Source organism: Streptomyces sp. NPDC032822, from assembly GCF_055578825.1.
Map to the genome: position 1 here is coordinate 1 of NZ_JBVIOL010000033.1, position 56243 is coordinate 56243.

Consider the following 56243-nt stretch of genomic DNA (forward strand, 5'->3'; position numbering starts at 1 on the left):
CGGCGGCTGCTCACCCCTTCTCATACACAGGCCAACAACCCATCAGACACCAACATTCCAAGGGCAGTTGCAGCATTCTGTTAGGCGTTCTAAGGGCCCGTCGCTGACCGGCTTCGCCTTCGCTCTCGCGGCCCTGCTGCCGCTGGGCCTGCTGGCCGCCTCCCATCGCAAGGCGGAATCAGCGCAGAGCTGACACCGGTCGGGGCGGCCGGGCCCTCCCCATCCGGTGACCATCCCGCGGTCGTCTCGGTCCTCATCGGACGGCGCACGCTCCGGCGTCCGCAGACGCAGCGGCCCGCGGCGACGTGGTCCTGGACTGTATCGCCGCCCCCGCCGCCCGGCACGGTCATCGACCCGGCCGACAGCCTCGCCGACCCCGCCCTGGACCCGGCGGCCCACCGACGCTGACCAGGGGACTTTCACCGAACACCGAACCAGCAAGGAGCATCGATGAGGTACCGCACACTCGGCAGCTCGGACCTTCAGGTCCCGGAGATCTCCCTCGGCTCGTGGCTGACCTACGCCGGCGGCATCGAGGCCCACGCGACCCATGCCTGCACCGAAGCGGCCTTCGACGCCGGAATCAACTTCTTCGACACCGCCAACGTCTACGGACAGGGAGCCGCAGAGACGGCCTGGGGCGAGATCCTCTCGGCCCACCCCCGCGACTCCTACATCCTGGCCACCAAGGTCTGGGGCCCGATGTCCGACGACCCGGCCGACAAAGGCCTGTCCCCCGCCCAGATCGCCCGGCAGATCGACGCCTCCCTCACGCGCCTGAAGACCGACTACGTCGACCTGTACCAGGCGCACCGCTTCGACCCGTCCGTGCCGATCGAGGACACCCTTGAGGCGTTCCAGAAGGTCGTCGAGCAGGGCAAGGCCCGCTACCTCGGCTTCAGCGAATGGACCCCCGAACAGATCCAGGCCGCGATCGACATCGCCGGCCCCGACCTGTTCGTCTCCTCCCAGCCGCAGTACTCCATGCTCTGGCAGGCACCCCAGGCCGAGGTGTTCGGCCTGTGCGCCGCGAACGGTATCTCCCAGATCGTCTGGTCGCCCCTCGCCCAGGGCGTCCTGACCGGCAAGTACAAGCCCGGCCGGCCCGTCCCTGAAGGGAGCCGGTTCGCCAGCGAGACGATGACGGTCTCCCAAGGCCTCGTCTACAGCGACGCCATCCTGGAAGCGGTCCAGCGCCTCGCGCCCATCGCCGAGCAGGCCGGGATGAGCATGCCCACCCTGGCGCTGGCCTGGGTCCTGCGCCGTGGTGAAGTCGCCTCCGCCATCACCGGCGCTTCCCGCCCCGAACAGGTCCACGCGAACGCCGCCGCCTCCGGCGTGAAGCTGTCGGACGACCTGCTGGCGGCCGTCGACCAGGCCCTCGGCGACGTCCCCGTCACCGAACCCACCCTCGCCCCTTCCGCCCAGGCCGGCGTCAAGCACCGCTGAGCAGACGGCTACTGCCCGGCCGACGCCCCCCCACAGCCAGAAAGCGAAGGTCTCAGCCATGACCAGCAAGATCCCCCAGGTTTCCCTCAACAACGGCGTGCAGATGCCGATTCTCGGCTTCGGCGTCTTCCAGATCCCCCAAGACCAGACCCAGCAGGCAGTGGAGGCCGCGCTCGAAGCCGGCTACCGCCTGCTCGACACCGCCGCGGCATACGAGAACGAGCGAGCCGTGGGCCGGGCCATCGCCGCCAGCGACATCCCCCGCGAAGACCTGTTCATCACCACGAAACTGTGGATCCAGGACTACGGCCAGGACAGCACCAAGCGCGCCTTCGACCGCTCGCTCGACCGCCTCGGTCTCGACCACCTCGACCTCTACCTGATCCACCAGCCCTTCGGCGACTACTACGGATCGTGGCGGGCCATGGAGGAACTCAACCGGGCCGGCCGCACCCGGGCGATCGGGGTCAGCAACTTCTACCCCGACCGGCTCGCCGACCTCATCACCCACCACGAGATCGTCCCCGCGGTCAACCAGATCGAGACGCACGTGTTCTTCCAGCGCGCGGGCGACCAGAGCCTGATGCGTGAGCACGGCGTCCAGCACGAGTCCTGGGGACCGCTCGCCGAAGGCGGCCAGGGCTTCTTCGACAACCCCGTGCTCGCCGACATCGCCCGCGCTCACGACAAGTCCGTCGCCCAGATCGCCCTTCGCTGGCTCGTCCAGCGCGAGATCGTCGTGATCCCGAAGTCGGTGCGGCCCGAACGTATGGCAGCAAACCTCGACGTCTTCGACTTCCAGCTCACCGCCGACGAGATGGCGCGCATCGCCGGCCTGGACACGGGCCGCAGCCACATCTTCGACCACCACGACCCCGAAAAGGTCACCTGGCTCGGCGGGGTGCGGTTCGACACCTGATGCCGCGCCGCCACTCGCTCTCGCAGTCCCCCACCCTCAGTCCCTTCCCCGGCCACCAGACGGTCGGCCGGGACACCGCTCGGTCCGAAGGACGTACGGCACCACTGCGTCGTTCTCCAGCCGCTTTCACAGAAAGCAGCCCCATGCGCATGCGATTCGCTCACGCCGCAGCAGTCCCCGCTCTCGCGGCCGTTCTCGTCTCGACCTCCTCGGCGTCCGCCGCCACCGCGGGAGGCCGGACGCAGCCGGTCATCACCCAGGTGAAGACTGCGGCCGCGCTCGACTTCGCCTCCGGCGACTCACCCGAGAACATCACCGTCAACCCGGACGGCTCCCTGACCGTGTCCCTGCTGGGCGTCCCCGCGAACAAGCCGCCCAAACTCGTGCGCATCACCGCATCCGGACAGCGGACCACCCTCGCCGGCGGGCACCTGGGCGATCAGATCACCGGCAACGCCCGCGGCGACGACGGCACCGTCTACTACAACGTGGACTCCGACGACGCCTCCAGGAACGGGACCTGGAAACTGCCCCCGAACGGCCACCCCCAGCGCCTGGCCGCCCTGCCCGACGACAGCCTGCCCAACGGCCTGGCCATCGATCGGGCGGGCCGTACCCTCTACGCCGCCGACAGCAACAACGGCACGATATGGGCCGTGCCCGTCTCCGGCGGACCGGCGAAAACCTGGCTGAAGGGCCCGGCGCTCGCAGCCGACCCCGACGGCTCTCTGCCGCTGGGCGTGAACGGCGTCCGCTTCCACAAGGGCGCCATCTGGGCGAGCAACTTCAGCCAGGGCACGCTGCTGAGGATCCCGGTCACCGCCCACGGGACCCCCGGCCGCATCCACACCGTCGCCGACAACCTGCCCGACTTCGACGACTTCTCCTTCCTCAACAACCACTCCGACACGGTCTTCGCCGCGCAGAACGACCCGACCGACCGGGTCAGCATCGTGCACCCGAACGGGACCCACGAGAGCGCCCTGACCGTCGCCGACGGCCTCGCCTCACCCACCACCACCGCCGTGCGCGGCAACCAGCTGTACATCGCCAATGCCGGATTCAACGCACCCCACGACGCGAAACTGCAGCGCGGAACCATCAACCTCGACGCCCTCACCCCGCGCCCCCGGCACCACTGAGGCGGCCCGGAACCCCACGGTCCGCCAGGCGGGCTGGGGTCGGCACCGCGGCAATGACGTCCCGTTTGTTCGCAGGGGCGGTGACACCGCCCCTGCGAACCGGCAGAAGCCAAACGCCATCTCCGGCCGACGCCACGAACCGTCCAGGTCGCCCCCAGCCCGCCGCAGCTCTCCCCCACCGCGGCACAAGCCGCACAACGACAAGGAAGCACCATGGAGTACCGCAAGCTCGGCACCACCGGAACCGCCATCTCCCGCATCGCGTTCGGCGCCATGTACTTCGGCGTCCAGACCCCGCAGGAGGAGGCGTTCGCGCTCCTGGACGCGTTCGTGGACGCCGGCGGCAACCTGGTCGACACCTCCAACGTCTACGGCGGCGGAAACAGCGAAGAGATCATCGGCCGCTGGTTCGCCGGCCGCCCCAGCAACGTCACCGACCGCGTCGTCCTGGCGACCAAGGGCCGCTTCGGCACCGGCACCGACGTCAACAGCCTCGGCTCCACCCGCCGACAACTGCGCCGCTCACTGGACGCCTCCCTGCACCGCCTCGGACGCGACCACGTCGACCTGTACCAGATCCACGCCTGGGACCCCCTGACGCCCATCGAGGAGACGCTGTCCTTCCTCGACGACGCCGTCCACGCAGGAAAGATCAACTACGTGGGTCTGTCCAACTTCACCGGCTGGCAGCTCCAGCTCGCCCTCTCCACCGCGCAGCAGATACGCACCCAGGTGCCCGTGACACTCCAGCAGCAGTACAGCCTGCTCTCCCGGGAGAGTGAATACGAAGTCATCCCCGCCGCACTGCACAACCACGTCTCCCTGCTGCCCTGGTCCCCGCTCGCCGGCGGCTTCCTCACCGGCAAGTACCAGCGCGGCAGCACCCCCGCCCCCGACACCCGCGCCGGCTCCGAAGACAAGCTCTACCAGTGGGTCTCCGCCGAGTACGCCGCCTCCGACCGCAACTGGCACACCATCGACGCGGTCGACCGCATCGCCCGCGAGATCGGCGCGACGCCCAGCCAGGTCGCCCTGGCCTGGGCAGCCGACCAGCCCTCCGTCGCCGCTCCCATCGTCGGCGCCCGCACCCTCACCCACCTCACCGAGAACCTCGGTGCGGCCGAACTGCACCTCGACGCCGACACCACCGCCGCCCTCAACACCGTCAGCGCACCGCAGCACGGCGGTTACCCCTACGGCGGCTTCGGCACCGCGCAGCGCTCCCGCGACTTCCACGGCAGCAAAGCCCAGGCGCACCTCATCGACGGCGGAAGCGAAACACCTCTCGGTCACGCCTGACCGCGCCGAGCGAGTCCGCGTCCGTACGGCCCGGTGTACGCCCCTGCCTGCGAGCACTGCCCAGGGAAGTCACTGACTCACCGGATTCGAGCGCTGCAACGGCGTCCTCCAGCAGCTGATCGGCGTCCACAGCCAACTGCCACGCGGCGTGCTCCTCAGCGCTCGCACCGGCCAGTTGCTCAGGCAGCAGGGCTTTGGCCAGCCCGTCCGACTGGGCCTTGGAACAGATCAGTCGCTGCATGGCTGACTCAAGCCGTTCGGATGGCGTGCCCTCACCCCGACATCCGCTCCCCAGGGGCACCTGACCACGGAAATGTGAAACAGGCAGCCACCTGGGGACAGTCATGTTGCGGGTCAGACGGAGTCGACCACGAGTGCGCTGGCGGTCGCGAAGGTATGGCGGAAGTCCTTGAGGGGCTGGTAGTCCTCCGAGTGGTAGAAGTCCAGGACGGCCTGCTTGTCCGGGAACTCCAGGATCACTCCGATGCCCGGCCGCTGGTCAGCCTCCAGGACGAAGCACTCGGTGTCACGCGCTATGGGCTTGCCTCCGTAGCGCGAGACCACTTCGAGTGTCCTGGACTCGTAGTCCCGCATCTTCTCGTCGTCCTGCGGGGTGACGCTGATGACCATGTAGGCGCTCACTGATGCCCCTTCTACAGTTCATTAGTTCGTTAGTTTGTATATACGTGAACTATTGAACGGCGGCGCCCGGGTGAGCACCAACCCTTGAGGGTGTGAGGTGCAGCACAACTGTTGGACGGTTCGCAAACTTGCGTACTATCGGCGTGTGAAAGCGTTGACCCACCCCAGTCGAGCGGACCTGCGCATCGAGTCCGTCCTGGACGCGATGGCCAATCCCACCCGGCTGAGGATCATCGACCGTCTCGCTCACGGGGAGGAGCTGACGTGCTCGACCACGCTGCCCGACGTGTCCCCGTCGACCGCCAGCCGACACTGGAACGTGCTGCGGGAGGCCGGTGTCCTGCGCGCCCGGCGAGAAGGCCGCATCATCCTGCACAGTCTGCGCCGTGAGGACCTGGACGCGCGCTTCCCCGGCCTCCTGGACAGCATCCTGGCAGCGGTCAGAGATTCGCCGACCACGCACGCGGCCGACGGTAGCAACCTCTGACCCGTTCCTATCCCTGCACACCGGCCAGAGCGACCACGCGCCGGCGAAACTCGGGCTCCAGCAAAACCCTGGGTGAATCCAGCAGGTTGGCCAACCTCAGGAACGAGCGTGCGATGTCGCCGCCCCTTGCCACGGCCGCGTAGACCAGGCCCATGTACTGATCACGCTGACGGACCGTGCCCGCCAGCGCTCGCCATCCCCCCTCGGGTGCATAAGCGGAAACGCCCGCTTCCCACCGACGGCCCGTCAGCTTCCCGGCCGCCTGCGCATACGCTGACGACACGTTCTCCGTCTCCTTCAGCGCACGGTCCCGCAGAAGCAGCGCCTGGAGCGGTGGTGCTGGCGCAGGAACGGAACGGGTTGGTGGGCACTCTTCAGGTCAGGGGCGGTGATGCCCCTCCCGCTCGGCCCGAGAAGCATCCCCGTCGCGAGATCGTCGACCGACGCCCCCAAGGTCACCTGACCACGGGCATGTGAAACAGGCACTTCCGGGACAGCCCTTGGGCGGCGGAGCCGAAGCGGGAAGGGTTTCGGGCTCTCGTCCGCGTCGGCGCGGGCCGGGTGGTGCTGCACTCAAGGCACGGCACCCATACGGGGCCGTCGTCTGCGGAGGTCGTGGCCGGAGCCGTGCAGCTGCCGGACGCGACCGCGCCGGACGCTCGTATGTGACCTGTGGGGGTGTCTCAACCCCAAGGTGTCTCAGGTGGCGCAGCTCGCATGGACGAGACGTGACGGGCGTCCCTGACCACGTGCCCCGGCGGCCGCTCAGAGGTGGCCGTCCAGGAGCTTTCGTACCTCGGCGGTGGTCGTCGGCCCCGTGGCGTGCGCCACCACCTCTCCCTGCTTCAGCAGGACGTAGGACGGGGCTGCGGTGATCCCGTATCGCTCGGTTGCGGCCGGACAACGCGTGATGTCGGTGCGGACGGCCGTCAGGCGGCCCGTGTAGTGGTCGGCGATGCCTCCCATAACGAGGTCCATCACCCGGCAGGGCTCGATGGCCTTGGGCCATGTCCCGGTGAAGTATGCGAGGACCGGAACGTTGCTCAACTTGAGGATGAAATTGAACTCCGCGTCCTCACGGGGCCGGTGGACCTTCGTCGCCATCAAAGCTCCTGACCTCACGCTCCGTCGTTTCATTCCCATCATCCCCCGCGCGGTGTGCCGGGTCGGCCCGGTCGGTCGTCCGGCCGACCTGCCGGAAGGGATGCGGGGGCCCGTGGTCCTCGCAGAACCACGGTGGTCCCCGGCGCGAGCGGCCCGCCCCCCTCTCCCTGGTGAGCCGGCCTGGACGCCCCGCCGGTCACCCGGCTGCAGCCCGCCGCGGGTCAGCTCGTGCCGGGACAGCGCCCTCCACGACGAAATGAAAGCCGTTCTCCAGGGCACAGCGGCCCAGATCACCGATCAGATGCTCGATGAGCGCGTCGACGAGCGGGGCGGTGCGTATCGTCCACCGGATCCAGTCGAGGCGTATCCGCCACCGAGCTCCTCAGAGACAGCACCCCGACGGGCTTTTTGAGGCCTTGTCCGGTCTCCGCATCACCCCCCGGTCTCCAGGCAGCTGATACGGCCCTCCCCCGGGCCGCACGAGCCGGCTGACAGCACCGGGCACGAGGCACGATTCCCGGGCCGCTCGCGGACGCGGTCGTGGACGGTCGACGTAGGCGTCAGCTGGCCCGGAGACCGACCGCCAGCGTCAGTTCAAGGACCCGGTGCGGGGATGGGAGATCCGGAAACAGCTGCCGCAGTTGCGACATCCGGTACCGGACCGTCTGGGGATGGACGAACAGCGCCGCCGCCACCTCCTCCCGCCTGCCCTGGTGCAGCAGCCATGCCCGCAACGTCTCCTCCAGCCGCTGTGCGGTCGCGACAGGCAAGGTCTGCAGCGGTGCGAGGGCTCGGGCACGCAGGTCTGCGAACGCGTCCGCGTCGGCGCTCAGCACCAGCTCGGGCAGGTGTTCCTCGGTGTCGCGGATATCGGAGGAGAGGGAGCGCGCGCGTGCGGCTCGTGCATACGAGGCGGACGCACGAGTCCATGGCCGGGCCGGGCCGGCCACGGCGGTGCGGTCGGTCAGCTGCCGCAGGAGATGTGAGCGGTCGGCATCGGGGACGAGCAGCACACCGGTTGAATCCGGCAGATCGTCCAGGACGAGGGTGCTCGGGTCGAGCGCGCGGTAGGCGGGCCGGGCCTGGGCGGCGGGCAGCAGGACCGCGGTCAGGGAAACCGGAGGCTGCCACCCGGCCCGTTGCACTGAGGCCAGCAGCACGTCCGGGCTCGCGCCGGCGAGGAGGTCGCGGGCGAGGTGTTCCAGGTGGCGCTCCTGGTCCCTGCCCCGGGCGGCCAGTTCGTCGGCGTGGCCCGCGGCGCTCGCGGCGGAGAGCTCGTCGATGTAGGCGAAGGTCAGCTCGGCGAACTTGGCGACCTCGGCGGCGGGCAGACCTGCGGGTACGGCGCCCGCTGCCAGGCACCGCCAGGCCACGCGGGCGCCGACGCGGTAGGCGCTGAGCAGGGCGTCCATCGAACGGCCGTCGCGCACCTCGCCGCGGCCCAGCTCGTAGGCCGCGTCCCCGGCGTCGCCGCCGGTGGCGTTCCCGCTCGCGAGGTCCAGGTAGTGTCCCAGGGCGGTGCGGACGGCTCGGCGGATGGTGGCGCCCATGTGGCCCGAAAGGGCGTTGGCGTAGGGAGGGACCTCGTCGATGATCGCTTGGACGACCTCGTCGGCGGTGCTCTTCAGCGCGGCCCGCAGTGCGGTGACCGTCGTCTCGTCCAGGGCCAGTTCGCTGGCCCTCCGGATTGCATGGCTCATGTATTTGTTCCCTGCGAACAATTCAGTCGGCCAGATTTACGTCCTGCGGTCAGGACTTTACGCCTTGAGGCGCAGCAAGCTGGAGTCATGACGAGTACAGCCCTCCGCAGCAGGGCGTGGAAACTGCTGGAGATGGTCACGACGCCGCTGCTGCCGTCGGACTATCTCGACCTGGTCAGTCCGCTGCGTGCGGGCGCTGACCTGCGTGGGCGCATCGAGGCCGTGCACCCCGAGACGGGTGACGCCGCGACGATCGTGATCAGGCCGGGCCGGGGCTGGCGCGGCCACACGGCCGGTCAGTACGTGCGGATCGGAATCGACGTCGACGGGGTGCGCCTGTGGCGTGCCTACTCCCTCACCTCGCCGACCAACCGCCAGGACGGCCGCATCACGATCACCGTGAAGGCGATCCCGGACGGCAAGGTCAGCAACCACCTGGTCCGCAGGGCCACACCGGGCACGCTGATCCAGCTCGACCACCCGACCGGTGACTTCGTGCTGCCACAGGCCAAGCCCGCCAAGGTGCTCTACCTGACGGCCGGCAGCGGCATCACGCCCGTGATGGGCATGCTGCGCGACACCGAGTTCGACGACGTCGTCATGGTTCACAGCGCGCCACAGCCGCAGGACGTGATCTTCCGCAACGAACTGCACGACCTGGCCGCGGACAAGAAACTGCGGCTCACCGAGGTGCACACCGACACGGACGGCATGCTCGACATCGCCCGTCTCGACGCCCTCGTGCCCGACTGGGCCGAGCGCGAGACCTGGGCCTGCGGGCCCGCGGGCCTGCTCGACGCCGCCGAAAAGCACTGGAGCGAGCACGGCGTCCACGAGCGCCTGCACACCGAGCGCTTCCGCCCCAGCATCGTCGTCGCCGGCGACGGCGGCGAGGTCACGTTCAGCACCACCGGCAAGACCGTCGACGCGGACGGCGCCACGCCGCTGCTGGACATCGGCGAGGAAGCCGGCGTGCTCATGCCCTCCGGGTGCCGCATGGGCATCTGCTTCGGCTGCGTCACGCCGCTCAAGGCGGGCGCCGTCCGCGACCTGCGCACCGGCGACATCACCGAGGCCGAGCCGGGCGTCCTCATCCAGACCTGTGTGTCCGCCGCCGCGGGCCCCTGCGACATCGAACGGTAGGAGCACCTTGACCGCCACCGACCCCACCGCCCACCTGACCACGGAGCAGATCGAGGAGCTGGGCCGCGAGCTGGACGCGATCCGCGACGAGGTGATCGCCGACCGCGGCGAGACAGACGCCGCCTACATCCGCAAGGTCATCTCGGCGCAGCGCAAGCTCGAACTGGTCAGCAGGGGTGTGCTGCTGTTCTCGATCTTCCCGCCCGCCTGGCTGATCGGCACCGCCGGCCTGTCCGTGGCGAAGATCATGGACAACATGGAGATCGGTCACAACATCCTGCACGGCCAGTGGGACTGGATGCGGGATCCGAAGATCCACTCCACCACCTGGGAGTGGGACCACGTCTCGCCCTCCGAGCAGTGGAAGCACTCGCACAACGAGCTCCACCACACGTACACCAACGTGATCGGCAAGGACAACGACCTCGGCTACGGCATCATGCGCGTCGACGAGGACCAGAGGTGGCACCCCTTCCACCTCGGCCAGCCGCTGTGGAACTTCCTCAACGCCTGTTTCTTCGAGTACGGCATCGCAGCGTACGACCTGGAGCTCGGCAAGAACCTGAACAAGCGCCGCCGCAAGAACCCGGAGTTCCGCGCGCGGGCCAAGGCCGTGGGCCGCAAGATCCGCAAGCAGGTTCTCAAGGACTACGTGATCCACCCGCTGCTGTCGGGCCCGTCGTTCCTCCCCACGCTCGCCGCCACGTTCACCGCGAACCTGGTCCGCAACATCTGGACCCACTCGGTGATCATGTGCGGGCACTTCCCCGAGGGTGTACAGGTCTTCGAGCGCCGTTCGATCAAGGGTGAGACGCGCGGCCAGTGGTACCTGCGCCAGATGATGGGCTCGGCGAACATCAGCGGCAGCAAGGCCATGCACTTCATGACCGGCAACCTCTCCCACCAGATCGAGCACCACCTCTTCCCGGACCTGCCGAGCAACCGGTACGCCGAGGTCGCGGTGAAGGTGCGCGCGCTGTTCGAGAAGTACGAGCTGGAGTACGTCACCGGGCCGCTGCCCAAGCAGGTGTTCTCCGCGTGGCACAAGGTCTTCCGGCTCTCGCTGCCGAACAAGAAGCCCACAGTCAAGGCGCCGGACCGCGAGCAGGAACTCCTCGCCGCCTGACTCCCGGTAGCGGTCCAGACCTCCCGGCCCCACCGCCCGCACCTCCGGATTCGGTGAGCTCCGTTGCGGACGGTGGGCGACCGCGGCGTCAGACCTGTAGGCCCGCAATCGGGATGTCCCGTTCCGCTGTAGTGGTCTGCAGGTTTTCTGTATGTCTCATTGAGCGGACACCTCCGCTGTCTCACGATCTTGTCCCTTTGAGGCTGCAGGTCAGCGTCGTCCACTTCGATCCCCGCCAGATACGACTCCAGCGCGGGAAACCCATCGACGCGAGCCGCGTATCCCCCAGTACGTGGGAGGTGGTGGGGTCCGAAGGGCTGGGCCATACCTGCGGTGACCGAGACGGCGTGGCAACGGCAATCAGGAAGCGTGGACGGGATCCAGTCGGTAAGCGTCCCCGTGGGCGACCACGCGGCCGGCGGTGGGCGGTGCGAAGTGGGTGCCGAGGAGGAGGGTGTCCGTGCCGGCGAGGGAGCCGAGCAGCTCGCGGCGGGTGGCCTCGGACTGCCGCGGGTCGATGTCGACGCAGGCGCCGATGACGGGGTGGGCGAGCTGGACGGGGTGGTGGACGCAGTCGCCGGAGATCAGCGCCGTCTCACCCTGGCTGGTCAGTTCCACCGCGACGTGGCCGGGGGTGTGGCCGGGTGTCGGGACCAAGCGCAGGCCGGGGGCGATCTCGGCCCCCTTGTGCGGGACGTCGACCGTGCTCAGCAGACCCGCCTGTTCGACCGGGATCACGGAGTCGCGGAACATCTGTTCGCGAGACTCCTCCATGTCGTACGTGGCCCAGAACTCCCGCTCGGCGCGGGAGGTGAGGTAGCGGGCGTTGGGGAAGGTGGGGACCCATTCGCCGTTCACCTGCCGTGTGTTCCAGCCGACGTGATCGGCGTGCAGGTGGGTGAGGATCACCAGGTCGACGGAGTCCGGGGGAAACCGGCGGCGGTGAGGTGCTCCAGGAAGTCGGTCCGCAGGTCGTGCCAGGCCGGGTTGGCCCGCTCCTTGCCGTTGCCGATGCCGGTGTCGACGAGAACGCGCAGCCCGTTCACGACGAACGCGAAGCTGTGGCTGTCGATGTGCAGAATCCCGTCCTGGCCAGCGAAGTGGGGGTGCAGCCAGTCCTGGGCGGTCACCACCTCAGGGGTGGCGTCGGGAAGCAGCCAGGGTCCGGTCGCGGGCGGCAGGGCGACTTCGTCGATGCGGTGGACGGTGACGCCGCCCACGGTCCAGGAGAGGACGGGGGTGGCGGCGGGAGAGGTGTGCATGGTGTGTCGTTTCCTTTGGTTCTCTTCAGTGGGAGCGGTCGGTTGTTCTTCATCAGTGGGAGCGGTCGACTTCGGGTCGGGCCGCTCCGTGTCGTGACGCGGTGAGTGCCGCCAGGGCCGCCAGAGCGAGGAGAGCGGCGGTGATGGCATAGGCGTGTGCGGTGGCCCCCAGCCCGTAGTGCTGGGTGGCGGCGCCCGCGGCGACGGCGGGCAGGCTCATGGAGAGGTAGCTGAGGATGTAGTAGGCGGCCAGTGTCGCGGCGCGGTCCCGCTCGTCGAGCGAGGCGAGGAGCATACGCAGCGCCCCCTGGGAAACGGCGCCGAAGGCGATGCCGGCCAGCACCGCGCCGCCGTAGACGGCGGGCAGCCCGGCGCCGTGCAGACCGCTCAGGGTCAGGGCCGCGGCGGGCAGGACGGACAGGCAGCCGCCGACCGCCGTGGCGCGGGGCGGCCTGCGCCGCAGCGCCCATACGGTGAGCGCGGCGGTGGCACTGAGGGTGAAGAAGACCATGCCACGGGCTGCTTGCGGGGCGTCGGGTGCCACCAGGCCTACGAGGGCCGGGCCGAGGGAGGAGTAGAAGCCGCCCAGCGCCCAGACGGTGCCGACAGCGGCGCCCGCGGCCAGCAGGGTGCGGCGGACCGGGGGCGGGACGCCGGCCCGCGGGCGCAGCGACCGCAGCGCTCCCACACGGCGGTGGGCCGTCTCCGTGGTGAAGGTGGCCGCGATCGCCTGGGCGAGGAACAACACCGCCAGCAGTACGTAGACGGTGACCGTGGGGGCGGGGGCGAAACGGACGAGCAGGGTGGAGACGAGCACGCCGGTGGCCATGCCTGCGACCGGGGTGACGCTGTTGGCCAGGGCGGATCGGCCCGGGCGCCGGGGGTTCTCCAGGTCGAGGAGCGCCGCGCCCGCGGCGCTGGTGGCCGCGCCGGTGGCCGCTCCTTGCAGGACCCGGGCGATGGCCAGGGAGCCCGCGCCGTCCGCTGAGGCCAGGAGGACCATGGAGGCGGCCGCCATGAGCAGGGCGCCTGCCAGGACGGGGCGTCGCCCCAGGTGGTCGGAGAGCGCTCCGGTGGTGAGCAGGGCCAGCAGCAGGGCCAGGGCGTACGCGCTGAAGACCACGGTGACGGCGAGCGCGGAGAGGCCCCACTGGTCCTGGTAGAGAGGGTAGAGCGGGGTCGGAGCGCTGGACGCGGCCAGGAGGGCCGCGAGTATCGACACGTCGAGGGCGAAGGAAGCCGTGCGCCTCCTCGTACGGGTGCGGGTGGCCTGATGAGCGATATGCGCGGATGCGTCGGACGCCGCGGGTGCGTCGGAGATAGCTGGCCCGTCGGCCAGCGCTTGTACGTCGGAGATGACGCCGGGCATAGGACCCCTTCCGTAAATGCAATGTATTTGCTTTAACTCGACCGTAGGGCCTACAGTCGAGTTAAAGCAAACCGTTAGCTTTTACTACGGGGGGCTTCGTCGCCACGCCCCTGAGCAGGAGAAGCCTGTGTCCTCCGCTGAACTCACGCCGCCCGAGGCCGCCCGCTGGGCCGCCCGTGCCGGACTTCCGCTGCCCGATGACCGCCACGCCGCGGTCGCCGCCACCGCCGACCACATCCACTCCGTCGTCTCGGTCCTGCGTGAGCTGGACTTCGGGGACACCCCGCCCGCCGGCGCCTACCGCGCCGGAAAGGAGAAGCACGATGCAGCCGTATGAGCTGACCCTCGCCGACGCCGCGCAGCAGATCCGGGCCCGCCGGCTGTCCCCCGTCGAGCTGGTGGACTCGGTCCTCGAACGCATCGACCAGGTGGACCCGCACGTCGAGGCGTACGTCGCGGTCACCGCTGAGCAGGCCCGCGGCGCGGCGCGGGAGGCCGAGCAGGAAGCGGCCCGCGGCATGTTCCGGGGGCCGCTGCACGGCGTCCCGGCCGGGCTCAAGGACCTGATCGACGTCGCCGGTTCGCCCACCAGCGCCAGTTCCCGGGTCCGGGCCGGCCACCGCGCCGCCGCCGACAGCACGGTCGCCGCCCGACTGCGGGCCGCAGGCTCCGTCCTGGTCGGCAAGACCCACACCCACGAGTTCGCCTACGGCCTGACCACCCCGCAGACCGGCAACGCCTGGGACCGCGGCCGGGTCGCGGGAGGCTCCAGCGGCGGGTCCGCCGTCGCGGTGGCGGCCGGGGCGGCGACCTTCGCCCTCGGCACCGACACCGGCGGGTCGATCCGGGTTCCCGCCTCGCTGAACGGGGTCGTCGGCCTCAAGCCGACCTACGGGCTGGTGCCGCGCCACGGCGTCACGTCACTGTCCTGGTCGCTGGACCACGTCGGCCCGGTCACCCGCACCGTCGAGGACGCGGCCCTGGTCCTGAACGTCCTCGCCGGCCACGACCCGCGTGACCCCGCCTCGCTGGACGCCCTCGCCGTCGACCACCGGCCGGAACGGGAGCCGGACCTGGCGGGTGTGCGCGTCGGGGTACCGCGCAACTACTACTTCGACCATGTCGACCCGGAGGTGGAGACCGCCGTCCGCCGGGGCATCGCGCAGCTGGAGACGCTCGGCGCCCATCTCGTCAAGATCGACATCCCGATGACCCGATACATCCAGGCCACGCAGTGGGGGCTGATGGTTCCGGAGGCCACCGCCTACCACGAGGGCACGCTGCGTACCGTCCCCGAGCTGTACCAGGCGGACGTCCGCATCCTCCTGGAGGCCGGTGAGCTGATGGGCGCGGGCGACTATCTGCGTGCCCAGCGCTCCCGGACGCTCATGCAGGAGGAATGGGCCCGCATTCTGGAGAAGGCCGACGTGATCGCCGCCCCGGCGGTCCCGATGACCGCGGTGAACGCCGGCCAGGAGAGCGTCACCTGGTCCGACGGCTCGACCGAGGCCATCTCCGACGCCTACGTGCGTCTGTCCTCCCCGGCCAACATCACCGGAGTGCCCGCCCTGTCCGTCCCGGTGGGCCACGACACGGCGGGCATGCCGATCGGCATGCAGCTGCTCGGGCGGCCCTACGGCGAGCGGCAGCTGCTGCGGGTGGGCCACGCCTACGAGCAGACGCAGCCCGCCCGATCGCTCGCGCCGGCCGCCTGAGAGCTGCGTGCGGGCCAGACGGTTCCGGACCGGCCCCTATGCCGTTCGGCTCCGGTCGGGATCAGGACCGGATGCCCGCAGCGAGGAGACCGGCGAGGGAGCCCTGACGCGGCCGTCGAGCCGACACGCTCCCCCTAAACGCAATAACTGCGCTTTAAGGTGGAGTCATGAGTCGTAAGCCGATGGTGCGCCCCGGCGGGCGCAGTGCAAGGGTCCAGGCTTCGGTGCACACCGCCGTCCGCGACATCCTGTCGGAGCGGGGCCGCGACGCGGTGACCGTCCCGCTGGTCGCCCAGCGCGCCGGAGTCACCCCCTCGACGATCTACCGCCGCTGGGGGGGACCTTCAGGAGCTGCTGTCGGACGTCGCGGTGGAGCGCCTGCGGCCCGACACCGCGCCGGAGGACCACGGCGACCTGCTGTCCGACCTGACGGCCTGGGCCGAACAGTTCCTCGACGAGATGTCCTCCCCCTCCGGCCGCGCATACATCCGTGACGCTCTGCTCGGCGACCCGGACGGCAGCTACGCCGGTCAGTGCTCGGCCTACGCGGCCGAACAGATCGACATCATGCTCGCCCGCGCGATCGACCGCGAGGAGAACACTCCCGACGTCGAGACGGCGATGGACCGCGTGGTCGCCCCCATGATGTACCGCATCCTCTTCCGCCCGGCCGGACTCGACGCCGCGTACGCCCGTCAGCTCGTGACCGAACTCCTCGACGCGGGCGAAGAACACCCCTTCCCATGATCCAGATTCCTCGCGGCCCGCGCAGGAGGAACCGCCCAGATTCACCGTTGCTCAAGCCCGCGGGCTATCGCAGCTCGGGCGAGGCAAGGGCCTTCGTCTTGTGGCGTGGTCCGTGGAGATCACCGAACTGGTCGGTATACGCCGCCGCGGCGGCCGCAACCTTCTTGCCAAGGCAAGCGAGCTGCATGAGGTGTTTGACTCCGCAAGGGAAAAGAGCTCGCCGTCCAGGTCCTGTTCCAGCTTGTGGATCTGCAGGGTCACCGTGCCCGGATCGAGGCCCGCGTCGCGGGCGAACGTCGTCAGGGTGGGATAGCGGACTGCTTCCAGGAAGCGGCGCAGACGGCACTGTCCGCCTTGGTTCCTGCCGCCGGCCGCAGCAGAGGGGGCAGGCGAACCAGCCTTGCTGCCGCGGCGGCGGGTGTACGTGGCCTCCGCCGAGGATGTGCCCGCACGGGAGGCTGCGCGCCGCTTGAGCCGCAGTGGCGTGTCCGAGGTCGGTGGGCTGCAGGGGTCGGTTCTTCGTGGTCCGAACCAGCAGCGGGCCTCCGATCTCCTCCTACGATCTCCTCGTCCAGGCGCAGCAGGTGGCTGGTGACGCTGTGCGTGGATAGCCACCTGCCGCGCACGCCTCGGAGAGGGATCGGTATCCGGCGACCTGGAGGAACGTAGGGAGCCGGCGCAGCTGGTAGTTGTTGCCGAGCACCGGGCGCAAGAGCGCAGGGCGCTCTGTCCCTTTAGCCAGGCCGGACAAAGGCCACCGTCAATGAGAAAGGGACACCCGGAATGCGAACCTCCAAGACCCTACGCCCCCGGATCGGGCAGCCCGGTGTCCGGCCGCGCGGCCTGGACGTGCGCCAGAAGTTCAGCACACAGCCCCGGGATGGTGCTGCAGTGCGCTGACGATGTCGCCCGAGACCGTGGTCCAGGCCGACGAAGGCACGGTGCGTGAGGTGATCCACCGGTTCAACGAGATCGGTCTGGCCTGTCTGGACCCTCGATGGGCGGGAGGCCCGCCTGCTCACCCCTGACGACGAGGACTTCGTCGCCCAGACGGCCGCCACCCGCCCGACCAAGGCGGGCCCGGACGCGTACGAGTCGTGGAGCCGCCCTACATGTTGCCGCCTCGGTTGAGCCAGCACCGCACCGAGCCGCCGCCGTAGACGACCACGTAATCCGCCTTCCCGTCGCCGCTGATATCGCGGAACGTGGACTTCGCGCCGGGGTAGTACGTCTTCCGGACGAAGTTGCGGTACTCCGTGAAACCGCCCTTCCCCAGGCCGCCGTTGTTGATGTAGGCGTGGACGTCGCCACGCGCGCCGACGACGAGATAGTCGGCCTTGCCGTCTCCGTCGACGTCAGCGAAGCGGAGGCGGTCGCGGGTGGCGTAGTGGACGCCGGGCGCCCAGTTCTTGTGTTCCTCGAAGCGGTACCAGCCGTCGCCGGTCGGCAGGTTGTAGTAGGCGTGTACGGCGCTGTCTTGGCCGACCCGGAGCAGGTCGTCACGGCCGTCGCCGTTCACGTCCGCGAACCGAATTGCCTCACTCGGGATATCGCCGTGGCCCACCTTGATGGACACCCCGATGGGGTCCCACTCGACCTTGCCGTCGCGTACGCCCTTGTTCTCGCGATAAGTGATCCACTCGTCGTTGTCGAGGAGGCGGACGATGTCGTCCCGGCCGTCGCCGTTCAGGTCGGCGAACCGAATGCTCACAGCTTGGTCGCGGCTGCGGACCTCGTAGTCGCTCTCCACATCCACCCATTGCGGTTTCCCGGGCTGCGCGGGGGTGTTGATGCCGATGCGCAGCTTCCCCGCGTCGGGGGTGCGTACATAGTCGTCGCGCCCGTCGCCGTCGAAGTCCGCAAGGTCCGTGCGGCCCTTGGGGTCCGTCATGCCCGGTGCCACGACGCCGAGCGACTGCCAGCCGTCGCCCGGCCCGCTCTCGCCCGGGTCCTCCGGCGACGTGCCGCACGCGTTCTCGTCCCCGGGGAGGGGCTTGTTCAGCCAACCCTCCCGCTCGACGAGCAGCAGCGCGTCGCTGAACGCCTTGGCCATCTTGGTGTAGCCGCCGTCGTGCGGATGCGTACCGTCGACGTCCGCCGTCGTCACGTCGTTCATGTGCACGAGCCTGACCCGCTTGCCCTGCTGCCGGCGTTCGGCCACGATCCTGGGCAGCTCGGCGTTGTACCTGTCGATCCTGGGCTGCAACCCCTCCTTGACGGACGGCGTCAGCGTGGCCAGCAGGACCGTGGTCTCCGGGGCGTCCTCGAAGATCTGGTCGATCAGGGCGCCGATTCGCTCCGGGGCCTCGTCCAGCTCGTGGTTCTGGTTCATGTCGTTCGTCCCGGCCATCAGCGTGACGACGTTGGGCCGGTACTTTTTGACCGAGCACTCCGCCTTGCGGGCGATCTGGTCGATCCGGTAGCCGCGGTAGCCCTCGTGGTGCGGCTCGCTCATGTTGCCCGAACGCTGGGAGCCGACCATGCTCACGTCGCGCTTTTGCAGGCCGCTGTCGGTGACGTACCCGTTGAAGAGGATGCCGTTGCGGAATTCGCCGCGGTAGCTGTTGCCGTGGGAGCTGTTCTGGCCCTGGGTGAAAGAGTCACCAGTCGACAGGACCCTCGTGGGTTCGGGCGGGGAGATCTCCGGCACAGGCTGGTCGGGGCCGATGCGTACCGCCCAGTGGTCCGAGCCGCCGCGTTCCAGGCGGGTGACCGGCACGTTGTTGAGAAACTGGTCGGCGACGAGGTAGTCCAGTTCACCGCCGCCGGCATGGGTGGGCTGGTCCGAGTTGTAGATCCGCGCGACGGGGAAGTGGCTGCGGCCGGCGAGGTCGTCGGGTTGGGCGTTGAAGTCGCCGCCTACCGCCCACTCGTAGCTGCGGCCTGCCTGGTGTCCCCAGCGCTCGACGGCGTTGTCAATCGCGTTGAGCATGCTCGCCGAGTCGCCGCCACCGCCGGACAGGCCGTGGAAGGTGAAGTACCAGTGCTGGTCGAAGCGCACGCCCAAGGCGCGTCGCCCGGCCGAGACGGGGTTGGCGACGGCGCGGACCTCGTCCGGCACGCCACGCGTCATGACCGCGATGTTGACACGGCCGCCCTGCCCGGTACCACCATTGCTGTCGGTCTGAAGGAAGTAGACCTCGTACGGGCCCCCGCGTCCTGAGTCCGGTCGGTCTGGGTTCCACGTACTGTTCTCGTACTCGTTGCCGTCAGCGTCGCGGTGGGTGAACGATCGGATGCGTTCGTTGTTGTCGCCCACCAGGCTGGACGGCGGCCCAGCGCCTGCCTCCTGCAACAGCAGGACGGACGCCTGCCGCATATATCGGCGGGTCTGCTCCCATTTGGCGCCGGGTTGACCAGCCAGGCTTTCGCCCTGCATGTTCCAGGTGATTACCGTCCTTCGGTCCAGACCGTCCGCCTGCGCGGTAGGTGCGGTGAGGACGATGGCGGTGAGTGATACGGCCATCGTGGCCATGGCGAGCGCTACGAGGAGCAGTGCCCGTAACGGATTGCTATTGAGGAGTCGTTGTCTCACGCTCATCAAGACATGAAGAGGCAGACGATGGTTGCTCGGTGTGGTGGTGGAGGTGTTGGCAGACCTCTGTCCGCCACTGGCCATCCACGCCACAGTCGGCCAGTCCGGTGATGCTCCCGGGTTCACTCAAGTCATGATCTCCAGCATCCATGCCTGTTCTGCGTCCAGGGCCGCTGCTGACAGAAGCTGACAAGACGTCACATCCGATGCCCAGCAAGCGAACCGCCCACCTCAAAACTTCTCAAGGGCCCTGGGTCAGCAGCCACCTCTGCCCGCTCTGTCCGTTGTGTTGCACCGCGCTCTCTTTCGTTTCGGACGCGAGGGTGCGGCTGGGAGACCCGCGACCGGACAGCGCCGCACCGGCGGTCGGCGTCGAATCGGGGAAAGGGTGTGAACCGGGCGTAGGCGGTCACTCGGCATCTGCGCGACGATCAACAGAGTTCCGCCATCAGGACCGGCCACGTCCCCGGGAGAATCCATGGCAGTACGGCATCAGCTCATCCGCCGCCCGCCGCAAGCCCTGTGGGCGGTGCTCGGCGATGAGTCACGCTTCCACGAATGGGTAGTGGGCACGCACTCCTCGTATCCGGGGGAAGGCGACTGGCCGAAGACGGGCTCCACCCTGAACTACACCGTCCGGCTGGGGCCCAAGGAGTTCGGGGGGTTCACCGTCGTACGCCGCCACGAGCCCCCGCGCGCCCTGGAGCTGGAGGCGCACAGCGGACCACTCGGCACCGCCCGGATCTCCTTCGACATCCGGCCCTGGGGCGAACACACGCTGGTCATCCTGGACGAGCACCCCCTGCGCGGCGTGGGCGGCGCCCTGCACAACAGCGCACTCGACGCCCTGTTGCAGTTGCGGCACCGCCGCCTGCTGGGACAACTGGCCCGCGTCGTCGAAGAGTCGACGCCGGACAGGGGCGTCAAGGCCGTCCATGGCTGACGCTGTGGTGATCGGCAGCGGGCCCAACGGGCTGGTGGGCCACGGCTTCCCCGTGCCCGTCGGCTGCGCCGAAGCCCTGGCGGCACGGCTGCGGGGTCACGGCGGCAGTCTGCGCTGTAGGCAGCGTGTCACTGAAGTGGTGGTGCGCGGGAGACGGGCTCTGGGCGTGCGCACCGCCGACGGTGACGCGGTGCGCGCACGGCACGCCGGGCTGGCGGTTATACCGACATCGAGCCGCAGGCCCGTTGGACAGTCCGGACGGGAAGAAAGACGTCGTCGCGCGGCGGGCCGGCAGGAGGTACGTCGCGAACGTCTACTTCCCCACGACGGCGAGTACCTTCGCTGCGACCAGAAGGAAGCACAAGGACGATCATCGTGGCGAGGCTGCCGGATCCCTGACCGCTCCAAGTCGTCGGCTGAGACACGAGTGCTTGGCCGGGAGATGGGCGGAACCGGCCACGCCCGGTTAGACAGACAGGGCTCGGACCGCGCGTCGCGGTCCGAGCCCTGCCCCATGCGGTGCCGCTCTGCGGCGGCGGTGCGTCAGCTTTGGGCGGTGTCGTCGCTCGCCTGCCCGACGCCCTCAGCTGTGCCTACCTTCTCGCGCATCTTGCGCACCAGCTCCGCCTTCTGGTCGGCGGCGCCCTGGCGGTCGAGGTTGCGGTGCGGACCGTTGCCCTGCCGTTCGGCACGGGACAGCTTCTTGCGCTGACCGCCGCCCATGCCCACAGGGTTGTTGATGTTCTTGCTCACGGGTTCTCCCGAAATGATGTGAAGTGACCTACGGATTTATCGGTGGGGGATGGACGCGGCGACGTCGAAGGACGCCTGCAAGTGCCCATCACGCTCTCACTCGTAAATCAGCATCTGGAAGAACATGACCAAGACGCTACCCGGTTCCATCGGTCCCGCACACCAAGTTGTTCACCGACCCTGCGTCGGCGGGGCCTTCGGCAAGAATCCGGGGTCGGTCGTTTCCTTCCAGTCAGCACCATCCCCAGTCGGCAGCCGACACCGCGGGATCTGGACGCTTCGGTCAACCATGTCATCAGTCAGACCAGGCCCGGGACAACACCCTCCTGGCCGTGCTGAACTCCGCCGGCTCACTGGACTGGTCGAGGACGATGATCGACGGCTCGGACGTCGGGCCTTCCCCATCCGAAGCGATTGCGCCTGAGTAATGCATCAAGTCAGCTACATGCACTTGATGTTAAGCAAGGAGCCTCCCTAACGTTCCCGGCATGAACCTCACCGTCCTTGCAGCCTCCGGCCGGACCGGCACCGCCCTCACCCGGCAGGCGCTGGCACGTGGTCACCCCGTGGCCGTCATCGTGCGTGATTCCGAGCGGGACCGGGCCGGGATGCTCCTGACCGGCGCCCGGGCCGTCGTCGCGGCCGGCCCACGGCGCGTCAGCTGGCTCGGCGCCTACGGCACGGGCGAGTCGGTCGAAGTGGCGGGCGAGGGCGCGGGCGTGCTCGCCAAGGTGCTGGGTGAGCGGCCGGCGGACAAGGTCGAGGCCGACACCGCCGTTCTCCCAGCTGGGGGCACCGCCTTCCACGCCGGGATGCTCGCTGACGGGCCGGAAAGCCCCGGTCGGCGCACGGTCGAACTGAGGGCCGCACCCCGCCTCGGCCTCGGTGCGAAGGTCCGCCGGGAATCCGTCGCCGCGGCGATGCTCGGCAAAGTAGCGACGCCTGGCTTTCCCGGTGCCGTGGCCTTGCCGTTGGCGGAGTAGGCGGTGCGGTCAGCAGGCGGTGATCTCCTCGATCGATGCCCGGACCTGCTCGCGGAGCCAGGCGTGGGCAGGGTCGGAATCGTAGCGCTGGTGCCAGTTGCAGTTGATCATCGCTGCTGGGGCCTCGATCGGCAGCGGCCGGGCAAGGAGCCCGAACGCCTCGATGAGCGGGCGGCTGTGGATCGCTGTGCAGGTGACCAGTGCGTCGCCACGGGCGGCGATCTGCAGGGCGGTGGATACCGTCGCCACCGCTGCGACCACCCGGCGCCGCAGGCCTTCGGCGGCCAGCACGTCGTCGATCGGGGCGGTGAGGCGGCCACGCCTGGAGATCAGCACATGCGGCTGCGCCGCATAGGAGGCCAGGTCGAGTCCCGTGGCACAAGGGTGGTCCGCGCGCATCGCCACGACGAGCCGGTCCTCGCCGAGCGGCTCGGAGCGGAACTCGGGCAGAGTCGGCCTGCCGCCACCGAGTTCCAGATCGACGCGGCCGTGTCGCAGGTCGTCGGTGTCGACGGCGTTCTCCGCCAGCACCCGCAACTGCACCCCGGAAGCCCGTTGCTGGATCCTCCCGACCAGTACCGGCACCAGTGACGCGGCCACCGCGTCATGGCACTGGATCGTGAAGATGCGATCCAGCTCGGCAAGGTCCAGCTCACGGATCGGCGAGAGCACGTCGCGTGCTTGCCTGACCAGCCGGTGCACGTCCTCCCGCACCGACAGGGCATACGGGGTGGGGGTCATCGAGTGACCGGTGCGCACCAGGATGTCGTCACCGGTGACAGCGCGAAGCCGACCGAGGGTGCGGCTGACCGCGGGCGAGGACAGATGCAGCCGCTCGGCTGCGCCCATCACGCTGCCCTCTTCGAGCAGGGCGTCCAGCACGGTCAGCAGATTCAAGTCCAATTGCATGAAAGTAAATCTTAGCAAGATACAGATCCACGCCAGTCAACTTCAGGGGCATCCGATGAGCCAGGAACCGCTTGCCGCCACCACCTCCGTACGCCACCCCGGCGTCCCGCGCCGATCCGTCGAAACAGCAGCGCGACCGAGAGTGACCATGACACCCGACCATCTGCCGGCCCACGACCTCGACGGCACGGGACCGCTACTCGTGGCGGTCCACGGCATCACCGAGAACCGAACCTTCTGGAACCCTGTCCGCCTGCACCAGCACTTCCGCGTGCTGCGCGTCGACCTGCGCGGCCACGGGGACTCGCCTCGGACCTCGCCGTTCGGCATTGACGAGTCGGTGGAGGACATCCACCGACTGATCGAGTCGCTGGGCGAGGATCTGACCGGGGATCAGCCCCCGTTCCTCGTCGGCCACTCCCTCGGTGGGGTGATTGCGACTGCCTACGCAGCTCGCTATCCGACCCGTGGCGTGGTCAATGTGGACCAGTCTCTGCGGGTCGGCCCGCTGCCCGCGGAGATAGCCATCGCTGTGCGGGGAGAGGGCTTCGCGGACTTCGCTCGTACGGTTTTCGCCTCGCTGTACGGTGAGCTGGACCCTGTGCTGGTGGCCGACATCGAGCGCCGCCGCACCCTCGATCAGGACGTGTTCAGCGGGTTTTGGACTCCGTTGCTTGATTGGGACGCCGACACCCTGGCAGCGTGGTCTCGACGGACCACGAGTCTCCCGCCCGGTCTCCCGTACCTGTCCTTGCATGGAACGGACCCCGGCGCCGACTACGCCGACTGGCTCGCCGACCGCATCCCCACCGCTGTGGCCGAGCAGGCACCGAAGCGCACGCACTATCCGCACCTGGCACAACCCGAATGGTTCGTCTCCCGCGTCCATAGGTTCTTCAGCGCCTGATACCTGTTTCCCTTCTGGGCTGCGCCTTTGCCCAGCTCAGGATGGGGACGGTCCTGGCCGCAGACGCTCGCAGCACGAAGTCGGCCGGCCGGAGGGGTGGCGCACGTTGCCCAGTGGCGGCGGGAGCTCCGGCTCTCCACGCCGGGCCTTGTTGATCCGGCCTGCGCGCATCCGCTGCTTGATCCAGTGCAGTTCCGCCGCGCTCATCGTCCCCGTCAGCCCGAGCAACAGCCTGTCGTTGTCTTCGGAAGCTGCTGAGCAAGAGAGACCGGACTGGGCCCGACCTGATCGACAAGACCTTGGTCCCGGCGCGGCTGGTGGTCCGCATGAGCACCGTAGAGCCGCCGCCCTCGCCGGAAGGCAAAGCGCGGCGGCGCTGACGCGTATGGGCCCGGCGAGTGCTCGCCGGGCCCATACGGTGTGGATCACTGGTGCAGCGGTCGACAGGAACAGAGGCTGCGTCAGCTCCTGGTCCACTGCTGGTTGCTGCTGGCGTTGCAGTGCCAGACGTCGACCGCCGTGCCGTTGCCGGTGCCGCCGCCGGCTGCGTCCAGGCAGAGTTCCGGGTTGGCGACGCTGGTCACCGTGAGGTCCGCGTTCAGGTTCCACTGCTGTGCCGCCGCGCCGGTGCAGTCGGTGATGACCACGGGGTCGCCCGCCGTGGCTCCGGTGCCTCCCACCGTCATGCACTTGTTGCCGTACACGGTGAGCTGCTTCTCCGCGTTCCAGTTCCAGGACTGGTTGCCGCCGTCGTTGCAGTCCCAGAGGTCGAGTTGGGTGCCGTTGGTCGTGCTGAAGCCGGGCACGTCCACGCAGCGGTCGGAGCCCACTCCGCGCAGGACCTCGCCGGGAGGCGCGGGCGGCAGGTCGTTGACGGGCGGGGTCTTGCCGAAGCCGTAGCCCCAGCGCAGCTGCGCGACTCCGCTGGCGTTGTTGTCCACCAGGTTGCCCTTGGCGTCCAGCGACTCGATCGAGTAGGCGTCCTCGAACCTCAGTCCCGGCCAGTACACCAGGCCCATCCCCTTGCTGCGGGCGGTGTTGGTGACGGCCGCGAGATACGACGTGTAGATGTTGCCGTTCCACGCGCCGTAGTTCAGACCGGTGGTCATCGGGGAGCCGGCCTCGTCGATGATGGTCCGGTCGGCGTAGCGGCCGATCCGGGCCTTGAGGTCGGCGACCCAGTCCGCCTGCTGGGTGTGGCTGGCCCAGAAGCCGTAGAAGTGCAGCGACAGCAGCGTTCCCCGCAGCTGGCGGGCCGCGCCGACGCCGGTGACGTTGTCGTTGTAGCCGGTACCGCTGATCACGACACGGCCGCGCGGGACGTCCCTGTGCTGGGCGAGCCAGCCGCTGGTGACGGACACCCACTGGTCCAGGGTGTAGCCGTGCGGCTCGTTCATGGGCTCGAAGTAGACGCGCGGGTTGTGCTTGTACTCCCGCACCACCGTCTTCCACATCTTCTTCCAGGCGGCCGTGTCGTCGACCAGGCCGTCCTTGCTGGTGTCGGCCTCCCAGTAGCTGACGATGACCTTGTCACCGTAGGCCGTGGCCGCGTCGATCGTCGCCCGGTACGACTTCCACCAGGTGGTGCCCACGGTCGCCGGGTTGATCGGCAGTCGCAGTGTGTTGGCGCCCAGGTTCTTCTTGAAGCCGCGCACCATGTGATCCGTGGTGCGGTACACGGTGCGGTAGTTGTCGCTCACCTTGAGCCCGCTGGGCACCACGGCGTCGCTTGCGTAGTTGTCCCGCGGGTCGGCCCAGTTCACCCCGCGGAAGTCACTGGTACCGCCCTTCGACGCGGGCTTCGCCGGGGCGTGCGAGGCGGCTGACGTCTTGCCGCCCGACTGGGCGAGGGCCGGGGCGGGGGCGGTCAGGAACATGAGTGTCGCGCCGAAGCCGGCCATGAGCACACTGGCCAGTCTTCTCGACCTCGTCGAGGTCTCGGTCATGTCGTCTCCAGTGACGGGAATCGCGGAGGGCGGAGTGCGGGTTCGTCACCTGAGCCGAGGCAGTGATGAACCAGGGTCCGGATACAGACACTTGGACCCCTGTAAACCGGCCATGGTTACGTAACCATGGCTCGGACAGTCGCACGACGCCCGCACTGGTGACAAGTCCCGTGACGGTTCCGAAACACGCCGGACCTTTTCAACGGACCCCGAACGGCTCCTTGCCCGTTGGACTCCAAGGCGGTCGTTCGGCGGGCCGTCGGCAGGCAGGGCGGCGACATGCTTCGGGCTGCCGCAACCGGCCGGCAGCTTTCCCCGCACCGCAGCCTGCGGCGCCGGGCCGTCGATCAGGCCCAGCCCGCCCGTCGTTCTCCCCCGGCGGTGTGGCCGCCAGGGGTCCTGCAGGGGGGCCGGGCCGATCCCGGGTGGGCTCGGCGCTGACGACGCCGTAGCAGGCGCCGCGCAGCAGGTGCGCAAGGGCTGCGCCGCTGGGGTGGGTGAGGAGAGGTCGGTGTGCACACGCACCGGCCAGCGCCGTCGCTGCCGTCGTCCCCGCCTCAGCGGCCAATGACCGGACGTCCTACGGCCCCGTGGCCGGGGCCCGTATCCGTCACTTCGGCTGAGGCAGGGGGCGCCGGCGGGCGAGGGTGCGGCAGGCAGGCCGCAGCGGAGGGCTGACCGACGGCGTCTTCCGGCAGCTCTGCGACGGCCTGCGACTGCCTGATTACTTGCCGAGGACGGATCCGAAGTAGGCGTTGTCCGGCGATGCGCCGAGTGCGGCGGCACCGAACGACCAGGAACCGCTGGTCGTCACGCCCGACGCCGTGCCGTCGAACACCCAGGCAAAGCCTGTGGAGTCGTTCTCGTAGGGAGCCGTGGTGACGAGTTCGGCGTGGCCGTCGCGGTCGGAGTCGACCAGCCGCGTCTGCGCGCCGAAGCGGTCGCCCGCCTCGGACGCACCCGGCACGCCGGCGGTGTTCTGGTTGAAGTTCTGCGCGCCGGCCGTCCCCAGTCCCCGTGCCGAACCGCGCAGGAGCCACGCCGCGCCCGCGTCCGCCAGGTCGCCGATGCTCTCGCCCGGGGAGCCGATCGCCAGGTCGAGGTAGCCGTCGCCGTTGACGTCGCCGAGGCTGAGGTCGGTACCGAACTGGTCGCCGACTTCGGCGCTGCCGGCGAGGCCGCCCTTGCCCTGCTCGAAGATCTGATCCGGCGTCTGGGGGTGGGAGCCGAACAGGCCGTCCGGGCTGCCGTAGCGCACGGAGACACTGCCCGCGGACAGGTCCCACTCGCCGTGCTCCAGGATGCGGGGGTCGCCCAGCACGAGGTCGGGGTATCCGTCCTTGTTGATGTCACCGGAGGCGCCCACCGAGCCTCCGGCGAAGGAGCGGTCCAGTTCCAGTCCGTCCGCGGAACCGCGCAACAGGACCGAGTGGCTCTGCACGAACTCCAGCCTCGGCGCGGTGCCGGTGACCACGAGATCGGCATAGCCGTCCTTGTCGTAGTCGGCGCCGGTCAGACCGCTGGGCCGGAAGCCGTCCTCAGTGGGCAGACCGTAGAGCTGCTCGGGGTTCTCCGGCGTGCGGGAGGCGCTGAAGTCGTGCACGTAGACGGAGTCCTCCGCGTTGACGTGGGCGAGTTCCGGGCGTCCGTCGCCGTCGACATCGGCGGCCGTGAGCCCGCTGCCGTAGGACTCCCTCGCGCGGGGCTCGCCCAGGGTGTTGCTCTCCAGCCACGAGCTTGTGCCGGTCAGCCCGCGGGCCGAGCCCCACAGGACGGTGACGCTGCCCGCGTCGACGGCGTCGCCGATGTCCTCGCCGGGCACTCCCACGGCCAGATCGGCGTATCCGTCACCGTCGAGGTCCGCGGACGTGACGGCCGCGCCGAAGGCGTCATGGGCCTCCGGGCTGCCGGGCACTCCTGCCGAACTCTGCGTCAGGACGGCTCTTTTGGCGGTGTTGACGCCCTGGGAGGAGCCGTAGAGCACGGAGACGAACCCGGCGCCCGGCTTGCCACCCACCGTCGCGGCGGGCGCCGCGGTCACCAGATCCGCATAACCATCGCCGTTGAAGTCGTCGTGGGCCACCGTGGCGGCGCGCTGGGCGCCCTCCGCCGCCCAGGCGGGCCCGCCGGCGGCGATCGCGGTGCCGGTGACGCCGAGCAGGGCTACCGCCAGGAAAGCGGCGCGTGTGGAGCGCATGAGAATCCCCCTTGTATGTCGCTGCGTCTTTGCCGCAGCAGCCTCATGAACCGGGCCGCACACCGAGCCGGTCACGCACGGCATACCGCCCTTGCAGCAGATGAGACCGAGGAACCTCAACAGAAGTTGTACGCCCAGCGGTTGCCGCCGGCTCCTGTGGCACTTCCGTGACCGTGGCCACGGATTCGTGACACACCCGCACCCCACTCGCGACAGCGGCAGCCCTGCCATGGCGCACCGGCCATTCCGACCGCGTGCTCCGTGCACACGCCGGCCTTGACCTCCTCCCCCGCCGAGGCGTTCACGAGTCCGCGTGGCCTGTCGAGTTGAGGGCTGCGGGTGATCGCTTCCCAGCCGACAGGTGATCGTTTCCCGCCCGCCCCACCGGGGTGAGGAGCATCGACGCCATGGGGGAAGGCGGGGAGCGGACGGCCGGATCAATGTGGTGAGGTGGGAAACGGCTCTGGTGCGGCCGATGGGGGCGCGTGTGTGTACCGGGCCGGATCGAGTTCGTGCGCAGCATCCGTGCTGAGGGTGGGGTTCTCCTCGTCCCCGTGCAGGTGCGACCCGAGCCGGGTGACGTTGATCAAGATCGTGATGATCGTCTCCGCCGAAGGAGCGGACGGGACGGTCCGATGTCTTGGCGGAACCCACCGCCGAGCGACAGGGCGTCACATCTGACCGCTCCTGGCTCCGTCGGTCGTCGTCGGCGTCCCGGAGGCGACCGGCGTCGCTTCCAGGTGATCCCGCAGCCACTGCTCGGTGTTGCTGACGTGCAGCAGCGCGGCGGCCTGGCTGAGTGCGGCATCGCGGCGGGACAGAGCCCTGAAGATCGCCTCATGCTCCGCGAGGGTGCGCCCCGCGGCCTGGCCGTCGACCAGGCCGCGCCAGATGCGGGCCCTCAGGGTGCGGCCCGAGACACCCTCCAGGAGCGTGACCAGTGACTCGTTGCCTGTGGCGGCGACCACCGCGCGGTGGAACGCCGCGTCGTGCGCGTTGAGTTGCTCGACATCGTCGCGGGCCTCCCGCATGGCGTCCAGGTGCCGCTTGGCCCCGGCCAGGTCCTCGTCGGAGATCCGGGTGGCGGCCAGCGCGGTGGCGACCGGCTCGAGCAGCCGCCTGACCTCCATCAGGTCCAACAGGGCACCTGCATCGCTCTGCAGCAGATCCACCGCACCCCCGAGACCCTCCAGCAGCAGGCTCGGCTGCAGGCTGGTCACGTAGGTGCCGTCACCCCGTCTGACCTCCAGCACCCGGGCGACGGCCAGCGCTTTGACCGCCTCCCTCGCCAGATTGCGCGAGAGCCCCAGCTGCGCGGCCAGGTCCGGCTCCGGCGGCAGCTTGGAGCCTGGCGGCAGCGCACCCGAGCGAACGAGCTCGCGGATCTGCTCGATGGCCTTGTCCGTCAGGGACAAAGGGGACCCCTCTCCGAAAGACATGTGATGTCTCTCCTGAACAAAATGCTCTATAGAGCATCAAATCGGCCATCGCAGCTGTCTCGCCAGGGCTATTCATCCCTGCACGCCAGTTGACAGTGAAGGGTCGCATGCCTGACCTTCGTGCGTAACACCAGGCGCTCAAGTCCCATGAGTACCGCTTCGCCGGAGGTTTCCGCAGTGTCGCAATCGATCAGCAGGCGCAGGCTACTGGCCAGCGCCACGTCCGTCGTGGCGGCCGCGACGGTCACCGACGTGTTCGCCGGCGGCAATGCCATGGCGTCCCCGCGCACCTACACGCCCACCTGGGACTCGGTGAACCGTCACCCGGCGGCCCCCGAGTGGTTCCGGGACGCCAAGTTCGGCATCTACTTCCACTGGGGCGTGTTCAGCGTGCCCGCGTACGACAGCGAGTGGTACCCGCGGAACATGTACGCACCGGACAGCAAGGCGAACAAGCACCACATCGCCGCCTACGGCGACCCCGCCGACTGGCCGCTCCACAACTTCATCAACGGCGCGGACGACCTCGCCGGGGACCACGTGGAGTTCGCGCCGAAACTCAAGTCGGCCGGCGGCAACTTCGACCCCGACGAATGGGCGCAGCTCTTCGTCGACGCCGGCGCGCAGTTCGCCGGCCCGGTCGCCGAGCACCACGACGGCTACTCGATGTGGGACAGCAAGGTCAACGAGTGGAACTCCGTGGCCAAGGGGCCGCGGCTCGACCTGCTCCATCTGTTCACCGACGCCATCCGCGCCCGCGACCTCAAGCTGCTGGTGGCGATGCACCACGCGTACAACTACACCGGCTACTACGAGTACGCGCCCGCTCAGTCCGACCCGAGCTTGAAGAAGCTGTACGGCCAGCTGAGTTCGGCGACGGAGAACCAACTGTGGTTCGACAAGCTCAAGGAGGTCATCGACCGGGCCCGGCCGGACATCCTGTGGCAGGACTGGCGACTTGACCACGTCGACGAGACGCAACGGCTGAACTTCCTGGCGTACTACTACAACCAGGCGAACAAGTGGGGCAAGGAGGTCGTCGCCACCTACAAGGACGGGCTCAACGCCCACGGCGAGGTCTTCGACTACGAGCGGGGCGGACCGGCCGACCTCACCGCGCCGTACTGGCTGACCGACGACAGCATCTCCAACACCAGCTGGTGCTACACCGAGGGCATCGGCTACTACTCGCTCGCGCAGATGCTGCACTCGCTGATCGACCGGGTCAGCAAGAACGGCAACATGCTGCTCAACATCGCCCCGCAGGCCGACGGCACCATCCCGCAGGGCCAGCGCGACCTCCTCCTCGCCATCGGCGACTACCTGAAGCGCCACGGCGAGTCGATCTACGACACCCGGGCGTGGACCGCGTACGGCGAGGGCCCGACGAAGATGGGCGGCGGTTCCTTCACCCGCCCCACGGCCGGCACCGCGCAGGACATCCGCTTCACCCGCGACAAGGCGGACACGGTCCTGTACGCCACGGCCCTCGGTTGGCCCGGCAGTTCGCTCACGATCGAGACGCTCGGCTCCCAACGCATCGATCTGGCCTCGCTGTCCTCGGTCAAACTGCTCGGCGAGACCGCCGGCGAGTACCTCGACCTCCCCGCCCCCACCCAGACCGCGACGGGGCTGAAGGTGGCCCTGCCGTCCACGGCGCCGTTCGACGCGCCCGCGTACGTCCTCAAGCTCCGCTTCTCCGGCCGGATTCCCTCGCTGCGGCCCCTCGTCGGTGCCGTGGCCCACCAGGGCGCCAACTACTCGGATGACAGCGCCGTGTTGGCCATCGGCGGCTACACCGCCGAACAGCTCTCCCTCGCCGGCATCCCGCCGCGTACTCTCTCCTCGCTGCGGTTGGCCCCGGGATACCAGGTCGTCGGCTACTCCGGCGACGACTTCACCGGTAGGTCGTGGACCTTCACCGTCGACAACGCCAGGATCCGGAGCAGGATCACCTCCCTGAAGGTCGTGTTCGACCCGGCCGCATACCTCCGCGTCACCAACGTCACCAACGGGCTGTCCCTGGACGGCGGCGGCGACGTCCCCGCCGGCTCCGACCTGAAGCTGCGGACCTGGGACGGCTCGACCAACCTGCAGTGGCACGCGGTCGACCTCGGCAACGGCCACCACAAGCTGGAGAACCGCACCAACGGCCTCGTCGCCGACGGCGGGGGCGCCACGAACGACGGCGCCCCGGCCAAGCAGCAGGCGTGGAACGGCGGCACCAACCAGCAATGGCTGATCACCCACCGCGGCGACGGCCGCTACTCCATCGCCAACCGCACCACGGGCCTCGTCCTGGACGGCGGGGGCAACGTCTCCTCCGGCTCCGTCACCCAGCAGTGGACCTGGGGCACCAGCACCAACCTGCTGTGGACCTTCACCAAGATCTGACGTAATACCGCGCCGCGGCAACCGACCGACGCTGTACGGACCATGCGCCTCCGCACACGTGCGGAGGCGCTGTTCGACGTGCTGCCGACGGCGTCGCCTGAACGGCGAGGGCGAACGACTGCTGCGTGCGCTGCGCGACGACGCCGTGGTGGCACCGCTCGCACCGAGCGCTCTGGCGCACCGTGAGCTGTTGTCACCCGAGGACATGACCGACGCCGGGCATCTGCGGGTGCTCGCCGAGAGCCTGCCGCAGCTCGTGGAGCCGGCGGGCGGCCGGGAGGGCGCGAAGGAGGCGCCGCGCGCCCAGGGCCCCGAGGCCAGGGACGCGGTTACCGCCGTACTGGAAGCCGCGCACCCGGACCGGGCCGGACTCGAAGAACTCAGGCAGCCGCCGGCCCAGGCCTTGCGTACTTCCGCCGCGCTCCGCGGGCAGGAGCGGGCGCAAGCGGCACCGGTGAGCGGGTGACATCCGACGGGGAGCCGGTCACCCGTGAGGCGGTCGACGGGGCTCGCCGACCGCATCGGCGAGCCCGCGTCCCGCCCGCCCGCGACCCGGCCCGCCGCCCTCACCGCCATCCCGCGCGGCTACCAGCCGCGCGGGATGGCCCGGGGCTTGCCGAGATGTGCGGACGCGGCCTGGCGGCTGCCTCCCCGACGACATGGGCCTGCGCAAGACGATCACCCTGCCCGGCCTCCACCTGCACCGCCGGAGCTACCCGGCGAGCTCTGGGACTCCTGTCCACGGAACGGATACGCCAGCCGTTCTGCGGGCGCCTTCACCGCACTCGATGACCGGAGCGGCGTCGGGCTTTGCCCTGTTCTCTGTCGCTGACAGACCCACCTGGTGACCTGTCCCGGCCCGGGTGTCGGCGTACGGCACTTCGTGTCCAGCCGCGTACACCGAAACGTCCCCCGTGAAATCCCGCAGTGGCCGGCGGAACCGGGTGCCTGTTGACTCTCCCTTCGTGGGAGACCCAAGGGTGGAGCGCATGCACGTCGATGACAACACGTTCTGGAGTATCGGGCAGGTCGCCCGGAAGACCGGACTGTCGGTGAAGCTGATCCGGCACTGGTCGGACGCCGGGGTCGTTCACCCGGCACAGCGGACTTCGGCCGGCTACCGGCTGTACGGCACCGAGGCACTGGCCCGGCTGCAACTGGCGCAGACCCTGCGAGGACTGGGCCTGGGGCTGGCGACGATCCGGGACGTACTGGAGCGCGAGAACACCCTGTCAGAGGTGGCCGCGACGCACGTCGACGCGCTGGAGAAGCAGATCCGCACGCTGCGGACGCAGCAGGCCGTGCTGCGCTCCGTCATCCGCCGCGACACCACTGCCGAGGGGCTCACCACCATGACCGAGCTGGCGCGCATGTCCGCCGCCGAACGCCGTGCCATCATCCAGGACTTCGTCACCGACACCCTGGGGGAACTCGACGTACCCACCTACCGACGGGGCCTGTTGGCGGCCACCCCGGACCTGCCCGCCGATCCCACCGACGAGCAGGTCGACGCCTGGCTGGAGCTAGGCGAACTCGTCAGGAATCCGGTGCTGCGCGCCAGTGTGCGCCGTATGGCCCACTACGCTGCCGAACACCACCCGGGCGAGCACGACGACAGCGCGTTGCGGGACGCAGAGCAGGTGACAGACGACTGGCTGCGGCGAGTGGAGACGGCGACGGCGCAGGGAATTGCCCCGGACTCGCCGGCAGCCGATCCCGTCGTCACCGCCATCGTGGCGGCATGGATCCCCACGCAGGTGGCTCCGGACGAGAAGGAACTCGTCGACGACGCGCAGGCCAGAGCGCTACTCCTTGAGCAGCTCGACGTCGCCTCCGACACGCATGTGGAGCGGTACTGGCAGCTGCTGTGCATCATCAACGGCTGGCCCGTGCGGCCCAGCATGGCGGCAGCCGGCCGATGGCTGACGACAGCGCTGCGGGCGCATCCCGAACCCGGTGGGCGGGCCGCGCGACTCGCCGAGTTGTACGAAGGCGGGCAGGACGCGTGGGAACCGAACGGCGTGCTCCGTGCCTGTGATGACGTCCTGGACGCCGTCGGCGAACTCGTCTCCGCCGTGGAGCCGGGCCAGTTCGGCCGGCCAACGCCCTGCGCGGACTGGAACGTTCGCACCCTCCTCAACCACCTGGTCTGGGAGAACCTGCTGTGGGCCGGCCTGGCCAACGGAACTCCCCGTTCCGACTTCACCGCCGATCATCTCGGGGACGACCATGCCGCGGCATTCCGTACCGCATCCCAGGCCGCACGAACGGCCTTCAGCTGCCCGGGCATGCTTGAGCGTCGCTACGGGCCCGCTCCCGGGCGACGGCTCGTCGAGCAGCTGGTGATCGAGATGCTGGTCCACGGCTGGGACCTGGCCCGGGCCATCGGGCACCCCTACGACACCACGCAGCACGTCGCCGAGAGAGCCCTCCCCGTCGTACGCGAGATCTACGGCGATCTGCCCCGTACGGCAGCCGGTTCCTTCGCCCCGCCGCAGCCGGTCCCCGATGACGCCGGCCCGCTCGACCGTCTCGCCGCCTACCTGGGCCGTTCAGTCACGTGAACGGCCGGCGCGACCACGTTCCCGTGTATCCGGCTGAGTACGTCCGCATGTACGCCGACAGCCTGGGGACAGGACGCCGGCGATCACCCCCTCAGCGGCCCCGCACCGCCTCCACGCAACTCCCCCAGCAGCGCACCTCCTATGCTCCCGGTGGCACCGGTCACCAGGATCATCAGCGCGTTCTCCCGTCATCGGATGATCGACCCGAAGACACGCTGGAAACTCAACCGCACTTCAGGTCAAGGAGACTCCCCGGCCTTCCCCGCACGCCCCGGGTGCCATCGCAACGCGAGGACGCCCTCACCGACCAGCCGGTCCGGGAACGGACCGAACGGACCGGCATGCCGCCGAGGACGAACGGCAGGTGACCGGGACGGACGAACAGGGTGCCGCCGGTGGGACGGGGCGGGGGGAGCTGGTCCCACCGGCGGCTGCTCAGGAAGGCCTGCGGAAGGGTGTCCGCGTCAGCCTGTGTGCTGGGGCGTCAGAACGCGGGGATGGCCGCCGCCGCCCTGCTGTCGGCGTTCCGGGCCTTGTTGATGTTGCTCTGGAGGTTGCCGGTCAGCGGGAAGTTGGCGTCGCCCCACTTGGAGTTCCACAGCTGGTCGCGCGGGGTCTTGTCCATGTTCTCCATGGTGACCAGTGCCGGGCGGTCCCAGCCCCCGTCGCCCCAGGCCTCCGGCGTCTCGCCCCACTTGGCGAAGCGCATGGCGTGGGTGCTCGCGCCGTCCTTGTGGTAGACGATCTTGACGCGGTTGCCGTCCATCGGCACCTCGTTGATCGGGTGGGTGCTGTAGCCGCCGTGGCGGGAGGCGGACAGGAAGCCGGGCCGCTCGTCGCCCTCCTTCTGGAAGACGACGACGGACTCCCAGTCGTGGCGGTGGCCGAAGGCGTCGGCGCCGTTCAGCGTCTGGTCCTTCTCGAAGTAGAGACCGTAGACGTAGGCGCACCAGCCGTTCTTGCACCAGCCCTGCGAGTAGGTGTTGGCCTTGCCGAGGTGGTCGGTCCGGCAGCCGCCGGTGATCGACCCGCTGTTGTTGAGGCCGCCGTTGAGCTTTCCGCTCGCGTCGACGGCCGCCGCGGGGAAGCAGCTGTCCGAGTCGTAGTCGAACAACGGCATGTACTTGTCCTGGAAGGTGCTCGCGTTCCACGGCAGCGGCGTCAGGATGGCGGCGGACGCGCTCGTCGAGACGCCGACGGTCAGCGCGCCGGCACTGAGTGCGACCAGTGCCGCTCGGCCGAGACGGGAGGTTCTGCCGTGGTGCGTGGATGCCTTGAACATGGCGGGTGCTCTCCACTGGGTCGTGCCGGGAACACGGCTCGGTCGTGCCGTCGTCCGACGTGGCGGGACCGAGACTGACAGCCGAAAAGTTGACTGGCACCCCTTTCATCAGGCCGTTCAATTCCGTCGCCGGGAGTTCGTCTTCACCGCCCCGACCGTTTTCATCGTGAACAGGTACGGCGCGCGGCCCGTTTTCCCCTGTGATGTGACTGTGATGTGACTCCTGTGCTGTACGGGGATGGGGAGGGTGGAGCTCATGGGGCGTCCCGAGAGGCCTGTGGACCCGCAGGCCGGTCCGGTGCAGCGGTTCGCCCATGAGCTGCGGGAACTGCGGCGGACGGCGGGCGGGCCCTCGTACCGGCGGATGGCCGAGGCGGCCGGGTTCTCGGCGGCGACGCTGTCCGAGGCGGCGCGCGGGGAGCGGCTGCCGTCGCTCGCGGTGGTCCAGGGGTATGTGCGGGCGTGCGGGGGCGACCCGGGTGAGTGGGATCCGCGCTGGAAGGACGCCGAGGTGGAGACCGCGTCCGCCGCCCGTGACGAGGACGGGGCGGCCGTGGCGCCCTACCGGGGGCTGGCCCCCTTCGATTCGGACGACCGGGAGTTGTTCTTCGGGCGGGACGGACTGGTCGGCGAGCTTCTGCGGCTGGTGCGGGAGCACAGGTTCGCGGTGGTGTTCGGAGCGTCGGGGAGCGGGAAGTCGTCGCTGCTGCGGGCCGGGCTGATACCCCGCCTCCAGCAGGAGAGCGCCGGGCGGGGACAGAACTCCGGCCCGGGGCGGAATTCCGAGCCGGGCACCCCGGTCACGGCTGCCTCCCCCCGCTCCCCCGGCTCGCCGGACGCCCCGGACTCTTCTGTCGCGCCTGCCGTGGTGCGGGTGTTCACGCCCGGGGAGCGGCCCGCCGAAACGTACGGGCACCTGCTGGCCCCCAGGGAGGGGGAACCGGAGAGCTGGGTGGTGGTGGACCAGTTCGAGGAGGTCTTCACCCTGTGCCACGACCGCGCCGAGCGGACCCGGTTCGTCGACCTCCTGCTGACCGCCCGGGACCCGGACAGCCGGTTGCGTGTACTCGTGTCCGTGCGGGCCGACTTCTACGCCCGCTGCGCCGAGCAGGGGGAACTCGCGGACGCGCTCGGCGGGGCCGGGCTGCTGGTCGGGGCGATGACGGCGGACGAGCTGCGGGAGGCGGTGACCCGGCCTGCGGCGGCCGTCGGCCTGCTGGTCGAGCGGGAACTGACCACGCGGATCGTCGAGGAGGTCCTCGACCGGCCGGGCGCGCTGCCGATGCTCTCGCATGTACTGCTGGAGACCTGGCGCCGTCGCCGGGGCCGGCTTTTGACGCTGGCCGCCTACGAGGCGGCGGGCGGGGTGCGCGGGGCGATCGCGGCGAGCGCGGAGGAGGTGTACGGGCAGCTGACCCCCGCCCAGGCGCGCAGTGCCCGCCAGTTGCTGCTGCGGATGGTCGAACCGGGGCAGGGCGGCGCCGACACCCGGCGCCCGCTGACCCGGGCCGAACTGGCCGAGTCGGGCGACGGCCATGTGCCCGTGGTGGTGGAACGCCTGGCCCGGGCCCGGCTCCTCACCGCCGACGAGGACGGCGTCCAGTTCGCCCACGAGGCGCTGATCACCTGCTGGCCGAGGCTGCGCGACTGGATCGAGGAGGACCGGGAGTGGCTGCGTCACCACCGGCGGCTGGCCGAGGAGACCCGGCTCTGGCTGGAGCACGACCGCGACCCGGGTGCGCTGGTCCGGGGCAGCAGACTGGCCCGCGCCGAGGACCTGTTCGCCGGTGAACCGACCGGGGAACGGGGCCGGCTCACCCCGCCCGAACGGGAGTTCCTCGACGCGGCGCTCGCGGCCCGCGCGGCGCAGGCACGGGCCGCCGCCCGTGCCACCCGGCGCTCCCGTTGCCTCGTCGGCGCGCTGTCCGCCGTGGTGGTGATGGCGTTGATGGGCGGGCTGGCCGCCTGGCACCTGAGCGTCGACAACACCCGGCACCGCACCGACACCGCCGCGCGCCGGGTCGCCGACCTCGCCGACGCGATGCGGACGACCGATCCGCGCACCGCGACACTGCTGGGCCTCGCCGCCTGGCGCATCTCGCCGCTGCCGGAGGCCCGCCGGGCGCTGCTCGGCTCCCTCGCCCAGGTGGAACACGCCGTGTTCACCGACCCGGCGGCGGGCGACGGCCCCACGCGTTTCCTCGCCGACTCCGGCCGTACGCTGCTCAGCGTCGAGGGTCGTACCTGGCGGACCTGGGACGTGCCCGGGGGCCGCCGCACCGCCTCCGGCCCCCTCCCCGCCGGCGAAGTACTCGCCGCCGGCCCCGATGCCCGGGTCCTCGCGGTCGCCGACGCCGGCGGTATCCGCCTGTGGGACACGGCCACCGGCCGCTGGACCGGTGGCCCGCGCCCGCTCCCCCGCACCTCCGTCGTCGACATCGCCCAGGGCCATTACGTCGTGAGCGGCATCGAGGGCGACCGGGTGAGCCTGCGGTCCGTCACCGGCGGCGGCGTGCTGTTCAAGGGCCCGGTCGCGGGCGGCCCGGTGACTTCCGCCGTGAGCGCGGACGGCCGCCTGGTCGCCGTCTGCCCGGCGGGCGGGTCGCCGCAGGTCTGGGACATCGCCGGCCACCGCGTCCGTCCCGGCCCCTGGGAACGGACCCGCGGCCTGTGCGACGAGGCGGCAGCGACGGCCCTGGTGTTCGGCGCCGACGGCGGCCGGCTCGCCGCGCTCTCGGCGTCCGGCGTGACGGTATGGGACACGGCGTCCGCCCGCGAGGTCGCGCATCTCGACGAACCGGGTGCGAAGCGGGCCGCGTTCACCCCGGACGGCGCCTTCCTCGCGACCGCTGCCCGTGCGGAGATCCGGGTGTGGCGCCTGTCGGCCCCGGTGGCCCCCGTGTTCCGGCACCCCCTCAACAACCAGCACCTGTACGGCCTTTCCTGGGACCCCGCCCGCCGGACCGCCCTGCGCTACCTCGAAGGCGGCGCCGTGCACTGCCTGGAACTGGGCATGGCGGTCACACCGGCCTGGCACAAGGACCCGCTGACGGCGGTACGCGTGAGCCCAAACGCCCGTACGTACGCCACCGCCCAACTCGTCGCCGGCCGCTACCGTTTCGAACTGCGGGCCACCTCCGACGGCCGCCTCCTGCGCACGCTCCCCGCCCCGCCCCCGCCCGTGCCGGCCGACCCCGCCGACCCGGTGATCCCGGCACACACGGTGGCCCTGCTCGCGTTCAGCCCCGACGGCGGGGCGCTCTCGTACGGCGTCTCGGTGCCTGGCCGGGAGGCCTCGCCGCAACGCTTCACGGTCTGGGACGTGGCCCGTGACCGGCTCCGGGCGACCCTGGAACTCGCGCCGCCCGAGTACGCCGCCCCGGTGGCCGCCCTGGCGTTGGGACCGGACGGCGGCACCCTTTACGCGGCCCGCCTGCCGATCTCCGGCAGACCGGTCGACGAGGCGTGGAACACCCGAACCGGCAGCCGCGCGACCGTCCTCACCGGCCTGACCAGCACCCACCTGGCCGTCCACCCCGACGGCAGCCTCCTCGTCGGTGACAACCGCACCGCGGATCTCCGCGCGGGGAAGGTCACCGGCACGGGGCTCGTCCAGGGCGAACAGATCAGCGCCCTCGCCTTCGCAGCCGAAGGTTCACGCCTCGCGGCGGGCGACCTCACCGGACGGGTCGCCCTGTGGGACGGCGAGTTGAACGACCGCACGGGCATTCTGCGCAACGTCTTCCCCGCTCCCCTGGGCGCGATTCCGGAAGCTGTGAGCGCGCTGGCGGTCAGCCCGGACGGCGCGACCCTCGCCGTCGGGGGCACCACGGGCACACTTCAGCTCTGGGACATCGCCACCCAACAGCCCCTGGGCGGCCCGCTGACCACCCCGGGCGAGATGATCGACTCGCTCGCCTTCACCGCCGACAGCGCCACCCTGTACGCGAGCAGCGCCCATGTCCCCCTCCAGCGGTACGCGGTCGACCCCGAACGGGCGGCCACCCAGGTGTGCGCCCGGGCGGGCACAGGGGCGAACCTCTCGCGGGAGCAGTGGCGGACCTATGTGCCGGAAGTGGCGTACAGGAGGGTGTGCGTCCGAGCCCTGTAGGGCCTACAGGGCTCGGAGGTTCTACAGGGCCTGGAGGCCCCGGTGCCTGTAGTACCTGTCCGGGCAAAGGCCCAGGGGCAGGCCGCCGCGCGGCCCTTCACTCGACGGCCCTGCGCCCCACCCCCGCCGAACAGATCCCGGCGGAACAGCGGGCCCAAGATCACCGGAAGACCGACCCCGGTCACCCGGGCGGGCGCCATCGGGAGTGCCGGCACGTCGACGGGTGCGCCGGCCATCCGCACGGGGCCGGGGACCTCGTCTGCCCATCCTCATCGGCCGGCGTGCCTGTCCCGGTTCAGCACCCTGGACCGGCCGCCGGTATCAACGATACCGTTGATACCATGACGCATCCGAAGGCCATGAGTCTGCGCTTCCCCGACCCGGCCCAGCACGCCGCGATCGAAGCCGCCGCAAAGCAAGAGGGCGTCAGCCTGCAGGAATACATCCTCTCCGCCGCCTACGACCGCGCCACCGCCGTGGAAAACGCCTTCCTCGACGCCTTCCGTGCCTCGATGGCCCACAGCGCAGCCGCGTTCGCCGAGGAAAGCAGCACGGTCGATCCCAGTGCCCAGCAGCGCACAGCCGAGCTCCAGGCACGCCATGAGCTCGACGGACGGCAGCCAGGCCGGGGCCACGCCGCGTGAACCAGAACGCCCCCCTCCACCCGCTCGATGTGGCCTTCCTGCTCCATGCCGCCGAGCTCGTGCCGGGCGCCCCCCAGGTGGATGACTACGGCCCCCTGTATGCGGCCGTCGCCCGGGTCAACGCGCGCGCCCTGGACCACGACGTGTACGGCTCCCTTCACCTCAAAGCCGCAGCACTCCTCCACACACTGGTGCGGCTGCCCTGCCTGGAGCACTCCAACGAGCCCTTCGCCTGGCACGCAGCCGAGGCGTACCTGGCGCTCAACGGATGCCGGCTCACGTACACACCGAAGGAAGCAGTAGCCCTGGTCCGGGAAACAGCCTCCGCTACCGCCGGAGTCGGCCTCATCGGCCGTCAACTGCGCGCCTGGAGCACCTCCTGACCCACCGCCCGCAACAGCCCAACGGACGAAAGACGCCGCAGGCCAGCGCGCCACGGCCCACAGCATCGCCCCACGCCGTGCCGGGCCGGGTGCGGGCCATCCCGCCGGGCGAACCGGACGTAGCGACTTGGTGCTTGGACGCGCAGGGGTCCTGCCTGCTGCCAGGTGTCGATCAGAGCGGGCAAGAAGTGCTGCATCTCGGCCTTGATCTGCCGGATCATCGCGAAGTGGTCGATGAACCGTGGACGCTGGCCGAGGGCACGGCCGAGGGCGATCAGGTCGGCGCGAGCGCCGGCGCCGGTGAACTGATCCACGCTCCGGTGATCACCCGACAAAGGCGGTGCGGAGAATGTCGGGTGACCGGGCCCGGTGTCGACGCACGATGGCGGCATGGATGACACGACCTTGGTATCCCGTTTCCTTCGCGACGGCTTCGTGAAGCTGGAGGGTGCCGTCGCGCCGCGCGTGGCCGCGGACTGCGCGCGGCTGCTGTGGCGAGAGACGGGCTGCGACCCGGACGACCCCTCGACGTGGACGCAGCCCGTGCACTGGGTGGACGGCATGGCGCTGGGGCCGTTCGCCGCCGCACCCAACTCCCCGTCGCTGCAGCGCGCGTACGACCTCCTCGTCGGCGCGGGACGCTGGGAGCCCCGCTACTCGCTGGGCACGTTCCCGCTGCGCTTCCCGCACGAGGAGGAGCCGGACGACGCGGGCTGGCACATCGAGGGGAGCTATCTGCCGGAGGGCGAGAGCTGGTACTTCACCAATCTGCGCTCGCGGGGCCGAGCGCTGCTGATGCTGTTCCTGTTCAGCGAGGTCGGTGAACAGGACGCCCCGACCCGGATCCGGGTCGGCTCGCATCTCGATGTGCCGAAGGTGCTGGAGAAATACGGGGAGGACGGGGCGAGCGGGCTGACCCTCGCCCCCGATCTGGTGGCCGCGTCCGACCACCGGCCACTCGCCCTTGCCACCGGGTTCCCGGGCGACGTCTTCCTGTGCAATCCGTTCCTGGTGCACGCGGCACAGCCGCACCATGGGGTTCGGCCGCGCTTCATGGCGCAGCCACCGCTGATGCCGGCCGCACCGTACGAACTGGAGCGGGCTGACGGCGCGTACTCACCCGTGGAGATCGCGATTCGCCGGGGTCTGGGACAGCACACACCCGGTCCGGACGGAGAAGGCACCGACCACAGCGGCGGATAGCTGTGCTGCACGGCCACCGCCAGCAGGGCGGTGGTGAGGAAGGGAAGAGGAGCGGGCATGTTGGAGCGGCTGAACCAGGCCCTGGAGCACATCGAGCGCCAGTTGGACCAGAGCATCGACGTAGCCGAGCTGGCACGTATCGCGGCCACCTCGGAGCACCATCTGCGCCGGATGTTCTCCGCGCTCACGGGCATGCCGCTGCCGGAGTACATCCGGCGCCGCCGGCTCACCCTCGCAGGCGCCGAAGTGCTCGCGGGGCACGACACGCTGCTGGAGATCGCCGTGCGCTATGGCTACAGCTCCGGCGAGGCGTTCGCACGTGCGTTCCGTGCCATGCACGGCATCGGACCGGGCGAGGCCCGACGTACCGGCGCCGCACTCATCTCCCAGTCCCGGATGGCCTTCCGCCTCACCATCGAGGGCAGCAACCGCATGCGATACCGCATCGTGGACAAGACGGACTTCACCGTCGTCGGGCTCGCGACCCGGGTACCCCTGGTGCATGCCGGGCCGAACCAGGCGATCATCGACTTCGTCCGTGGGATCGATCCGCAGACCCTGGAGCGCCTGGAGAAGCTGTCGGACCAGGAGCCGCACGGCATCGTCGCGGTCTGCGACGACATGGACCCCAGCCGCGCCGAGGGCACTGAACTCGACTACCACCACGGCGTGATCACCTCCGCGGCCGCTCCGGAGGGCACGACCGCATTGGCCGTCCCGGCCGGCACCTGGGCGGTCTTCACCACCTCCGGGCCGGCTCCGCAGGCCATCCAGGAACTGTGGCGGGACGTGTTCACCGAGTGGTTCCCCTCGAACCCGTATCGCACCCGCACCGGGCCTGAGATCCTGCGCACCCGCCTGTCGCCGGAGAAGACCGAGGCCGACGCCGAATTGTGGCTCGCCGTGGAGCCTGAGCACGGCTGACCACGGCGGCAAACCCCCAGGGCAGGTGCGTGCGAGCGGTTCGGTCGGCCTTTCGCGCCAACCGAACCAGCCGGGCCCCGGCAAGATCAACCTCAGCGCGCTCTTTGGAGCGCTTCGACATGGTCCCCGCCTGGCGTCACACGATCGTTTGACGGCAGGCGGCCGACGCACCGAGTCCGAGAAGAGCGCTCGGGTCTCCGAGGGTGGCCCGGCCTTCAGGCCTGGGTGGAATCGGACTCCGGTCCGCCCCGGGTACGGCAGCCCACAGCCCGTGGCAGTCGCGCTTGGCCGGTCGGCGGTGCGGCCTTCACCGTGGCGCATGTCAGGTGGCGGCCCTCACCGAGTGGACTTCGGCGTGGGCGCCCTGAAGCTGATGGCGGGCGGCTGTCAGCGCCGCGTCGATGTCGCGCGTGCCGGTGGCGATGCACAGGGTGTAGGAGACATCGTCCAGGCGCTGGAGTACCTGGGCGTTGTCCTCCTTGCCGGGGTGGGCCCGCAGGGTTTCGTACTGTTTGAGCAAGTCGGCGAGGACGGTGGGGTGGACCATCATCATGAGAGCGTCTCCCTTTTACGAAGCTGGGGGTGTGACCTCGGGTCACGCGGGGTCCGAGGTGCAGGGGCGAGAAATCGCTGTCGCTGCGAGGGTGCGGCTGTCGGCACACGCATCGGGCAGAGGCGGGACGCCCGTCCCGGTGGCGCCGCGCCCTTGAGTCGATGCCGGCCCGCGTCATCTCGGGGGAGGAACTCCCGCACGCGGCACGTCAGAACAGGGCCGGGGCTCGTTGGGGCAATGACGGCGCGGGGGCAGGGCACAACCCGCCCGGGCCGGCTGCGGAGACACGGGTGCCTCACCGCTGCGCGGGGTGGCAAACGCGCGTGGTACTCATCGGCTCTCTCCTCTCGCCGCACTGCGGACAGACAGTCGCGAGAGGAACTCGGGGCAGCACGCACCGGGGACAGCCGCCTGTCGGCCGCTCTCGCGGGTGGGCCTGACATCCCAAGCACCTGCCGCGCTGTGTGCCCCGCGTCGTAGGACTCAAACCGGTCCGGGCCAGACCATGAGTTCTCCCCCGCTCAGGTGCCACGAGTCGCGGTCCGCCGCGCCGGCTGCGCCTGCCATCCGTGGTGCGCCCCGCGGTACGCCTGCGTTCTCGGCATCCGCCGCCCGGGGCGATCCGTGCGGGATCCGGCATCCACCAGACTCATTCGCATGGCCGCCGAGCATCCCGCCGGGTACCGCCCTTCGCGCGTGGCTGGGGGCTGACACCTGCTCGCCTGTCCCAGCGGGGCCCGGGTCTGCCGTGTGGATCACTGCGGCGGGGGCACCCGGAGCCTCAGCAAGGACGGCGCGCACCCCCTGCGCCTCCCTACAGGCGCCCGGCCCGCTGCCCGGGCGGCGTGCGGTGGTGGAGCGCGGAAACGGGGGCTGCCTCCCGTGAGGCTCGTGCCGGACAGAGGGCGGCTGGGGTCGCGTGCCTCGACGATCGGCTCGACACCCCCCGCTCACCACCCGGTACCGCCGCGCCGTGGCCCGCCGATCTACGACTGAGGAGCAACCCCGTGCCTGAGAACCCCACCGACAAGCACCCCCGCCCCGAATTCCCGCAGCAGGACCAGGACCACCCCGGGTGGACCGGCCCGATGGACCCGCCTCCCGACCATGGCGAAACCTCCTACGAAGGCAGCCGACTCCTCCACGACCGCAAGGCGATAGTGACCGGCGGCGACTCCGGCATCGGCCGGGCCGTGGCCCTCGCCTACGCCCGCGAAGGAGCCGACGTGCTGTTCACCTACCTGCCGCAGGAGGAGCAGGAGGCCACCGAGACCGCACGCCTTGTCGAGGACGCGGGCCGCAAGGCCGTCGCTGTGCCCTGCGACATCCGTGAGGAGGAGCAGTGCCGCCGCCTCGTGGAGCGCGCCCTCAACGAGTTCGGCCACATCGACATCCTCGTCAACAACGCCGCTTACCAGATGTCGCAACCCGACGGGATCGAAGCGATCTCGACAGAACAGTTCGACCGGGTGATGCGCACCAACCTGTACGGCATGTTCTGGCTCTGCAAGATGGCGTTGCCACACATTCCCGCAGGCGGTTCCATCATCAACACCACGTCCGTGCAGGCATACAAGCCGAGCCCGCATCTGCTCGACTACGCGATGACGAAGGGCGCGATCGTGACCTTCACCCAGGGGCTCGCGCAGATGCTGTCCTCGGCCGGCATTCGCGTCAACGCCGTGGCGCCCGGCCCGGTATGGACTCCGTTGATCCCGGCGACACTCCCGGACACGGCCGAGTTCGGCAAGCAATCACCGCTCGGGCGGCCCGCCCAGCCGGCCGAGATGGCGCCGGCCTTCGTCTTCCTCGCCTCACCCCAGGCGAGTTTCATCACCGCCGAGATCCTGAACGCCACGGGCGGCACTCCCCTGCCGTGAGGAAGGGGAGGAAACTGACTCGCTTGGTCCATCGCTCGGTCGCCGGGGAGGCCCAGCCCATTCGGCGCTCGCCCCGCAGGTGTTTCACCGGGGCCGGACCGGAGCGCGGCATCAGATGCAGTCCCTCAGAGATGCCGTCAACGACCAGGTCGCCGGCATCGGCGCGATGGTCGTGCGTGGCACCCCGCTCGACAGCCTCTACATCCTGGACGCCCTGCTGGACCTCGACGGCGGCGCGCCCGGAGACGGTGGCGAGCGACAACGCCCCCGCTCCGGCGTGGCCTTGGGCCTGGACAAGAGGATCGGCTTCCGCTTCTCTCCGCACTTCCGCGACCTCGTCGACCAGCGGTTGCGGCGCGCCTGCCTGCCCAGCGGCGAGGAGGCGGCCACCGGACGGGCCGCTGGAGGACGTGGCCTGCAACAAGGTCAACCTCAAGGAAATCGCCACGCATGGGCCGGACATGCTCCGCGGAGCCGGTTCGCTCATCACCAACCAGGTCCGGGCTTACGACCTGCTGCGGATCCTCGGCCGCGAAAGCCGTCCGGCCCCTGTGGGAGCAGCGTTCGCCGAGTACAGATCGACAAAACCACGCGCCTCCTCGCCATAGCCCCGCGCTTTCACGGGGCGAACTGTCCGCTTGAATCAAGAGATCAGAAGGTGTCCCTGCCCAACGGGAGCGAGGATGACCGGGTCTTCGATCTTGAGCGGTGCGTCTGCTCAGGGCCTTTGACGTTTCGTTACGCTCAGCGACGGCGGTTGGTGGCTGCTGTGGGGGCGGCAGGCGCGCCGGGAGTCCGGGGCGGCACCCGGCCACGGTTCCTTTCCGTGACTACGGGTGCAGCTTCTCGCCCTTCGCCAGCATCGCTACGTACTTTTCGATCCGGCGTGCCCGGGTCTCGGCCTTCTTGGCGTCGTGGATCCGGTACAGGATCGCGTAGCGGTTCTGCCGGTCCAGTGTCTCGAAGAACTCCGCCGCGGCCGGGTCGGCGGTCAGGGCCGCGGTGAGGTCGTCCGGGACTGTGGCGGTCTTCGCGCCGTCGTAGGCCGCTTCCCAGCGGCCGTCTGCCTTGGCGCGGTCGACCTCGGCCTGTCCCGGCGGATGCATCCGGCCCTGCTCGATCAGGGCGGCGACCTTGTCCCGGTTGACTTTGGACCACTTGCTGCGTGGCCTGCGTGGGGTGAACCGCTGGAGCCACCACTGGTCGTCGCACTTTGCCTTCTGGCCGTCGATCCAGCCGTAGCAGAGTGCCGCGTCGAGCGCCTGCGTGTAGTCGAGCGCGGTGATTCCGGGGCCCTTCTTGCGAAGCTTGAGCCAGATGCCGGGCGAGACGGCGTGGTTCTCGCCGAGCCATGCCTGGAATGCCTCGGCGGATTCGAATGCGACGGTCTCCAAGTCCTGAGTCACCCCAGCAGCGAACCACACCCGGCCGATCGTCATGAGGTATCCCGCGAAGGCCAGGCTTTCGGATGTTCTCACCATCGGGATGTTCTGGGTATCTTGTGTCGTGAGCGCCAACACCTGTGCTGCGGCGCGGGAACGGCTCCGCACCGAACGGCTACGCATCAATGGACGGAAGGAGTCGCAGATGGGCCGGTTGACCCGGGCGCAGCAGCAGGAGCGCACCCGCGCCGCTGTGCTGACCGCGGCGAAGGCCGAGTTCACCGAGCACGGATACGCCATGGCGAAGGTGGACCGGATCGCCGAGCGGGCCGAACTGACGCGTGGCGCCGTCTACTCGAACTTCCCGAGCAAACGCGCCCTCTATCTGGCGGTGTTGATCGACATGGTCGAGGGCGGCGTCGGCGCGGAGGACAGCGTCGGCGTCGAGTCCCCCCGCCCGCCGACTTCCCCCGCCCGGGCCTCCACCGCCGGGGCCCTCGGCGCCTTCGCCCGGATCCGGCTCGGACGACTGCCGCTGGCCGACCACACCCCCTCCATCGGCCGCGTGCGGCTGCGTGCCCTGGCCGAGGTGCTCGATGACGAACCGATGCGCGCCGCGTTCGGCCAAGTCACGTGCCTGGAGGCACTGTTGCTCGCACTCACGCTGGAGTCGCTGGACTCGCGCGGGTCCGTCGTCGCGCCGCCCGCGCGCCAGGTACGGCGGGCTCAACTCGTCCTGCGGCTGCTGGACGGCCCGGGCGCCTCGGCGGATCCGGCACTCGGATTCGGAGACCCCTTCGACATCGCGCAGGCCTGCGCGCACCTGGCCGGGCTTCCCCTCGCCGACACCTGGAACCCGCCGCACTTGCCCTACGTCCCGCCCGCGCAAGCCTGCCGCGACCCGTGGGACCCGCCGCAGGAGCTGCGGGACCTGCTCGACCCGCGTCCGGTCGGGTTCGCCGAGGACAGCGTGATCACGGTCCTCGGCACCCGCCGCCTCGAAGCCGCGGAAGAGGCCGTCCGCGCCGCACCGGCCGGTGACCAGGTCACCGTGGCCGTCACCACCGCCGCCCCCGCCGAGATCGGCCGCCTCGTCCGACTGAGAATCGGCGACTTCGCCCACAGCCTGGGGCGCGTGTTCGGCCCCGACGATCGGCCTGGCCTGCGTCTCGTCCTCGACGACCGCGGCCTGCTGGCGTCGGCCGTCGGCGTTCCCGACGCCGACGACACCACCGAGTACGCGGTCCGCGTTCAGAACGACACGATCGTCACCCGAGCCCAAGGACCAGGTGCCGCGTATGCCGCGGCCACGGCCACCGTCCACCGCACCACCGCAGACGTCTCCCACACCGAACCCGATGGGGCCGCGCCATGACCCAGCCCGTTTCGTCCAACGCCACCAGCACCGAGCTGCTGGTGCTCCACACCCTTCGCTGCATCGGCTTCTCGGGACTGTCCGCCGTGGCCGGAGCCACAGGACTGCCCGAATCCGACGTCGAGTCGGAGCTGATCGACCTCGCCGTCGCCGGGCTCGTCACACGCACCGCGGGCGACTTCGGCGGCTGGGGTCTCACGGACACCGGCCGCGCCGCCGACGCCGAGCGGATCGCCGACGAGGTCGCGGCGGCCGGTGTGCGGCCCGCGCTGTCCGCGACCTTCGACCGGTTCCTCGTCCTCAACCCCGAACTGCTCGACCTGTGCACGGCCTGGCAGACCCGCACCGTCGACGGCCGCATGACGATGAACAACCACAGCGACTCCTCGTACGACGCCCGGGTCCTCGACCGGTTCACGGAGTTCCACCAGCGTGCCGAGCCGCTGTGCGCGGAGCTGTCCGCGGCGCTGCTCCGGTTCCAGCGCTACCCTGTCCGGCTCGCCGACGCGCTCGCCCGCGCCAGGTCCGGCGCCATGGAGTATGTGACGGACAGCACCGCCTCGTATCACACCGTGTGGTTCCAGCTCCACGAGGACCTGCTGACCACCCTCGGCATCCCGCGCCACTGACCCGCGGTTCGCCGCCCCGTGGCACACCTCTCCCCCGCAGCCGAATCAGCAGAGGCGACGCAGAGATGACAACGCGATGACCTGGATCCACCCGCTCTCGGCAGAGGTCGAGGAGACCGTGGACGTCCTCGGCGGCAAGGCCCACGGGCTCATCGTGCTCCGGCGTCTGGGGCTGCCCGTGCCACCGGGGTTCGTCATCAGTACGGAGGCATGCCGCGCCTACCTCCTCACCGGGAAGGTGCCCGACGGCCTCGACATCGAACTGGCGGACGCTGTGCGCAACTTGGAGGCCGCAGCGCACCGTACGCTCGGCGGACCGGAGCGGCCGCTGGCCGTGTCGGTCCGCTCCGGCGGCCCCGTGTCGATGCCCGGCATGATGAGCACCGTCCTCAACCTCGGACTCACCTCCGAGGCGACCGTCGCGCTGGCCGAGGAGACGGGCGACCCGCGCTTCGCGCTGGACTCGCGGCTTCGCTTCCTGACCAGCTTCGCCTCGGAGGTCGTGGGCGTGGGCCGGCACAGCCTGGCGGACGCGGAGCAGATCCTGGCAGGCACGGAGCGGGCCATCGGCGGGCAGGACGACGACTTGAGCGGCTTGGAAACGGCGATCCGCGAGGTCGAGCGGCTGATCCGCGACCAGAGCGGCGAGTCCGTACCCGACGACGCGGCCCGGCAGTTGGAGCTGGCCGTGGAGGCGGTGTTCTCCTCGTGGGACACCCCGCGCGCCAAGACCTACCGCGCGCTGCACGACATCCCCGACGACCTCGGCACGGCGGTCACCGTCCAGGCGATGGTGTTCGGCAACCGCGACGAGCGCAGCGGTACGGGTGTCGCTTTCAGCCGCGATCCCAACACCGGCGAGCAGGTTCCGTTCGGAGAGGTGCTGTTCGGCCGGCAGGGCGACGACGTCGTCTCCGGCACCTCACTCACCGGCCCCCTGAGCGAGCTGGCCGACCGGGAACCCGCTGTGTGGGCAGGGCTGTTGGCGGCGCTGGACCGGCTGGAAGAGCATTACCGCGACGCGTGTTACGCCGAATTCACCTTCGAGGAAGACGATTTGTGGATCCTCCAGGTGCGCCCCGGGCGGTTCGTCGGGCGTGCCGCGGTCCGGGTCGCGGTGGATCTCGCCGAGGCGGGCACGATCGGGCGCGACGAGGCCCTGTTGCGCGTCTCGCCCCAGCAGCTCGCCCAGGTGCGGACCCCGCGGATCACGGAGATCGATCCGCGGGACGTCTTCACCCGAGGGGCCGGGGCTTCCCCCGGAGTCGCCGTCGGCCGGGTGGCCACCACCGCCGACAGCGCGGCGCGGCTGGCGGTCGGTGGACCGGTCGTCCTGCTGCGCCCCGAGACTTCGCCGCTCGACATGCACGGCCTGGCCGCCGCGACCGGAGTCGTCACCGCACGCGGCGGGCCGACCAGTCACGCGGCCGTGGTGGCGCGGGCGATGGGAAAGCCCGCCGTCGTGGGGGCCGCGGGCCTCACCGTCGACGCCGCCGCGGGCTGTGTCCGGGCGGGCGGGCGCGTCCTGCCCGAAGGCACACTCATCGCCCTCGACGGGACGAGCGGCGAGGTCGTCGTGGGCGAGCCCCACGTCGCCACGGACGCGACCGACCCTCACCTGCACCAGTTGCTCAGCTGGGCGGACGACGTCGCGGGCGGCTCCGGCGACGACCGTGACGAGACGGAACGCCTGGCCTCGGCGCAGGCCGTCTTGCGCGGTGCCGGTCAAGGGGCGCCCGGCCGCACCCACGGGCTCCGGTAAGGCAGGGGGCCTGGTGACTGGACGCTGGGCGACCGGGTGCCGGACGACTTGGTGCTGAGCGACTTGGTGCTGACAGCCCAGCGAGCGGCAGATCCTTCAACCTGCCCGCCGCCCGCTGACGTCAGCGTTTCCCCACGGCCCACCGGTACAGCGCCCGCTGTCGCCGGGTCAGGGAGCTCGGCTGATGCCGCGGACGGTCAGATGTGGCCTCCCAGGCGGACCCGCCCCTCCGGAAGTGCAGCGCGTGGCGGCGCAGGAAGGAGGCGCGGAGAACGGGCGGGCCCAATTTCGCCATCTCCGGGTTCTCTTCCGAACCGCCCCTGCTCGTCTCGGGGTATGTCGAGGGCTGGATCCCCGACGGGCCGATCACCATCGACGGCTGATCTCGTCCTCTACGGGGACGAGGACCGCCAGGTCGAACTTCTTCTCCCGGGGAGACTGGACGATCTCGACCCGGCGCCAGGAAGAGAGGAAGCGGGCGACCTCCTGGACCGGGCGGACGGTCGCCGACAGTCCGATACGCCGGGCCGGGCGGTGCAGCAGCACATCGAGCCGCTCCAGGGAAAGGGCCAAGTGCGCCCCTCGCCTGCTGCCCGCGACCGCGTGCACCTCGTCGATGATCACCTTCTCGACACGGCAGGAGTATCTCTTCAGGCCGTAGCCGTCCCTCTCGGGCCGTGAAAGATGGTGTCGGACTCGCGCAGCCAGGTCATGTCCATGCTGGCCTGCCAGAGTTACCTGGCGTTGTCACGGTCGCGGGAGAGAGATGCTGACGGTGCCTGCACTCCTCGGTCGATGTGGGTGCCGGTTGTGGTGGCCAGGGCGGGGTCGGTGATGAGCTTCGCGAGCGCGGCGCCGGATGCTGTGGAGGTGCCCTGCGTCCCGATCGGCTTGCCCATCACGGCGCCGAAGACTCTCGTCGCACCGCGCACGAAGGCGATCCCGGTGGGTGCGGCGAAGCCGGTGCCGGGCATGGCGCCGGGGTTGAAAGCGTTGACGGTGATGTGTCGGTCGGTCCGTGTGTCCTACCAGAGGGTGGACGGTCCCGCGACGACCCAGCCAGCGTCGGTCTGCTTGATCCAAAAGCCGAGTGACACCTCGATCACCTGGGCGCGGTAGGTGACCTCGGCGTAGAAATGACTGCCAGTGTGGCCCCAGTTGAAGTCCCCGAGATCGAGGTCGCGGAGCCAGGACAGGTCCCGCTCCCACGCATGGGCCGCAGGGCCGCAGCTCGCCTCCTCCGCATCGGCGCTCGCTCCGACCGAGCCGGCCCAGAGCGACTTGAGCACATGCCGGACTGACGAGTGATCGACGAGCTGTTCGGCCTCAGGGACCCTCCCCGCTCGGAGCAGGCTGAAGTAGCGGCGAACGACCGCTTCGACGTCGGTCTTGGCAGGGCGCTCCGTCCAGATCATCACCACGAGATCGTAGAGGTCCGGATGACTGAGCCTGAGCACGACAGGTGTCGTATGTGCACGACACCTGTCGCCGTCCGCGTCCGGCCTCCTGGCGCAGGTGCTCTTGGACCGGCCCTCGCGGGTCTCCGAGAAGCGGCGTTGTCGGTGGGCTCTGCCAGGGTGTGCGTCGTGGACGAACTGGTGGAGCATGTCGACGATCAAGATCGCGTACTGGGGGTGGTCAGCCGTCGGCAGGCCATCCGGGAGAGTTGGCTACATCGGGTCGCCGTGACGGTGTGCCGTGATGAGCGTGGCCGGATCCTCGTCCACCGACGGTCGGAGGAGCTGTCGCGCTTCCCCGGGCTCTATGAGGTCGAGGTCGGCGGCGCCGCGAATGTCGGCGAGTCCTACGAACGCGCCGCCGCGCGGGAACTGGCCGAAGAGCTGGGCATTCGCGCGCTGCCTCGCCTGCTGTTCACGTTCATCAACCGCAGCGGCTTGAGCCCTCACTGGCTCGGCGTGCACGAAGCCGTGGTGCCGGACGCCGTGGCCGCCGATCCCGATGAGGTCGCCTGGCATGGCTGGCTCACCGAGCCGGAGCTGCGGTCGGCCCTGCTGGAGTGGCGCTTCACCCCCGACAGCCACGAAGCCTTCAGCCGGTATCGCGCGTTCCGGACGGCGCAGTCCTGACCTTGCTCGCCTCGCGGGCTGGGACGCCTGCTTGGAGTCGTCGTCAACTTGCCTGCAATAGGAAGTCACGCAGATAGGCGCGATGGGGCACCTCAGGAGAAGAAGAGGCATACGGCTTGGTGATCATGGGGAGTGCGACGCTCTGTGATCACCGGGAGACCTGTGCCTGCCTTGCCGTCATGGCTGACCGAACCCTTGTGGGACCAATTCGCGGCGCTGCTTCCGCAGCGGCCCGTCCACGATCCAACCCACCCGCTGGGCCGCCACCGCACGCGGATCAGCGATCGGACCATCTTCGACAAGCCGCTGCAACTCCTCCTTTGCCAGTCTGGGAACTCAGGGCGTGCACAAAGTCGCGGCGGGGCGCCGCCCCGCGGTGAACGCGGCCGGCGGGACACCCATGAAGCGGCGGAACTCGGCCGTCATGTGGGACTGGTCGTAGTAGCCGGCCGTCGCGGCGATGTCCGCCCATCGGCCCGCATCGGCCGCGAGCACGGTGCGAACGCGGTCGATGCGTGCGAAGTGCTTGGGGGACAAGCCGGTGCCGTCGGTGAACAGGGCGTGCAGGCGGCGCTCACTGATGCGCAACCGGGCCGCGGTTGCGGTGACAGTGGTGCCGACCAGTAGACGCGCCGCCTCTTCGAGCCGCTCCGACGGCTCCGGGCGGTCGGCCAATGCTTTTTCGAGAGCGGTCACCGGGTCGACGGCGAGCTGGTCGACGTCCAGGCCCGGTAGTTCGCGGAGCGGCAGGGCACGGTCGGCGAGATCGTTCAGCGGACGGCCGAGCAGGGCTTGGGCACGCCCCGGCCGCATGCGAACCTGCACGCACGAGTGGCCGGGCGCGGCGACGTGATATGCGGCCCGGGTGCGGGGGCCCATGACGATCAGCTCGCGCTTGTCAGTGCGCAGGAGAAGTGTGGTGGCGTGATCGGGCACATCGACCACCGCCGAAGCACCCGCCGTAGCGACATCGATTCCGGCCACCCAACGCACAAGGGCAGGCGGCACGTTGAGAGAACTCACGCGGCCCACGATAGTGCCGAAAATTCCTATCACGCAGTGTGAGAGCCCTGTCATCGTCGGGCCATGATCCTTGTTACCGGTGCCACCGGCACCATCGGTAGTCATGTCGTGCGTCTGCTCACCGAGCGGGGCGTGCCGTTCCGGGCGATATCCCGCTGCGAGCGGCCCGGCGGGGTGCGGGCCGACTTCGACGACCCGGCGTCGCTGGCGCACGCGGTGGCCGACGTCGACACGGTCTTCCTGGTGACCGTGCCCCCCGTGCCGACCGCGGACCACGACATCGCCCTGGTGACGGCCGCGCGGGCGGCGGGCGTCCGTAAGATCGTCAAGTTGTCCGCGATCGGCAGCGGCGAGCGGTTCGACGGGGCGACCGTCGGCGCGTGGCATGTGGCCGCGGAGGAGGCGATCGAGGCCAGCGGGCTCGTGTGGACGATGCTTCGCCCGCCGAGCTTCGCCTCGAACTTCTTGTGGTACCGGGCGCTGATCCAGGCCGGAGAACCGATCCCGAACCTGGTCGGCGACTCCCGGCAGGCCATCGTCGACCCGAGGGACGTGGCTGCGGTCGCCGTCGCCGCCATGACCAGCGATGCACACGATGGGCAGCGGTACGACCTGACCGGGCCAGAGCTGCTGACGTTCGCAGATCAGGCGACGACCCTGGAGGGCGTGCTGGAACGGCCGGTCAAGATCGTCCACACGAATGCGCTCGACCAGTTGCCGGCCGGGATGGCCACTGGCATCGGCTGGGCGCGCACCGGCGGTGCGGCCTACATCACCGACCACGTGCCGCAGGTGCTCGGCCGGTCGGCGGGCACGTTCGAGCAGTGGGCACGCGACCACCGGCAGGCATTCGCGGCAATGCCGTAACCCACCGCTGCGGACGGCTGCCAGACTCTGTTAGCTCAAGGGACAGCGCCCGTTCTCCCTTGGTGCTGCGCTGGAGCTGGTGAGAAGTCGCGCAGATGGGTGTGTGGTCATGGTCGCCGGGTGGGGCGGTCGACCCAGCGGTGGGTGGTCCAGGCGCGGCGAGTGAGGTTACGCACGGTGATGACGGCATCCGTAAGGTCGAAGAAGGCATCGATGACATCGATCCGGCGTTCGTAGGCAACGTGCGAGTCGATGGAAGGCGTTCTGCCAGGCGTGGGTGCGCTCTACGTGCCAGCGCCCTGTGGCCTGGACGGGAGCTTCCTCGCCCTTGTGTGCGATCCGGTCTCGCAGCCCGTGTTCGTCGAGGGTGGTGCGGGTCTTGCCCGAGTCGTAGCCGGCGTCCAGGTGCACGGTGATGTCGTGGGGCAGCGGGCCCAGGCCGTCCAGAAGGTCCAAGGTCGGGGCGAGCAGCCGCGCGTCGTGGCAGTTCGCTCCGGCCAGGACGCGGCCCCGCGGGATGCCGTAGCCGTCTGTCATCCCCGAGCGTTTGAGGCCCTGTTTGTCCCGGTCGACCTTCGCCTCATCCAGTACGGATAACCACCTCAATACCGGTGCTCTCAGGCCCCCGGAACCGCGTCTGAGCGACGGCCCTCAAAGGAGCTCTCACTAGAGTGCGATCCATGGAACCCCGTTGGCTCTCCCCCGAGGAGCAGCGCGCCTGGCGCGCCTACCGCGACCTCAGCCTGGTGCTAGAGGACGCTCTCGACCAGCAACTGCGGCACAAGGCCGACCTCAGCCACCTGTACTACTCGGTGATGGTGTTCCTCTCGGAGGCCCCCGAGCGACGGCTGCGCATGACAGACCTCGCCGAACAGCTGAAGATCGCCCGGACACGGCTCTCCTACACCGTCAGCCGCATGGAGGAGCGCGGCTGGGTGCGCCGCGAGGACGCGCCGGGGGACGGACGGGCTCAGCTCGCCGTGCTGACGGACGAGGGGCTGACCGCCCTTGAGCAGGCCGCCCCCAGTCACGTCGCCACCGTCCGGGCTGCCGTCTTCGACCGGCTGACACCCGAGCAGGCGCGCGCCTTCGGTGAAGCGTGCGAGATCATCCTCAACGGCCTCACGGGCCCGGACCGCCCGGCCTTCCCCGCAGACCTCCCCTGGCGTCGCTGATCTCCTCCAGAGGCAGAGACAGAGGCAGAGGCAGCGCGCCGAACTCCATCCTTCCTGACTACCCTCCATGATCACCCAGACACTCACCGAGATTTCTTGCAGATTTGCAGCACCTGTCCTAGGGTGAAAGCAGTTAGTTGAAGCATCAAGCTTCCCCTTCTTGTCCCCACCACGAAGGAGTCGAGTGTGAAGTCCCACCGCAAGACATGGGCCGTCGCCGCCGCCCTGGGCGTACTTGCCGCGAGCGGTGCCACCATCGCCGCCGCCACCCCTTCTCCGGAACCCGCCC

48 protein-coding genes and 8 pseudogenes (1 of these 56 running past the window's edge) are annotated in these 56243 nt (G+C 69.9%); 33 read left to right on the top strand and 23 right to left on the bottom strand.

All coding sequences use genetic code 11. The annotated features are described in order from the left end of the window. Positions 1–67: 67 nt before the first annotated feature. The 5 genes from ACZ5VD_RS41880 (at position 68) to ACZ5VD_RS41900 (ending at position 4809) form a co-directional block, all read left to right on the top strand. Positions 68–193 (top strand): hypothetical protein, encoded by a 126-nt coding sequence (locus ACZ5VD_RS41880; protein ID WP_468685726.1) that lies wholly within the window; start codon positions 68–70, stop codon positions 191–193. A 257-nt stretch (positions 194–450) separates the two neighbouring features. Next, entirely contained in the window at positions 451–1449 is a 999-nt protein-coding gene (locus ACZ5VD_RS41885) for an aldo/keto reductase family protein (protein WP_468685727.1), read from the top strand. Between the two features lie 70 nt (positions 1450–1519). After that, entirely contained in the window at positions 1520–2368 is an 849-nt protein-coding gene (locus ACZ5VD_RS41890) for an aldo/keto reductase (RefSeq protein WP_468685775.1), read from the top strand. 149 nt (positions 2369–2517) lie between these two features. Continuing rightward, complete coding sequence (locus ACZ5VD_RS41895) at positions 2518–3510, top strand: SMP-30/gluconolactonase/LRE family protein (protein WP_468551783.1); 993 nt, start codon at positions 2518–2520, stop codon at positions 3508–3510. Between the two features lie 213 nt (positions 3511–3723). After that, the gene (locus ACZ5VD_RS41900) at positions 3724–4809 is read left to right on the top strand and encodes an aldo/keto reductase (protein ID WP_468551782.1); all 1086 of its coding nucleotides are present in this window, start codon (positions 3724–3726) and stop codon (positions 4807–4809) included. Here ACZ5VD_RS41900 and ACZ5VD_RS41905 read toward each other — a convergent pair. Together ACZ5VD_RS41905 and ACZ5VD_RS41910 are read right to left on the bottom strand one after the other, a co-directional pair. After that, positions 4769–5050, bottom strand: a complete 282-nt coding sequence (locus ACZ5VD_RS41905; RefSeq protein WP_468685729.1) for a hypothetical protein — start codon at positions 5048–5050, stop codon at positions 4769–4771. The genes ACZ5VD_RS41900 and ACZ5VD_RS41905 overlap by 41 nt on opposite strands. 113 nt (positions 5051–5163) lie before the next feature. Next, a complete protein-coding gene (locus ACZ5VD_RS41910) occupies positions 5164–5451 on the bottom strand; it encodes a DUF1330 domain-containing protein (RefSeq protein ID WP_468685731.1) in 288 nt (95 codons plus the stop codon). A 145-nt stretch (positions 5452–5596) separates the two neighbouring features. On the opposite strand from ACZ5VD_RS41910, the gene ACZ5VD_RS41915 reads away from it, so the two are divergent. Then, positions 5597–5938, top strand: coding sequence for an ArsR/SmtB family transcription factor (locus ACZ5VD_RS41915; RefSeq protein WP_468551779.1), 342 nt, complete (start codon positions 5597–5599; stop codon positions 5936–5938). 7 nt (positions 5939–5945) lie between these two features. Here ACZ5VD_RS41915 and ACZ5VD_RS41920 read toward each other — a convergent pair whose 3' ends face one another. From ACZ5VD_RS41920 to ACZ5VD_RS41930, 3 genes are all read right to left on the bottom strand, one after another. Then, on the bottom strand, positions 5946–6221 hold the full coding sequence (locus ACZ5VD_RS41920) for a hypothetical protein (protein WP_468551778.1): 276 nt from the start codon (positions 6219–6221) through the stop codon (positions 5946–5948). Positions 6222–6703: 482 nt separating this feature from the next. Continuing rightward, on the bottom strand, positions 6704–7042 hold the full coding sequence (locus ACZ5VD_RS41925) for a thioredoxin family protein (RefSeq protein ID WP_468685733.1): 339 nt from the start codon (positions 7040–7042) through the stop codon (positions 6704–6706). A 560-nt stretch (positions 7043–7602) separates the two neighbouring features. Further along, positions 7603–8742 (bottom strand): PucR-like N-terminal domain-containing protein, encoded by a 1140-nt coding sequence (locus ACZ5VD_RS41930; RefSeq protein ID WP_468551776.1) that lies wholly within the window; start codon positions 8740–8742, stop codon positions 7603–7605. Between the two features lie 87 nt (positions 8743–8829). Between ACZ5VD_RS41930 and ACZ5VD_RS41935 the strand changes: the two genes are divergently transcribed. After that, the gene (locus ACZ5VD_RS41935) at positions 8830–9885 is read left to right on the top strand and encodes a ferredoxin reductase (protein ID WP_468551775.1); all 1056 of its coding nucleotides are present in this window, start codon (positions 8830–8832) and stop codon (positions 9883–9885) included. Between the two features lie 7 nt (positions 9886–9892). Further along, positions 9893–11011, top strand: coding sequence for a fatty acid desaturase family protein (locus ACZ5VD_RS41940; RefSeq protein WP_468551774.1), 1119 nt, complete (start codon positions 9893–9895; stop codon positions 11009–11011). Between the two features lie 360 nt (positions 11012–11371). On the opposite strand, the pseudogene ACZ5VD_RS41945 reads toward ACZ5VD_RS41940, so the two are convergent. Beyond that, positions 11372–12273, bottom strand: a pseudogene (locus ACZ5VD_RS41945) (MBL fold metallo-hydrolase). Positions 12274–12325: 52 nt separating this feature from the next. After that, the gene (locus tag ACZ5VD_RS41950; RefSeq protein WP_468685735.1) at positions 12326–13642 is read right to left on the bottom strand and encodes an MFS transporter; all 1317 of its coding nucleotides are present in this window, start codon (positions 13640–13642) and stop codon (positions 12326–12328) included. A 127-nt stretch (positions 13643–13769) separates the two neighbouring features. Between ACZ5VD_RS41950 and ACZ5VD_RS41955 the strand changes: the two genes are divergently transcribed. From ACZ5VD_RS41955 to ACZ5VD_RS41970, 4 genes and pseudogenes are all read left to right on the top strand, one after another. Further along, positions 13770–13979: a hypothetical protein gene (locus tag ACZ5VD_RS41955; RefSeq protein ID WP_326732802.1), complete on the top strand. Its 210-nt coding sequence runs from the start codon at positions 13770–13772 to the stop codon at positions 13977–13979. Continuing rightward, positions 13966–15357 (top strand): amidase, encoded by a 1392-nt coding sequence (locus tag ACZ5VD_RS41960; protein WP_468685738.1) that lies wholly within the window; start codon positions 13966–13968, stop codon positions 15355–15357. Before ACZ5VD_RS41955 ends, ACZ5VD_RS41960 begins: the two co-directional genes overlap by 14 nt. A gap of 167 nt (positions 15358–15524) precedes the next feature. After that, a pseudogene (locus ACZ5VD_RS41965) lies at positions 15525–16104 on the top strand (TetR/AcrR family transcriptional regulator). A 917-nt stretch (positions 16105–17021) separates the two neighbouring features. Beyond that, a pseudogene (locus ACZ5VD_RS41970) lies at positions 17022–17208 on the top strand (helix-turn-helix domain-containing protein); the annotation flags it as partial. A gap of 4 nt (positions 17209–17212) precedes the next feature. On the opposite strand, the gene ACZ5VD_RS41975 reads toward ACZ5VD_RS41970, so the two are convergent. Next, entirely contained in the window at positions 17213–19570 is a 2358-nt protein-coding gene (locus ACZ5VD_RS41975) for an FG-GAP-like repeat-containing protein (protein ID WP_468685739.1), read from the bottom strand. 547 nt (positions 19571–20117) lie between these two features. Here ACZ5VD_RS41975 and ACZ5VD_RS41980 point away from each other — a divergent pair. Next, the gene (locus ACZ5VD_RS41980; protein ID WP_468685741.1) at positions 20118–20582 is read left to right on the top strand and encodes an SRPBCC family protein; all 465 of its coding nucleotides are present in this window, start codon (positions 20118–20120) and stop codon (positions 20580–20582) included. Positions 20583–21125: 543 nt separating this feature from the next. Here ACZ5VD_RS41980 and ACZ5VD_RS41985 read toward each other — a convergent pair. Continuing rightward, positions 21126–21335 (bottom strand): DUF6243 family protein, encoded by a 210-nt coding sequence (locus ACZ5VD_RS41985; RefSeq protein ID WP_468551767.1) that lies wholly within the window; start codon positions 21333–21335, stop codon positions 21126–21128. A gap of 488 nt (positions 21336–21823) precedes the next feature. On the opposite strand from ACZ5VD_RS41985, the gene ACZ5VD_RS41990 reads away from it, so the two are divergent. After that, positions 21824–22318: an NAD(P)-dependent oxidoreductase gene (locus ACZ5VD_RS41990; RefSeq protein WP_468685742.1), complete on the top strand. Its 495-nt coding sequence runs from the start codon at positions 21824–21826 to the stop codon at positions 22316–22318. A gap of 9 nt (positions 22319–22327) precedes the next feature. On the opposite strand, the gene ACZ5VD_RS41995 is transcribed toward ACZ5VD_RS41990, so the two are convergent. After that, positions 22328–23227, bottom strand: a complete 900-nt coding sequence (locus ACZ5VD_RS41995; RefSeq protein WP_468551765.1) for a LysR family transcriptional regulator — start codon at positions 23225–23227, stop codon at positions 22328–22330. A 148-nt stretch (positions 23228–23375) separates the two neighbouring features. Between ACZ5VD_RS41995 and ACZ5VD_RS42000 the strand changes: the two genes are divergently transcribed. Beyond that, positions 23376–24134, top strand: a complete 759-nt coding sequence (locus tag ACZ5VD_RS42000) for an alpha/beta fold hydrolase (protein WP_468685744.1) — start codon at positions 23376–23378, stop codon at positions 24132–24134. 461 nt (positions 24135–24595) lie between these two features. Here the strand turns inward: ACZ5VD_RS42000 and ACZ5VD_RS42005 are convergent, their stop codons facing one another. From ACZ5VD_RS42005 to ACZ5VD_RS42015, 3 genes are all read right to left on the bottom strand, one after another. Further along, entirely contained in the window at positions 24596–26080 is a 1485-nt protein-coding gene (locus tag ACZ5VD_RS42005) for a ricin-type beta-trefoil lectin domain protein (RefSeq protein ID WP_468685746.1), read from the bottom strand. A gap of 724 nt (positions 26081–26804) precedes the next feature. Continuing rightward, positions 26805–28277, bottom strand: coding sequence for an FG-GAP-like repeat-containing protein (locus ACZ5VD_RS42010; protein ID WP_468685747.1), 1473 nt, complete (start codon positions 28275–28277; stop codon positions 26805–26807). Between the two features lie 671 nt (positions 28278–28948). Next, a complete protein-coding gene (locus tag ACZ5VD_RS42015; RefSeq protein WP_468551752.1) occupies positions 28949–29692 on the bottom strand; it encodes a FadR/GntR family transcriptional regulator in 744 nt (247 codons plus the stop codon). 201 nt (positions 29693–29893) lie between these two features. Here ACZ5VD_RS42015 and ACZ5VD_RS42020 point away from each other — a divergent pair, with 201 nt between their 5' ends. The 3 genes from ACZ5VD_RS42020 to ACZ5VD_RS42030 all read left to right on the top strand — a co-directional run bounded on the left by ACZ5VD_RS42020 (position 29894) and on the right by ACZ5VD_RS42030 (position 34674). Further along, positions 29894–32110: an alpha-L-fucosidase gene (locus ACZ5VD_RS42020; protein ID WP_468685748.1), complete on the top strand. Its 2217-nt coding sequence runs from the start codon at positions 29894–29896 to the stop codon at positions 32108–32110. A 58-nt stretch (positions 32111–32168) separates the two neighbouring features. Continuing rightward, positions 32169–32576 (top strand): hypothetical protein, encoded by a 408-nt coding sequence (locus ACZ5VD_RS42025; protein WP_468685749.1) that lies wholly within the window; start codon positions 32169–32171, stop codon positions 32574–32576. A gap of 523 nt (positions 32577–33099) precedes the next feature. Next, complete coding sequence (locus tag ACZ5VD_RS42030) at positions 33100–34674, top strand: TIGR03086 family metal-binding protein (protein ID WP_468685751.1); 1575 nt, start codon at positions 33100–33102, stop codon at positions 34672–34674. An 86-nt stretch (positions 34675–34760) separates the two neighbouring features. Here the strand turns inward: ACZ5VD_RS42030 and ACZ5VD_RS42035 are convergent. After that, positions 34761–34847, bottom strand: a pseudogene (locus ACZ5VD_RS42035) (capsule biosynthesis protein CapD); the annotation flags it as partial. A gap of 311 nt (positions 34848–35158) precedes the next feature. Then, positions 35159–35956, bottom strand: coding sequence for an NPP1 family protein (locus tag ACZ5VD_RS42040; protein ID WP_468551748.1), 798 nt, complete (start codon positions 35954–35956; stop codon positions 35159–35161). A gap of 256 nt (positions 35957–36212) precedes the next feature. Between ACZ5VD_RS42040 and ACZ5VD_RS42045 the strand changes: the two genes are divergently transcribed. The 3 genes from ACZ5VD_RS42045 (at position 36213) to ACZ5VD_RS42055 (ending at position 41094) form a co-directional block, all read left to right on the top strand. Next, positions 36213–40067 (top strand): nSTAND1 domain-containing NTPase, encoded by a 3855-nt coding sequence (locus ACZ5VD_RS42045; protein ID WP_468685753.1) that lies wholly within the window; start codon positions 36213–36215, stop codon positions 40065–40067. A gap of 341 nt (positions 40068–40408) precedes the next feature. Further along, positions 40409–40711, top strand: a complete 303-nt coding sequence (locus ACZ5VD_RS42050; RefSeq protein ID WP_468685755.1) for a type II toxin -antitoxin system TacA 1-like antitoxin — start codon at positions 40409–40411, stop codon at positions 40709–40711. Continuing rightward, positions 40708–41094, top strand: a complete 387-nt coding sequence (locus ACZ5VD_RS42055; RefSeq protein WP_468685758.1) for a fic family toxin-antitoxin system, toxin component — start codon at positions 40708–40710, stop codon at positions 41092–41094. Before ACZ5VD_RS42050 ends, ACZ5VD_RS42055 begins: the two co-directional genes overlap by 4 nt. Here ACZ5VD_RS42055 and ACZ5VD_RS42060 read toward each other — a convergent pair. Then, positions 41067–41408: a hypothetical protein gene (locus ACZ5VD_RS42060; RefSeq protein ID WP_468685759.1), complete on the bottom strand. Its 342-nt coding sequence runs from the start codon at positions 41406–41408 to the stop codon at positions 41067–41069. The two genes, ACZ5VD_RS42055 and ACZ5VD_RS42060, sit on opposite strands and share 28 nt — an antisense overlap. A gap of 76 nt (positions 41409–41484) precedes the next feature. On the opposite strand from ACZ5VD_RS42060, the gene ACZ5VD_RS42065 reads away from it, so the two are divergent. Together ACZ5VD_RS42065 and ACZ5VD_RS42070 are read left to right on the top strand one after the other, a co-directional pair. Beyond that, on the top strand, positions 41485–42297 hold the full coding sequence (locus ACZ5VD_RS42065; protein WP_468685760.1) for a phytanoyl-CoA dioxygenase family protein: 813 nt from the start codon (positions 41485–41487) through the stop codon (positions 42295–42297). A 57-nt stretch (positions 42298–42354) separates the two neighbouring features. Then, a complete protein-coding gene (locus tag ACZ5VD_RS42070) occupies positions 42355–43221 on the top strand; it encodes an AraC family transcriptional regulator (RefSeq protein ID WP_468685761.1) in 867 nt (288 codons plus the stop codon). A gap of 322 nt (positions 43222–43543) precedes the next feature. Here ACZ5VD_RS42070 and ACZ5VD_RS42075 read toward each other — a convergent pair whose 3' ends face one another. Then, entirely contained in the window at positions 43544–43774 is a 231-nt protein-coding gene (locus tag ACZ5VD_RS42075) for a DUF5133 domain-containing protein (protein ID WP_468551741.1), read from the bottom strand. A gap of 1007 nt (positions 43775–44781) precedes the next feature. Here ACZ5VD_RS42075 and ACZ5VD_RS42080 point away from each other — a divergent pair. Next, complete coding sequence (locus ACZ5VD_RS42080) at positions 44782–45654, top strand: SDR family oxidoreductase (protein ID WP_468551740.1); 873 nt, start codon at positions 44782–44784, stop codon at positions 45652–45654. A 130-nt stretch (positions 45655–45784) separates the two neighbouring features. Beyond that, positions 45785–46229 (top strand): annotated as a pseudogene (locus tag ACZ5VD_RS42085) (Tn3 family transposase); the annotation flags it as partial. A gap of 255 nt (positions 46230–46484) precedes the next feature. On the opposite strand, the gene ACZ5VD_RS42090 reads toward ACZ5VD_RS42085, so the two are convergent. After that, the gene (locus tag ACZ5VD_RS42090; protein ID WP_468685777.1) at positions 46485–47093 is read right to left on the bottom strand and encodes a YdeI/OmpD-associated family protein; all 609 of its coding nucleotides are present in this window, start codon (positions 47091–47093) and stop codon (positions 46485–46487) included. A gap of 148 nt (positions 47094–47241) precedes the next feature. On the opposite strand from ACZ5VD_RS42090, the gene ACZ5VD_RS42095 reads away from it, so the two are divergent. The 3 genes from ACZ5VD_RS42095 to ACZ5VD_RS42105 all read left to right on the top strand — a co-directional run bounded on the left by ACZ5VD_RS42095 (position 47242) and on the right by ACZ5VD_RS42105 (position 50802). Next, a complete protein-coding gene (locus ACZ5VD_RS42095) occupies positions 47242–48411 on the top strand; it encodes a TetR family transcriptional regulator (RefSeq protein WP_468685763.1) in 1170 nt (389 codons plus the stop codon). Next, positions 48408–49040, top strand: a complete 633-nt coding sequence (locus ACZ5VD_RS42100; protein ID WP_468685764.1) for a transcriptional regulator — start codon at positions 48408–48410, stop codon at positions 49038–49040. The genes ACZ5VD_RS42095 and ACZ5VD_RS42100 overlap by 4 nt, the downstream gene beginning before the upstream one ends. A gap of 76 nt (positions 49041–49116) precedes the next feature. Beyond that, positions 49117–50802: a pyruvate, phosphate dikinase gene (locus tag ACZ5VD_RS42105; RefSeq protein ID WP_468685766.1), complete on the top strand. Its 1686-nt coding sequence runs from the start codon at positions 49117–49119 to the stop codon at positions 50800–50802. Between the two features lie 387 nt (positions 50803–51189). Here ACZ5VD_RS42105 and ACZ5VD_RS42110 read toward each other — a convergent pair. The 3 genes and pseudogenes from ACZ5VD_RS42110 to ACZ5VD_RS42120 all read right to left on the bottom strand — a co-directional run. Beyond that, positions 51190–51435: pseudogene (locus ACZ5VD_RS42110) on the bottom strand (hypothetical protein); the annotation flags it as partial. Positions 51436–51536: 101 nt separating this feature from the next. Continuing rightward, complete coding sequence (locus ACZ5VD_RS42115) at positions 51537–51776, bottom strand: hypothetical protein (protein WP_468685768.1); 240 nt, start codon at positions 51774–51776, stop codon at positions 51537–51539. Between the two features lie 51 nt (positions 51777–51827). Beyond that, on the bottom strand, positions 51828–52259 hold the full coding sequence (locus ACZ5VD_RS42120) for a hypothetical protein (RefSeq protein ID WP_468685770.1): 432 nt from the start codon (positions 52257–52259) through the stop codon (positions 51828–51830). A 129-nt stretch (positions 52260–52388) separates the two neighbouring features. Between ACZ5VD_RS42120 and ACZ5VD_RS42125 the strand changes: the two genes are divergently transcribed. Together ACZ5VD_RS42125 and ACZ5VD_RS42130 are read left to right on the top strand one after the other, a co-directional pair. Continuing rightward, entirely contained in the window at positions 52389–52889 is a 501-nt protein-coding gene (locus ACZ5VD_RS42125; protein WP_468551732.1) for an NUDIX hydrolase, read from the top strand. 162 nt (positions 52890–53051) lie between these two features. Further along, positions 53052–53324: pseudogene (locus tag ACZ5VD_RS42130) on the top strand (IS5/IS1182 family transposase); the annotation flags it as partial. On the opposite strand, the gene ACZ5VD_RS42135 reads toward ACZ5VD_RS42130, so the two are convergent. Beyond that, positions 53226–54017: a helix-turn-helix domain-containing protein gene (locus ACZ5VD_RS42135; protein WP_468685771.1), complete on the bottom strand. Its 792-nt coding sequence runs from the start codon at positions 54015–54017 to the stop codon at positions 53226–53228. The pseudogene ACZ5VD_RS42130 and the gene ACZ5VD_RS42135 sit on opposite strands and share 99 nt — an antisense overlap. Between ACZ5VD_RS42135 and ACZ5VD_RS42140 the strand changes: the two genes are divergently transcribed. Then, positions 53976–54779, top strand: coding sequence for an NAD(P)H-binding protein (locus ACZ5VD_RS42140; RefSeq protein ID WP_468685772.1), 804 nt, complete (start codon positions 53976–53978; stop codon positions 54777–54779). The two genes, ACZ5VD_RS42135 and ACZ5VD_RS42140, sit on opposite strands and share 42 nt — an antisense overlap. A gap of 107 nt (positions 54780–54886) precedes the next feature. On the opposite strand, the pseudogene ACZ5VD_RS42145 reads toward ACZ5VD_RS42140, so the two are convergent. Then, positions 54887–55352, bottom strand: a pseudogene (locus ACZ5VD_RS42145) (transposase); the annotation flags it as partial. 107 nt (positions 55353–55459) lie between these two features. Here ACZ5VD_RS42145 and ACZ5VD_RS42150 point away from each other — a divergent pair. Further along, positions 55460–55954 (top strand): MarR family winged helix-turn-helix transcriptional regulator, encoded by a 495-nt coding sequence (locus tag ACZ5VD_RS42150; RefSeq protein WP_149828807.1) that lies wholly within the window; start codon positions 55460–55462, stop codon positions 55952–55954. Positions 55955–56140: 186 nt separating this feature from the next. After that, on the top strand, positions 56141–56243 hold the beginning of the coding sequence (locus tag ACZ5VD_RS42155; protein ID WP_468551728.1) for an ABC transporter substrate-binding protein. It continues 1037 nt past the right edge of the window; 103 of the gene's 1140 nt are visible here — the first part of the coding sequence; the start codon lies at positions 56141–56143; its stop codon lies beyond the right edge, outside the window.

Bases quoted from the DNA above. Each gene is read 5' to 3' on its own strand.
- ACZ5VD_RS41885 (WP_468685727.1), top strand. From the start codon at position 451: ATGAGGTACCGCACACTCGGCAGCTCGGACCTTCAGGTCCCGGAGATC.
- ACZ5VD_RS41895 (WP_468551783.1), top strand. From the start codon at position 2,518: ATGCGATTCGCTCACGCCGCAGCAGTCCCCGCTCTCGCGGCCGTTCTC.
- ACZ5VD_RS41900 (WP_468551782.1), top strand. From the start codon at position 3,724: ATGGAGTACCGCAAGCTCGGCACCACCGGAACCGCCATCTCCCGCATC.
- ACZ5VD_RS41905 (WP_468685729.1), bottom strand. From the start codon at position 5,050: ATGCAGCGACTGATCTGTTCCAAGGCCCAGTCGGACGGGCTGGCCAAA.
- ACZ5VD_RS41925 (WP_468685733.1), bottom strand. From the start codon at position 7,042: ATGGCGACGAAGGTCCACCGGCCCCGTGAGGACGCGGAGTTCAATTTC.
- ACZ5VD_RS41930 (WP_468551776.1), bottom strand. From the start codon at position 8,742: ATGAGCCATGCAATCCGGAGGGCCAGCGAACTGGCCCTGGACGAGACG.
- ACZ5VD_RS41935 (WP_468551775.1), top strand. From the start codon at position 8,830: ATGACGAGTACAGCCCTCCGCAGCAGGGCGTGGAAACTGCTGGAGATG.
- ACZ5VD_RS41950 (WP_468685735.1), bottom strand. From the start codon at position 13,642: ATGCCCGGCGTCATCTCCGACGTACAAGCGCTGGCCGACGGGCCAGCT.
- ACZ5VD_RS41960 (WP_468685738.1), top strand. From the start codon at position 13,966: ATGCAGCCGTATGAGCTGACCCTCGCCGACGCCGCGCAGCAGATCCGG.
- ACZ5VD_RS41975 (WP_468685739.1), bottom strand. From the start codon at position 19,570: ATGGCCGTATCACTCACCGCCATCGTCCTCACCGCACCTACCGCGCAG.
- ACZ5VD_RS41980 (WP_468685741.1), top strand. From the start codon at position 20,118: ATGGCAGTACGGCATCAGCTCATCCGCCGCCCGCCGCAAGCCCTGTGG.
- ACZ5VD_RS41990 (WP_468685742.1), top strand. From the start codon at position 21,824: ATGAACCTCACCGTCCTTGCAGCCTCCGGCCGGACCGGCACCGCCCTC.
- ACZ5VD_RS41995 (WP_468551765.1), bottom strand. From the start codon at position 23,227: ATGCAATTGGACTTGAATCTGCTGACCGTGCTGGACGCCCTGCTCGAA.
- ACZ5VD_RS42000 (WP_468685744.1), top strand. From the start codon at position 23,376: ATGACACCCGACCATCTGCCGGCCCACGACCTCGACGGCACGGGACCG.
- ACZ5VD_RS42005 (WP_468685746.1), bottom strand. From the start codon at position 26,080: ATGACCGAGACCTCGACGAGGTCGAGAAGACTGGCCAGTGTGCTCATG.
- ACZ5VD_RS42010 (WP_468685747.1), bottom strand. From the start codon at position 28,277: ATGCGCTCCACACGCGCCGCTTTCCTGGCGGTAGCCCTGCTCGGCGTC.
- ACZ5VD_RS42030 (WP_468685751.1), top strand. From the start codon at position 33,100: ATGCACGTCGATGACAACACGTTCTGGAGTATCGGGCAGGTCGCCCGG.
- ACZ5VD_RS42040 (WP_468551748.1), bottom strand. From the start codon at position 35,956: ATGTTCAAGGCATCCACGCACCACGGCAGAACCTCCCGTCTCGGCCGA.
- ACZ5VD_RS42045 (WP_468685753.1), top strand. From the start codon at position 36,213: ATGGGGCGTCCCGAGAGGCCTGTGGACCCGCAGGCCGGTCCGGTGCAG.
- ACZ5VD_RS42050 (WP_468685755.1), top strand. From the start codon at position 40,409: ATGACGCATCCGAAGGCCATGAGTCTGCGCTTCCCCGACCCGGCCCAG.
- ACZ5VD_RS42065 (WP_468685760.1), top strand. From the start codon at position 41,485: ATGGATGACACGACCTTGGTATCCCGTTTCCTTCGCGACGGCTTCGTG.
- ACZ5VD_RS42070 (WP_468685761.1), top strand. From the start codon at position 42,355: ATGTTGGAGCGGCTGAACCAGGCCCTGGAGCACATCGAGCGCCAGTTG.
- ACZ5VD_RS42075 (WP_468551741.1), bottom strand. From the start codon at position 43,774: ATGATGATGGTCCACCCCACCGTCCTCGCCGACTTGCTCAAACAGTAC.
- ACZ5VD_RS42090 (WP_468685777.1), bottom strand. From the start codon at position 47,093: ATGACGATCGGCCGGGTGTGGTTCGCTGCTGGGGTGACTCAGGACTTG.
- ACZ5VD_RS42095 (WP_468685763.1), top strand. From the start codon at position 47,242: ATGGGCCGGTTGACCCGGGCGCAGCAGCAGGAGCGCACCCGCGCCGCT.
- ACZ5VD_RS42100 (WP_468685764.1), top strand. From the start codon at position 48,408: ATGACCCAGCCCGTTTCGTCCAACGCCACCAGCACCGAGCTGCTGGTG.
- ACZ5VD_RS42105 (WP_468685766.1), top strand. From the start codon at position 49,117: ATGACCTGGATCCACCCGCTCTCGGCAGAGGTCGAGGAGACCGTGGAC.
- ACZ5VD_RS42115 (WP_468685768.1), bottom strand. From the start codon at position 51,776: ATGCCCGGCACCGGCTTCGCCGCACCCACCGGGATCGCCTTCGTGCGC.
- ACZ5VD_RS42140 (WP_468685772.1), top strand. From the start codon at position 53,976: ATGATCCTTGTTACCGGTGCCACCGGCACCATCGGTAGTCATGTCGTG.
- ACZ5VD_RS42135 (WP_468685771.1), bottom strand. From the start codon at position 54,017: ATGACTACCGATGGTGCCGGTGGCACCGGTAACAAGGATCATGGCCCG.
- ACZ5VD_RS42150 (WP_149828807.1), top strand. From the start codon at position 55,460: ATGGAACCCCGTTGGCTCTCCCCCGAGGAGCAGCGCGCCTGGCGCGCC.